At 58.2% G+C, this 57,671-nt stretch carries 49 protein-coding genes and 7 pseudogenes; 15 read left to right on the top strand and 41 right to left on the bottom strand.

The features are described 5' to 3' along the window. Positions 1 to 121 precede the first annotated feature (121 nt). Positions 122 to 1,783 carry a DNA polymerase/3'-5' exonuclease PolX gene (locus NKI88_RS24340; RefSeq protein WP_352657838.1) on the bottom strand — a complete coding sequence of 554 codons (1,662 nt, stop codon included), beginning with the start codon at positions 1,781 to 1,783 and terminating at the stop codon, positions 122 to 124. 107 nt (positions 1,784 to 1,890) lie between these two features. Then, positions 1,891 to 3,789: a DNA ligase D gene (gene ligD / locus NKI88_RS24335; protein WP_352657804.1), complete on the bottom strand. Its 1,899-nt coding sequence runs from the start codon at positions 3,787 to 3,789 to the stop codon at positions 1,891 to 1,893. 421 nt (positions 3,790 to 4,210) lie between these two features. Between ligD and NKI88_RS24330 the strand changes: the two genes are divergently transcribed. Beyond that, positions 4,211 to 4,912, top strand: a complete 702-nt coding sequence (locus tag NKI88_RS24330) for a Crp/Fnr family transcriptional regulator (protein ID WP_352657802.1) — start codon at positions 4,211 to 4,213, stop codon at positions 4,910 to 4,912. Positions 4,913 to 4,993: 81 nt separating this feature from the next. Next, positions 4,994 to 5,239, top strand: coding sequence for a hypothetical protein (locus NKI88_RS24325; protein ID WP_352657800.1), 246 nt, complete (start codon positions 4,994 to 4,996; stop codon positions 5,237 to 5,239). A 397-nt stretch (positions 5,240 to 5,636) separates the two neighbouring features. On the opposite strand, the gene NKI88_RS24320 is transcribed toward NKI88_RS24325, so the two are convergent. The 12 genes from NKI88_RS24320 to NKI88_RS24265 all read right to left on the bottom strand — a co-directional run bounded on the left by NKI88_RS24320 (position 5,637) and on the right by NKI88_RS24265 (position 18,461). Continuing rightward, on the bottom strand, positions 5,637 to 7,787 hold the full coding sequence (locus NKI88_RS24320) for a type IV secretory system conjugative DNA transfer family protein (protein WP_352657797.1): 2,151 nt from the start codon (positions 7,785 to 7,787) through the stop codon (positions 5,637 to 5,639). 12 nt (positions 7,788 to 7,799) lie between these two features. After that, the gene (gene virB11 / locus NKI88_RS24315; protein WP_352657795.1) at positions 7,800 to 8,825 is read right to left on the bottom strand and encodes a P-type DNA transfer ATPase VirB11; all 1,026 of its coding nucleotides are present in this window, start codon (positions 8,823 to 8,825) and stop codon (positions 7,800 to 7,802) included. Further along, positions 8,822 to 10,285, bottom strand: a complete 1,464-nt coding sequence (gene virB10, locus NKI88_RS24310; RefSeq protein WP_352657792.1) for a type IV secretion system protein VirB10 — start codon at positions 10,283 to 10,285, stop codon at positions 8,822 to 8,824. The genes virB11 and virB10 overlap by 4 nt, the downstream gene beginning before the upstream one ends. Next, positions 10,285 to 11,082 carry a TrbG/VirB9 family P-type conjugative transfer protein gene (locus NKI88_RS24305; RefSeq protein ID WP_352657790.1) on the bottom strand — a complete coding sequence of 266 codons (798 nt, stop codon included), beginning with the start codon at positions 11,080 to 11,082 and terminating at the stop codon, positions 10,285 to 10,287. Before NKI88_RS24305 ends, virB10 begins: the two co-directional genes overlap by 1 nt. Next, positions 11,079 to 11,786, bottom strand: coding sequence for a VirB8 family type IV secretion system protein (locus tag NKI88_RS24300; protein ID WP_352657788.1), 708 nt, complete (start codon positions 11,784 to 11,786; stop codon positions 11,079 to 11,081). Before NKI88_RS24300 ends, NKI88_RS24305 begins: the two co-directional genes overlap by 4 nt. Positions 11,787 to 11,885: 99 nt before the next feature. Next, positions 11,886 to 12,911: a TrbL/VirB6 family protein gene (locus NKI88_RS24295; protein WP_352657786.1), complete on the bottom strand. Its 1,026-nt coding sequence runs from the start codon at positions 12,909 to 12,911 to the stop codon at positions 11,886 to 11,888. A gap of 180 nt (positions 12,912 to 13,091) precedes the next feature. Next, positions 13,092 to 13,799, bottom strand: coding sequence for a type IV secretion system protein (locus tag NKI88_RS24290; protein ID WP_352657835.1), 708 nt, complete (start codon positions 13,797 to 13,799; stop codon positions 13,092 to 13,094). A 36-nt stretch (positions 13,800 to 13,835) separates the two neighbouring features. Then, a complete protein-coding gene (locus tag NKI88_RS24285; RefSeq protein WP_352657784.1) occupies positions 13,836 to 14,993 on the bottom strand; it encodes a transglycosylase SLT domain-containing protein in 1,158 nt (385 codons plus the stop codon). Then, positions 14,977 to 17,379, bottom strand: a complete 2,403-nt coding sequence (locus NKI88_RS24280) for a VirB4 family type IV secretion/conjugal transfer ATPase (RefSeq protein ID WP_352657781.1) — start codon at positions 17,377 to 17,379, stop codon at positions 14,977 to 14,979. The genes NKI88_RS24285 and NKI88_RS24280 overlap by 17 nt, the downstream gene beginning before the upstream one ends. After that, a complete protein-coding gene (locus tag NKI88_RS24275) occupies positions 17,376 to 17,669 on the bottom strand; it encodes a VirB3 family type IV secretion system protein (RefSeq protein ID WP_023720449.1) in 294 nt (97 codons plus the stop codon). Before NKI88_RS24275 ends, NKI88_RS24280 begins: the two co-directional genes overlap by 4 nt. Positions 17,670 to 17,672: 3 nt before the next feature. Next, positions 17,673 to 17,987: a TrbC/VirB2 family type IV secretion system protein gene (locus NKI88_RS24270; protein ID WP_023749602.1), complete on the bottom strand. Its 315-nt coding sequence runs from the start codon at positions 17,985 to 17,987 to the stop codon at positions 17,673 to 17,675. A gap of 12 nt (positions 17,988 to 17,999) precedes the next feature. Then, positions 18,000 to 18,461, bottom strand: a complete 462-nt coding sequence (locus NKI88_RS24265; RefSeq protein ID WP_352657832.1) for a lytic transglycosylase domain-containing protein — start codon at positions 18,459 to 18,461, stop codon at positions 18,000 to 18,002. Between the two features lie 208 nt (positions 18,462 to 18,669). Here NKI88_RS24265 and NKI88_RS24260 point away from each other — a divergent pair, with 208 nt between their 5' ends. Genes NKI88_RS24260 through NKI88_RS24250 form a run of 3 tightly spaced genes read left to right on the top strand, consistent with a single transcriptional unit; the run spans position 18,670 to position 19,978 of the window. Next, positions 18,670 to 19,272 (top strand): hypothetical protein, encoded by a 603-nt coding sequence (locus NKI88_RS24260; protein WP_352657778.1) that lies wholly within the window; start codon positions 18,670 to 18,672, stop codon positions 19,270 to 19,272. Next, positions 19,269 to 19,817 carry a thermonuclease family protein gene (locus NKI88_RS24255; RefSeq protein ID WP_352657776.1) on the top strand — a complete coding sequence of 183 codons (549 nt, stop codon included), beginning with the start codon at positions 19,269 to 19,271 and terminating at the stop codon, positions 19,815 to 19,817. The genes NKI88_RS24260 and NKI88_RS24255 overlap by 4 nt, the downstream gene beginning before the upstream one ends. Then, a complete protein-coding gene (locus NKI88_RS24250) occupies positions 19,814 to 19,978 on the top strand; it encodes a hypothetical protein (RefSeq protein WP_352657773.1) in 165 nt (54 codons plus the stop codon). Before NKI88_RS24255 ends, NKI88_RS24250 begins: the two co-directional genes overlap by 4 nt. Here NKI88_RS24250 and NKI88_RS24245 read toward each other — a convergent pair. After that, a complete protein-coding gene (locus tag NKI88_RS24245; RefSeq protein WP_352657771.1) occupies positions 19,975 to 20,319 on the bottom strand; it encodes a hypothetical protein in 345 nt (114 codons plus the stop codon). The genes NKI88_RS24250 and NKI88_RS24245 overlap by 4 nt on opposite strands. A 340-nt stretch (positions 20,320 to 20,659) precedes the next feature. Between NKI88_RS24245 and NKI88_RS24240 the strand changes: the two genes are divergently transcribed. Continuing rightward, positions 20,660 to 22,273 (top strand): RcgA family putative transporter, encoded by a 1,614-nt coding sequence (locus NKI88_RS24240; RefSeq protein WP_352657829.1) that lies wholly within the window; start codon positions 20,660 to 20,662, stop codon positions 22,271 to 22,273. Further along, positions 22,263 to 23,288 (top strand): RcgR family putative quorum lactone hydrolase, encoded by a 1,026-nt coding sequence (locus NKI88_RS24235; RefSeq protein WP_352657769.1) that lies wholly within the window; start codon positions 22,263 to 22,265, stop codon positions 23,286 to 23,288. Before NKI88_RS24240 ends, NKI88_RS24235 begins: the two co-directional genes overlap by 11 nt. A 161-nt stretch (positions 23,289 to 23,449) precedes the next feature. Here NKI88_RS24235 and NKI88_RS24230 read toward each other — a convergent pair whose 3' ends face one another. Next, entirely contained in the window at positions 23,450 to 23,983 is a 534-nt protein-coding gene (locus NKI88_RS24230) for a helix-turn-helix domain-containing protein (RefSeq protein ID WP_352657767.1), read from the bottom strand. Positions 23,984 to 24,103: 120 nt separating this feature from the next. Here NKI88_RS24230 and NKI88_RS24225 point away from each other — a divergent pair, with 120 nt between their 5' ends. From NKI88_RS24225 to NKI88_RS24210, 4 genes are all read left to right on the top strand, one after another. Further along, complete coding sequence (locus tag NKI88_RS24225; protein ID WP_352657765.1) at positions 24,104 to 24,706, top strand: hypothetical protein; 603 nt, start codon at positions 24,104 to 24,106, stop codon at positions 24,704 to 24,706. A 56-nt stretch (positions 24,707 to 24,762) separates the two neighbouring features. After that, positions 24,763 to 25,221 carry a hypothetical protein gene (locus NKI88_RS24220; protein WP_352657763.1) on the top strand — a complete coding sequence of 153 codons (459 nt, stop codon included), beginning with the start codon at positions 24,763 to 24,765 and terminating at the stop codon, positions 25,219 to 25,221. Between the two features lie 293 nt (positions 25,222 to 25,514). Further along, a complete protein-coding gene (locus NKI88_RS24215; RefSeq protein ID WP_352657760.1) occupies positions 25,515 to 26,426 on the top strand; it encodes a hypothetical protein in 912 nt (303 codons plus the stop codon). Further along, positions 26,419 to 26,874: a hypothetical protein gene (locus NKI88_RS24210; RefSeq protein WP_352657758.1), complete on the top strand. Its 456-nt coding sequence runs from the start codon at positions 26,419 to 26,421 to the stop codon at positions 26,872 to 26,874. Before NKI88_RS24215 ends, NKI88_RS24210 begins: the two co-directional genes overlap by 8 nt. A gap of 103 nt (positions 26,875 to 26,977) precedes the next feature. Here NKI88_RS24210 and NKI88_RS24205 read toward each other — a convergent pair. The 10 genes and pseudogenes from NKI88_RS24205 to NKI88_RS24160 all read right to left on the bottom strand — a co-directional run. Beyond that, positions 26,978 to 27,439, bottom strand: a pseudogene (locus NKI88_RS24205) (CoA transferase subunit A); the annotation flags it as partial. Positions 27,440 to 27,764: 325 nt separating this feature from the next. Next, positions 27,765 to 28,667, bottom strand: coding sequence for a bifunctional methylenetetrahydrofolate dehydrogenase/methenyltetrahydrofolate cyclohydrolase (locus tag NKI88_RS24200; RefSeq protein WP_352657755.1), 903 nt, complete (start codon positions 28,665 to 28,667; stop codon positions 27,765 to 27,767). Positions 28,668 to 28,670: 3 nt separating this feature from the next. Continuing rightward, positions 28,671 to 29,555, bottom strand: a complete 885-nt coding sequence (gene purU / locus NKI88_RS24195) for a formyltetrahydrofolate deformylase (protein WP_352657752.1) — start codon at positions 29,553 to 29,555, stop codon at positions 28,671 to 28,673. 560 nt (positions 29,556 to 30,115) lie between these two features. Beyond that, on the bottom strand, positions 30,116 to 31,522 hold the full coding sequence (locus NKI88_RS24190; protein ID WP_352657749.1) for an aminotransferase: 1,407 nt from the start codon (positions 31,520 to 31,522) through the stop codon (positions 30,116 to 30,118). 160 nt (positions 31,523 to 31,682) lie between these two features. Continuing rightward, entirely contained in the window at positions 31,683 to 32,180 is a 498-nt protein-coding gene (locus tag NKI88_RS24185) for an Lrp/AsnC family transcriptional regulator (RefSeq protein ID WP_352657747.1), read from the bottom strand. Positions 32,181 to 32,383: 203 nt separating this feature from the next. Next, positions 32,384 to 33,928, bottom strand: coding sequence for a fumarate hydratase (locus NKI88_RS24180; protein ID WP_352657744.1), 1,545 nt, complete (start codon positions 33,926 to 33,928; stop codon positions 32,384 to 32,386). A 6-nt stretch (positions 33,929 to 33,934) separates the two neighbouring features. Further along, positions 33,935 to 35,362 (bottom strand): NAD-dependent succinate-semialdehyde dehydrogenase, encoded by a 1,428-nt coding sequence (locus NKI88_RS24175; RefSeq protein WP_352657742.1) that lies wholly within the window; start codon positions 35,360 to 35,362, stop codon positions 33,935 to 33,937. A 193-nt stretch (positions 35,363 to 35,555) separates the two neighbouring features. Further along, entirely contained in the window at positions 35,556 to 36,482 is a 927-nt protein-coding gene (locus NKI88_RS24170) for a LysR family transcriptional regulator (protein WP_352657826.1), read from the bottom strand. 211 nt (positions 36,483 to 36,693) lie between these two features. Then, positions 36,694 to 36,932, bottom strand: a pseudogene (locus NKI88_RS24165) (transposase); the annotation flags it as partial. Positions 36,933 to 37,863: 931 nt separating this feature from the next. After that, positions 37,864 to 38,637 (bottom strand): maleate cis-trans isomerase family protein, encoded by a 774-nt coding sequence (locus NKI88_RS24160; protein ID WP_352657739.1) that lies wholly within the window; start codon positions 38,635 to 38,637, stop codon positions 37,864 to 37,866. Between the two features lie 208 nt (positions 38,638 to 38,845). Between NKI88_RS24160 and NKI88_RS24155 the strand changes: the two genes are divergently transcribed. After that, positions 38,846 to 39,136 (top strand): hypothetical protein, encoded by a 291-nt coding sequence (locus tag NKI88_RS24155; protein ID WP_352657737.1) that lies wholly within the window; start codon positions 38,846 to 38,848, stop codon positions 39,134 to 39,136. A gap of 191 nt (positions 39,137 to 39,327) precedes the next feature. Next, a pseudogene (locus NKI88_RS24150) lies at positions 39,328 to 40,514 on the top strand (IS630 family transposase). Here NKI88_RS24150 and NKI88_RS24140 read toward each other — a convergent pair. The 7 genes from NKI88_RS24140 to NKI88_RS24110 form a co-directional block, all read right to left on the bottom strand. Continuing rightward, a protein-coding gene (locus NKI88_RS24140; protein WP_502909488.1) for an IS3 family transposase occupies positions 40,444 to 41,666 on the bottom strand; the annotation gives its coding sequence in 2 pieces (ribosomal slippage) (positions 40,444 to 41,414 and positions 41,414 to 41,666; 1,224 coding nt in all). The pseudogene NKI88_RS24150 and the gene NKI88_RS24140 overlap by 71 nt on opposite strands. A 126-nt stretch (positions 41,667 to 41,792) precedes the next feature. Next, the gene (locus NKI88_RS24135; RefSeq protein WP_352657820.1) at positions 41,793 to 42,395 is read right to left on the bottom strand and encodes an FAD-dependent oxidoreductase; all 603 of its coding nucleotides are present in this window, start codon (positions 42,393 to 42,395) and stop codon (positions 41,793 to 41,795) included. A 68-nt stretch (positions 42,396 to 42,463) separates the two neighbouring features. Continuing rightward, positions 42,464 to 42,847 (bottom strand): FAD-dependent oxidoreductase, encoded by a 384-nt coding sequence (locus NKI88_RS24130; RefSeq protein ID WP_352657734.1) that lies wholly within the window; start codon positions 42,845 to 42,847, stop codon positions 42,464 to 42,466. Further along, positions 42,844 to 43,086 (bottom strand): FAD-dependent oxidoreductase, encoded by a 243-nt coding sequence (locus NKI88_RS24125; protein ID WP_352657732.1) that lies wholly within the window; start codon positions 43,084 to 43,086, stop codon positions 42,844 to 42,846. The genes NKI88_RS24130 and NKI88_RS24125 overlap by 4 nt, the downstream gene beginning before the upstream one ends. Before the next feature lie 95 nt (positions 43,087 to 43,181). Further along, on the bottom strand, positions 43,182 to 43,511 hold the full coding sequence (locus tag NKI88_RS24120) for a RidA family protein (protein WP_352657730.1): 330 nt from the start codon (positions 43,509 to 43,511) through the stop codon (positions 43,182 to 43,184). A 6-nt stretch (positions 43,512 to 43,517) separates the two neighbouring features. Next, positions 43,518 to 44,237, bottom strand: a complete 720-nt coding sequence (locus NKI88_RS24115; protein WP_352657728.1) for a gamma-glutamyl-gamma-aminobutyrate hydrolase family protein — start codon at positions 44,235 to 44,237, stop codon at positions 43,518 to 43,520. Between the two features lie 8 nt (positions 44,238 to 44,245). Then, on the bottom strand, positions 44,246 to 45,400 hold the full coding sequence (locus tag NKI88_RS24110; RefSeq protein WP_352657725.1) for a M20 family metallopeptidase: 1,155 nt from the start codon (positions 45,398 to 45,400) through the stop codon (positions 44,246 to 44,248). A 101-nt stretch (positions 45,401 to 45,501) separates the two neighbouring features. Between NKI88_RS24110 and NKI88_RS24105 the strand changes: the two genes are divergently transcribed. Beyond that, the gene (locus NKI88_RS24105) at positions 45,502 to 46,347 is read left to right on the top strand and encodes a LysR family transcriptional regulator (RefSeq protein ID WP_352657723.1); all 846 of its coding nucleotides are present in this window, start codon (positions 45,502 to 45,504) and stop codon (positions 46,345 to 46,347) included. 921 nt (positions 46,348 to 47,268) lie between these two features. Here NKI88_RS24105 and NKI88_RS24100 read toward each other — a convergent pair. Both NKI88_RS24100 and NKI88_RS31860 read right to left on the bottom strand, forming a co-directional pair. After that, positions 47,269 to 48,717, bottom strand: coding sequence for an amidase (locus tag NKI88_RS24100; RefSeq protein ID WP_352657721.1), 1,449 nt, complete (start codon positions 48,715 to 48,717; stop codon positions 47,269 to 47,271). Positions 48,718 to 49,282: 565 nt separating this feature from the next. Beyond that, positions 49,283 to 49,646: pseudogene (locus tag NKI88_RS31860) on the bottom strand (transposase); the annotation flags it as partial. Between NKI88_RS31860 and NKI88_RS24090 the strand changes: the two are divergent. Next, a pseudogene (locus NKI88_RS24090) lies at positions 49,633 to 49,866 on the top strand (transposase); the annotation flags it as partial. The pseudogenes NKI88_RS31860 and NKI88_RS24090 sit on opposite strands and share 14 nt — an antisense overlap. Here the strand turns inward: NKI88_RS24090 and NKI88_RS24085 are convergent. The 6 genes and pseudogenes from NKI88_RS24085 to NKI88_RS24060 form a co-directional block, all read right to left on the bottom strand. Then, positions 49,822 to 50,165: pseudogene (locus tag NKI88_RS24085) on the bottom strand (IS481 family transposase); the annotation flags it as partial. The pseudogenes NKI88_RS24090 and NKI88_RS24085 overlap by 45 nt on opposite strands. A 60-nt stretch (positions 50,166 to 50,225) precedes the next feature. Then, complete coding sequence (locus NKI88_RS24080; RefSeq protein ID WP_352657719.1) at positions 50,226 to 51,128, bottom strand: HpcH/HpaI aldolase/citrate lyase family protein; 903 nt, start codon at positions 51,126 to 51,128, stop codon at positions 50,226 to 50,228. 127 nt (positions 51,129 to 51,255) lie between these two features. Further along, a complete protein-coding gene (locus tag NKI88_RS24075; protein WP_352657716.1) occupies positions 51,256 to 52,407 on the bottom strand; it encodes a CaiB/BaiF CoA transferase family protein in 1,152 nt (383 codons plus the stop codon). A gap of 15 nt (positions 52,408 to 52,422) precedes the next feature. Beyond that, positions 52,423 to 53,676, bottom strand: coding sequence for a methylaspartate ammonia-lyase (locus NKI88_RS24070; protein WP_352657818.1), 1,254 nt, complete (start codon positions 53,674 to 53,676; stop codon positions 52,423 to 52,425). A gap of 1,235 nt (positions 53,677 to 54,911) precedes the next feature. Beyond that, positions 54,912 to 56,258 (bottom strand): annotated as a pseudogene (locus tag NKI88_RS24065) (N,N-dimethylformamidase beta subunit family domain-containing protein). Between the two features lie 687 nt (positions 56,259 to 56,945). Beyond that, a partial coding sequence (locus NKI88_RS24060; RefSeq protein ID WP_352657714.1) for a CapA family protein occupies positions 56,946 to 57,671 on the bottom strand: 726 nt, incomplete at its 5' end.

Raw genomic sequence — 57,671 nt, 5'->3', positions numbered from 1 at the left:
CGCGGAACTGCAGCTTCAGCTGGCTATGGCCCGGATGAGAACTCACATTCCCTTTCGCGCGGCTGGGAAGTTTTTTGAGAAGGACGGACTCCTGCGCTGATAGGCCGGGCGCACAAGCAGTTTATGGCGTTTGCCTGCGGCGTGCGAGATGCGCAAGGAGGGCAGCCAAACGCATCGCGTTCAGGACCCGCTTCGCAGGGACACCGCCCTTGCGCGCCATCTCGACACCCCAATGCATGTGGTCGAGCTCGCGGATCGAATGAGCGTCCGGATTAATGCTGAAGATGCAACCTTGATCGAGTGCCTGTTGATGCCAGCGCCAGTCGAGGTCGAGTCGCCACGGATGTGCGTTGATTTCGACAGCGACGCCGTGTTTCGCACACGCTTTGAGGACTTTGTCGACGTCGAGATCATAACCGGGCCGGCGCAACAGCTGGCGACCGGTCATGTGCCCGATGATTGTTGTCCGAGGATTTCCGATCGCCTCAATGATACGCTCCGTCTGTTCCTTCTTTGGCAACTTGAAGCGGCTGTGCACGCTCGCGACGACGAAATCGAACGTCTCCAAGATATCGTCCGGGTAATCGAGCGAGCCATCCGCCAGGATGTCTGCCTCGATGCCCTTCAGTATGCGAAATTTTCCATTGTATGCCTTGTTCAGCCGGTCAGCTTCGCGGTGCTGTTCAGCAATCTCCTGTAACGAAAGGCCGCCTGCGTAGTGAGCGGACTGTGAATGATCGGCGACACCATAATATTCGAAGCCGCGCTTGCGAGTGGCTTCAGCCATTGCCTCAAGCGTTTCGGTGCCATCGGATGCGGTCGTGTGGGAATGCAGGATGCCATGCAGATCTTCATCCCGGACGAGGGTTGGTAGCTTCTGCTTTGCCGCTCGCTCGATCTCGTCCCTGCCTTCGCGCAATTCAGGCTCGACAAACTGCAAGCCTAGCGCTTGATAGATTTCCTCTTCTGTCGCTGACGCGATCAGCTTTCTCCCGCGATGAAGCCCGTCGGCGTCTAGGGTGAATCCCTTGTCGGCCGCGAACGTCTTCAGTTGCTCAAGGTGATCTGCCGACCCGGTTGCTTGGAGCAGGCTCGCGCCAAAGTGCTTCCTGTCCGTGACAACGAGCCTGAGGGTCGTATCCTCGATTCCAGTCGACTTTCTCCCCTGCGCTACCAGGGCGAAATCGGAAACGAGTTCGCAACCGCGCCGGAAGTCACCTGCAATTTCGACGCGCGAAAATTCGGGATGCTCTTGCTTCACTGATGTGACCGCATGTTCGAGAAGAGCGGCGGCCTTATGCATGTGAAATTGCGTTTCGCCGCTTCGGACAATGGCCAAGTTCTGCAGGACCTTTGCCTGAAGGGCTGCGCCGAGGTCTTTGACTGGGCGTATACGATCTTCTCTCGCCGCGGCCTCGAGCTCCGCCAGCGAGTTCACGCCGAGCGCCTGATGAAGCTTGAGGATCTTATCGGGACGAAGCCCGGGTATGGCAAACAGCTCCATCACGCCCGCTGGAACATCCTCGCGCAGCTTCTCAAGGCTCGGGTGCGTGCCGGTTTGGTAAAGCTTGGTCACGATATCTGCGATCGCATCACCTATCCCCGGGATCTTGGTGAGGGCGCCGGCGGCGATGATCCGATCAAGCGGCTGCGATAGCGCCGTCAGACTGTCCGCGGCGCGCAGGTATGCCTTTGTGCGATAGGGATTGTCGCCGCGCATGGACGCCCGTTGCGCATATTCCCTCAAAAGATTGGCGACGGTCATCGGATCGATTTTTGCCATGGCTTCAGCCAAATGAGGCCGATCTCCGCAGGTTCCAATCAGGCAGGGCCATGAGCGCCGCGTTGCCCTTTGAATGCTGGCTTTCCTGAGTCTTCCCGCGTCGGACGCTACAGATTGGGCAAGGATTGGTCAGCGCGACCCCATCCAGCCAGAGCTTTGGAGGCTGCGCGTTTCTTTAATTCAGGAGCATCGCCCACGTGGAAATGAGCGGGCGCATCTATTGTCTTCATCTCTGCCCACGTAATCGGTGCGGCGACAGGGGCGCCCGGACGTGATCTTGCGCTGTAGGGCATGATCGCGGTCGCCCCGCGCTGATTGCGTAGATAGTCAACAAAGATGCGACCCTTGCGGCGCGCCTTTGACAACACGGCCGTGAAATGGGCCGGATCGCTCTGGGCGACCGCCTGCGCCAGGCGAGACGCGAAGTCCTTCACCTCTGGCCACTCGGCGCCAGGGGTGAGGGGCGCGATGATGTGCACTCCTTTGCCTCCCGTCAGCATCGGGAAAGTCGTAAGCCCGAGCGATTTAAGGATAGCGCGGAACTGAAAGGCAGCGGCGCGGACGGACTCAAAATCGAGGCCTTCATCGGGGTCGAGGTCGAACACGAGGCGGTCCGCCTTTTCGACATCCTCGATCCGAGCCCCCCATCCATGAAGCTCAATCGTTCCCATCTGGACGCAGGTCATCAGTCCGTCGGCATCGTCGACATAGAGATATGGTTCCTCGTGCCCGTCCTTCTCCGTGATGCCGACGTGGTGGACTTTGTCGCCGAAGCTGCCGGCGTCGTGTTTTTGGAAGAAGCATTTCTTCGCGCGGCCCTGTGGGCATCGAACCAGGCTGATCGGCCGGCTGCCAACCCAAGGGAGCATGATCGCCGCGACCGCTGCGTAGTGGTCGGCGAGCTGTCCCTTGGTGATGTTGGACTCCGGATAGATTACGCGGTCACGGTTGCTTATCGCGATGGCGGTTGTCCCAGACGCGGCGAGATCGGCTGCATGACGTTCCGTCTCGAGCACGACCGCCTCTGGCTTCTTGTCTTCGCGGAGACCAAGATAGCTCGGATGTCGTAACGTCCCTTCATTTGTCATTTCGGTGAAGGCAATCTCAGCTACCAGTTTGGGACGCAGCCAGTGTGCGCCGCGCACTTCGGCCCGTGGTGCGTCGACCGCCGCGGCCTTCTGCTCAAGCGGCGCCATGATCTTCAAGAGACGAAGAAGTTCAGCGGTATCGAAGCCGGTGCCGACTTTCCCGGCGTAACGCAGCTTGCCGCCGTCGTGAACGCCAAGGATCAAGGACCGAAACGCGCGGACCTTGTCGGACGGCGTCCAGCCGACAATCACAAATTCCTGGCGCTTAATGCATTTGATCTTCAGCCAGCTTGCGCCGCGGGCGGCCACATAACTCGAATCCGCGAGCTTTGAAATAACGCCCTCAAGGCCGGCTGCGCAGAAGCGATCGAGCAACTCTTCTCCGCGACCGAGGATATGGTCGGAGTAACGAAGGACCGGATTCTTCGCAGGCAAGATCGCCTCCAGCTTCGCCTTGCGCTCAAGAAGAGGAAGCCTTGTCAGATCTTCACCGTCGAGCTGCAGCAGATCGAACGCATAAAGGTCGATAGTCGCCGGGGCACTCTTCAATGCATTCTGAAGCGCCTGGAAGTTAGATTTTCCTTCCGCATCGACAATCACGGCCTCGCCGTCAATCAGGGCGGATCGCACCTTGAGCTTGCGAGCCTCGGAGAGGATCGAGGGAAAGCGGCTAGACCAATCCAGACCAGATCGTGTATAGGCTCGCGCCTCGCCACCGCCGACGGCAACGAGAATACGATAGCCATCGTATTTCATCTCGTGGATCCAACGATCGCCGGCAGGGATCCTGTCCACGAGCGTTGCGAGCTGGACCGGCCGGAAAGCAGGCGGCGCTAAAGTGACCTCGTCACGAGCGGGCGACTTCGCTCGACTAGCGCTCGACCCACTGAATGCCTTACGCAACGTTGGCTTGACCACTCTGCCTAAACCATACTCAGAGACGAATAGCGTTCCGCGTCCAACGCGCGACTACTTCTTTAGTTTCCTTGCAGGGCGTATTGAGTTTTCGCGATCTTTGTCGGCTCGCTTGATTAGCGCCTCGGCCTGAGGCCCTGCTTCCTGGGTCCGGCCCTTCCACTTCGCAATCTGCGCACACAGCTCACTGGCAATAATTAAGAGCAGGAACGTGCCCAAATGCCGCCGCAGCGTATCCGCTTTCTGCCATCGGCCTTAAAAGCCCGGTTGGGCCTCCACCGAGGGAGCCGACTTTCTCCAACTTTTCGCCAGAGGCGGATTCTTTGCTAGTCGCGCATTTGAAGCCTATGCTGTCGCATCGGCCGCAGATCCTTCGGACGCAGCCGACAGTAAGAGGTACGTGCTGCCCGTATGGGAGAGAGCCATGCCCCAATCCCTTCTTCGCAACCATGTATTGAAAGCTCTCTCCTCAGAGGATTTCACGCGATTGCAGCCGTCACTGCATCACGTCGAACTAGGCATCAAAGCCCAGCTTGAAGTCTCATATCAGCCGATCGAGGGTGTATATTTTCCAGAGATGGGCATCGCGTCGGTGGTCGCTACGATGACTGGGGGGCGGCAAAGCGAGGTCGGCATCGTCGGCCACGACGGCATGACAGGAGTTGCCGTTATCCTCGGCCAAGACAGGTCTCCCAACGAAACCTATATTCAGGTCGCAGGTAATGGCTGGATTCTCTCGATTGAAAACCTTCGCTCTGCGATTGCGGCAAGCCAATCCCTTCGCGAGTCACTGCTTCGCTATGCCCATGCGTTCCTTGTCCAGTCCTCCCGGACGGCACTGGTCAACGGCCATTCGAAAATCGAGGAGCGGTTGGCCCGCTGGCTGCTGATGGTCCAAGACCGCGTCGAAGGAAATAGGATCTACCTGACGCATGAATTTCTGGCGACCATGCTTGGCGCTCGGCGTCCCGGCGTTACCATCGCACTCCAAATGCTTGAATATCGGGGCCTGGTTCACGCCAAGCGCGGCGAGATCACGATTGTCGACCGCGTTGGAATGATCCAACTCACACATGGTGCTTACGGTGAGGAGGAACAAAGTCACTTCGGCCTTGCCTCCGCCTGATTGTTCGGATTCAGACAGACCCTTGCAGGCTACGGAATTCCTGCCGTAAATCGCGTTGAGGGTTTTAGGGAGGTTTTCTCGATGACCAGTAGTTTTCACACCGTCACAGTTGAAAGCGCCGCTGAAGCCTACGTCCTCTCCCGAGGCAAGGCCCGTTTTCTCTCCATCGCGCAGGCAATCCGCGCCATCCGAACACTCATGCCGGCATGCCAGGTTACCGACCGCGACCTGGAGGAGTTGGTGGCGGCAGCATCCATTATTCACGGCGTGCCCGTCGCGTTCGACTTAAAAACAGCCGTGGCCGCAGAACCACGGCTCCATTCATAGGGCCGGTGATGCCTGCGCTCGCACAGACGCCTACCTTATCGGATGTTCGCCAAGCGATTGTCCGCCACCTGATCGACAACATCGGCAGTCCGAGCATTTCGATATCCGAGGTTAGCCGGACCGTGAGGAGAATGCTTCCGCTCTGCGAACTCACGGATTGGGAACTTGGCGATGTCATTGCGCGAAGCGCGGTCGATGCGGGATTTGCGATTGAACTTGACGGGGTGGACCCCTGAAACGCCTGTCGAGGTCCAGTATCGTCGACGGTTCGCGCCGTGTGATCTTCTCGATTGAGACATGGTACTGCCCGAAGCGCGCGGCAATGTCCTCCGCGGCCATGACGTGTGCGACAAGGTCACGGTAGACAATGACCTCTCCGCCGCATGGGAGTGCTAGCCTACCCATCGACTACATCTGGCAACGTATCTTCGACGATGCTCAGATTTCGATCGAAAGTGTCGGCGTCGGACGCGTTGGCGCGCAGAGAACGCACCTTGTTTAGAATGGCGGCAACCGCCGCTTCTTTGTCGGGCGCTATGCGCGTTGTCACCGCTTTGGCCGCCAAGGCGGAAAAATCTATGGCGGCATAGACCGGTACCGCTGCAGCGTCTGTTGCTTTCAACCGGTCTTTTACGATTGCGCGCCGGCCCGGCGGCGGAGCTATACGGCCTGCTTTTGCGGCAAATGTCGCGCCGCGCCGCAGGCGGGCCTGCAAGAGGCCTGAGCGATACGCGGGTGCTGTCGGCACAATCGTCGGGAGCACAGGAGATGGGAGCGCCGCAGAGGAGTCCGCGGCAGGGCTTTTCGTGCGCGAAGCGTCGGTAGAGGCGGGCAGGGGCATGAACGCGCGTTTGGCGAGCGGACCGTCGGCGAAATAGAAATTGCGCGTGCCGAGGATTGGCAGTTCGCCGCGCGGCAATATGATGACCTTGTTCTTGTCGAGCGTACGGATTTCGTCCGGCCGCATCAGGGGCCGCCGCACTTCCTTGCGGTGCTCCGAGCGCGTGTAATAAGTGTCAAACAATGTTGCCTTGGTGCGCGTCACGTCCTTTTGCACGTCCGACGTTTCGCCAAGCTGCTCGGAAACGTAGCGCAGATCGTCCGCATCCTGCGCACCAAAAAAGATCTGCACGCGAGCAGCGTTGATGAGCGTCTTGCGCCCTTCCTGGCGATAAATCTCGTCTACCGCCTTCAGCGACTGCACGAAAAACCACATGGAAACGCCGTTGCCGCCGAGCACGCTCGCCATTTCGGTCACGTTCTCGAGTTTGCCGAGGTTCTGGAACTCGTCGAGCAGCACAAGCACCGGATGCTCGTTCGGACGCGGCATGGTTTCCGACATGAAGTTCATCATCTGCGTAATCAGGACGTTGAACAACGGTCCAAGCGACGTAATCTGCTCACGCCGCACGTCGAGATAAAGAGAGATCCGGTCGCGCTTGAGCTTGCGAATATCGAACGTGCTGCGCGACGTGGCTCGCATCAGGCGCTCGTTGAGAAAGGGCGCCATGCCGGTGCGTACGCCAGCGTAGATTCCGGAAAACTGCCGCTCAGACATCTCGAAATATGGCAACAGGGTTTGCAGCGTGAAATGCGAGCATTCGCGGCGGCGTTCCTCGCGCAGCGAGCCGATGAACTCCAGGAGCGGCTGCTCGGCACCGTTCATGATCTCGAGGATTGTGGCAAAAGTCTTCTTCTCGTTCGGGATCGCCGGCGATTCCATGACGAAGGACGCAATGCCGGTAAAAAGGAGGCGGGCGTCGTTAACCCAGTACGGGTCTGCATTTGAGGGCGGCCGCGGAAACAGCGCCGCAGCGATATTGCGAAGGTCGATGTCGCGCTGTGACGAATCCAGCGAGATGAAGTCCATCGGATTGTAGCATGCGGTATTGCCGTCCGGATCAGCCGGCGCGAAACGCACCACGCGGCTGATGGTGGAACGGTAGCCGGCGGTCGCCGCATAGGTCTCGCCGCGCAGGTCGAGAACCACGAGCGAATGCGGCCAGGTCAAGGCGTTCGGGATGATGAGAGACGTGCCTTTACCCGAGCGCGGCGGCCCTATGACGAAGCCGCCGACATCATCGCCATCAATCCACAATTTCTTGCCGCCAATCAGTCTGCGCTGCGTCAAGCGGAACTTGCCTGAGCGCTGATCGCGGCGCGGCGACAAAATTTCGGCCAGCCTGCCGCCGGCTCGACCGACGAAGACGCCGCCCACTTTCGTCAGGCCGGTTTTTGATACGTCGCTCATGGTCATGAAGCGAGAGTCATTGCGCTTTCTCGGACGCATGAGAAACAAGCTGACCAGTGGCAAGAGAAACCCAAAAAATCCCGCCGCAATGGCGTATTGCACCCGGTCAAAATTTCTCGCCATCGTGTCCGCCCAGGCCTGACGAACGACCGGCAATGGATTGGCGTTCAGCTGGTCGAACAGGACGTGGGAGCCAGTCCGGTACCAATCTGTCGCGACATAGGCGACCGTGAAGAGCAGGGCGCCCATGGCCATCGCCATGAGCACCATGAAAATTGCTGTTGCGATTTTCTGCATGGATGGGCCTCGCTAGATCGTCTCCGCCTTGGTGAACTTGATCTCGCTGATGCCTCGCCGGCCGCCTTCGGTGCGGACCATCTGGACGACCACCGGAATGACCTCGCGTAGATAGTCGAGGATTTCACTCCGTGAGAGCCCCGTACTGCCCTGCATGACCATGAGCGCCAGCCGCTCGAAGGCGGACCGGGCGGAATTGGCATGAACGGTCGTGAGCGAACCAGGATGGCCGGTGTTGATCGCCTGGAGAAACGCGAAGGTTTCAGCGCCGCGTAACTCGCCCAACAGCAGACGGTCGGGCCGCATGCGAAGCGAGGCTTCGAGCAGCTGTTGCGCTGAAACTTTGGCAAGGCCCTGGTCGCCCTTCGAGGCTATCAGGGTAACGTTGTTGGGAGCCGGCAGCCTCAGTTCGCGGGTGTCTTCGATGGTGATGATCCGTTCATGAGCCGGGATCTCCTTCAAGAGTGCATTCAAGAACGTCGTCTTGCCGGTCGACGTACCGCCAGAAACGACGATTGAGACTCGGTTGTGTACCGCATACTGCAGGAACTCCATGGGCGAAGTGTCGTGCAGCATTTCGACAAGTCGCTTTTCTTCGGCTGACAGCGCAAGTCCGCTGCCCATCGCCGTGTTCTCGAATGCGCCGAGATCGTTGTAGGCATCAAGGCTCATATCCATGATGACCTGCTTGCGGATCGAAATCGCCCCGCCTTCGGGAGCCGCCGGGGGCAAGATGCATTGGATGCGCTCGCCCGAGGGAAGAGCGGCCGACAGGACCGGCTTTTCTTCGTTGATGACCTGGTTGGTCGCCGAGGCGACGCCGGTCGAGATATGCCTAATCCAGCCGGGCGTGACCTCGCGCTTGACGACGTGTTCCATTTCCTTCGCGCCGAGGCGTTCGATGAACAATTCACCTGGCCTGTTGATCGCAATCTCGGACACCGCAGCTTCGTTCAAATAGGACCATATCGGCTCCAGATGAGCGCGCAGGACCGGAGCTCTCGCCCAAGGATCGGGGATTGGATGGACGGCATTCATTTCACCGGGCTCCCATAGCCGGGATAAAAATGATCCTTCGGCGTGCCGTAGAGAGGCGTCGGATCGATCGCCTTCTTCGGCCGCCCGCCTGCCTTGAGGCGTGCAACTTCTTCCTGGACGGGATCGGCGTACAAATCCGAGAAATCGAGATCTCGCCGCACCAGCACGACGACCGATGTGCCCTGGTCGACGTAGACCGTCGGGCCAATGTTCTGCGTATCACGAAACGCCTCTTGCGCGAGTTGCTGCAGGGCGGTCGATGATTTGTCGAAGGCGATGCTACGCGCGTCGCGCTGCGAGCCATTGCCGCCATAAGTCACGGTCGTGGTCTCGCCGGTCACGGGATCGACCGTCGACACCTGGCGCTGTTGTCCATTCTGGCTGCTATCGGAAAGCGAGGACAGATATTCAGAGACACCGCCAACGACGGAAAGCATGATGGCGTTGCCGTAGCGTTCAACCCAGTGCGTATCAACACGCCCGCCCATGCCGCCGCGGCCGAGCGCGTCTGCCCCAGGCGATTTGATATCGACGGAAATACCGTCCGAGCGAATGACCCTGCTCCAGACGATGAAAACACGCTTTTGACCGCGCGCAAGTCCCGAGCGGTATTCCCCGGTCAGGCGCGAGCCCTTCGGAATGAGGATCCGCCTGCCGTCGAGCGAGAAGACATCCTCACGCACGACTGCGCGCACGGCGCCGGGAAGGTCGGTGTTGATCGCGGTTTCCAAATAGCCGCGAATGATCGTTCCTTCGGGGACCAACGCGTCGGTACGCCGGAAGGCCCTGGCTTTGACGATGCCGGAAGAACTTGCCTCCGACTGCGCCAGGAATGTCTTGTTGGGATCACTGTCGGCGCCGGGGACCGGGACGATCTGACCGTCGGGCGCGATTTCGACCTGCGCCGCCTGGGCGCCGGCATCTGTCGAGCCGGTTTGATCATTCGTCACCATCTGGTTCGACCGCAGGCGTTCCCACACCGCTTTTTCGTGCTCGGCGGCTTCAGCCTTGCGGCGAGCCTCGTCCTCAGCCGCGGCCTTGCGACGGGCTTCTTCCGCCTCGGCCTTGCGGCGAGCCTCCTCGGCAGCCATTTGTGCCTCCAGCGCTCGCCGCTGCGCGTCAAGGTCCGAGCCCTCCTGCACCGTCTGATCGACATTGTCAGCCTGTTGCGTGCCACCCTGGTCGGCGGCCGGTGGCGGCACCACGATCTGGTCGATCGTGCCGTCGGCAGGTTGCGGCGGTTCGTTCAACGCCGGCGGGCGGAACTCGGGCGGGTTGAAGTTTTCCTCGCCATCGCTGCGAACGTCGCGCGATACAGGCTCCCTGGGCCAGTTCAGCCATATCAGCGCGCCTACCAGCACCACGCCGAGGCTGACCAAGGCGATCCTGGTACCCACGCCCGCACCACGGCGCGCGACCTTCGGGCCGCCGTCCAGTTGGTTATAATCGATCTGGGTCATCACCGCCCTCCGCTGGATCCGAACAGGGTGGAACCGCCTGTCAGTTTCGTTGGACCGTAGACTTGCTCGACGGGATCGATCGCGTTGGCTCGCGCCCGGTTGTAGAGGCAGAGCGTCTTGCCATCGGCCCGCAAGGTGAATTGCCGTGCGACCTTGTCGATGACGGTGTATTTGCCCTGCGTGCGGACGTTGACCAGCGACTCCTGACGCTTGTCGTCGACAACGAAGATCGCCGGAATGTCGCCCTTGAACTCCAGAAACACCTTGGTACCGTCGTCGAATACGGTGCGCGGCTTCAGGCTATCGTCGCCCTTGTAGGCGTAGTCGTAATTGAGATCGGCATAATTCAGATCCTTCAAATCCGGATCGGCGGCGCTCTCCTTGGCCTGTGAGAGCAGGCGCGCGTTGATATCCTCGTCCGGGTATTTGAACCGGACCTGGAAGGATGCCCGGTCACGGCTATTGTCAGTCGCCTGCAGCAGCAGGGAATAGACGCGCCGGTTGGTGACCACGTTGACGTTGGTCCACGCATCGCGCTCCAGCGGCTTGACGAACAGAAATCGCGATCCGCGTTTGGGGATGATCGACCAGCCTTTCGTGTCGCCAGCCGACACGGTTTCGATGACTTCGGTCGGGCTGAGCTCGACCATCGTGGAAATGCCAAGAGCGGCGCGCACCGACGTCACGTCGTCGTTGTTGAAGATGACATATCGGATGCGGCCGTCGCGTGCGGCCGCGCCGTGCATTGTGCCGAGCAGAAGGGCGGCCGGCAGGGCGAGGCTTACGCGCCATCTCATTGCAGGCTCCCAGCGGCGGGCGCCGATTCCTGGTCGCGGCGATAATCCGTAACCTGAAATCCAAGCGGGTTGTCGAAACGCCATTCGTTCTTGAGCGGCGTCGAGGTGTAGCGGAATTTTATCACCGCCACCCAATTGTCGGCGGTCGACGAATTGTCCCGCCGCGTCGTCGTGGCAAAGCGCACCGAGGCTGTGTTGCGATTGAGCAGGGAAACCGATTTGATCTCGACCGAGACAGTGACATTGCGGCCAAAAATCTTGTCCAGCGATTGCGGGTTTGCAGGCGTATAAAGCCACGTCAAATCCTTGGACGCGGCATCGGTGGAATAGAGCTGTGCCAGGTCGTAATTCTGTTTCAGTTCACCGGAGTCGTAGGTTTCGCGGGCCCTGATGTAGCGCACCAGATTGGCGGCCGTGACGGCGTCGTTCTGGGACAAATCGCCAGGCTTCAGCGCGCGCATGATCTCGAGGTAGCCCGTCGATTTGTCGACCTCCACAACATATGGTTCGAACTGCCGGAGCGGCAGGATCAGCACGAGCGCCAGCAGCGACAGCATCGCAACCAATCCGGAAACGCCGCTGACGATCCAGGCCAATGTGCGCGATCGGCGCATTGACCGATGCGTGTCATCTTCCCAGGTCGCGCCAGCTCTGTAATAGCGCTTGTCTACGACTTCGCTGCTGTTGCTAGCAGCTGTTTCCATTGGAGTTGACACTTTACTATTGCCTCGTTTGCGCGACCATTCTGATCCAGAGCCGCGATCGGTAATCTTTGTGTTCTCGTTTAGGCCAGAGGCCTGGAGTTATCGCGCGCACCTTGTTGGATGGCGAACCGGGTTGCGGCATCCGCCCTCGCTGCTCGCGAAGTTCGAAAACTGTTTGCCGCGAGCTGCCGGGCGCCCCGAGCGGCGCGGCCGGCGGCCCCATCGTGCACCGGAGTAGCGCACGGCATTCCTGCCGAAGGTCCCATAGGAGTAGCGAGCTCCCACGGTGCTGAGATACCCGCCGCCGTTCAGGATCGAAGCAATCGAGGGTATCTGCATGAGAACGTAGATCCCGATGATCGTCACCAGAACCAGCGGCAGCACCAGCGACATTTTGCTGTCCATGGTCGCTCCGCCGGACGTGGCGGTGTTCAGCGCCGCATTGACGAGCGAGAAGTAGAAACCGAGAAAGCCGTAGATCAGGACTTGCTGGATCATCAGAAAGGTGGTCAGCGAAAGGAAGCCTTCGCTCATGCGCGAGGACCATCGATAAAGCCAAAGAATGATCCATATCGGCGCCAAGGCCAGCGTGATGAACAACATCACTTTGGCGGCGATGATCGCGGCAATGGCAAGCGCTGCGAAGATGATGGCAGACAGCAGGACGAGCAGCGACAACAGCGCACCAAAAATGTCATAGAAGGATCCGCTGTAGACCTGATTGGCGACGTCCTGGGCCCCTTGGTACAGATTGTCGATCAGCGCTGGAATTGCCGCCTGGTCGCTAAGCTGATTGCCGGTGGCCCGCGACACGGCGCCGACGATCACCTTACCGACCTCGTCTGGAATGCTTTGCACAAGCTGATAGATCGTTGACGAAAATGTCCCCCATCCGGTCATCAGCAGATAGATGATGACGGCGCGGCCGAGGCGATAAGCCGCTTCGATTGGCGAAATTGACTCTCGCCCGCTCAGGATCGAATAGCCCCACCACACGATATAGAGGGTCAGCATGAGGGTGAAGACGTTGCCCATCGCATGGCCCAACTGCATATAGACGGTGCGGACGAAGTCCTCGCCGATCTTGTCAATGCCACCGAGAATGCTTTCGGCAAGACCGTTCATGGATCCTCGTCAATGATGCTGGCGAACGGCGAATTGACCGGCTTCAGCGCGCCGCATTCGTCGGCGTGGGCATACGCCAAAGGCCCGCACGGAGCTTTCAGTTCGCGATTTGCGCATCCAAAAAGCCCTGCGCCGAGCCCGATCACAACGCATATGCGCAGGACTCGCCCCGACAAGCGTTCAGCCCCCGCTCTTGCCGAATTCCGCGAACGGATTGACGGTGCGCGGTGTCATCATCTTCTGCACCTGGCTCTGGCGAAGAAGATCTCCCTTCAGCTTCTCATTCAGGGCCGCGACCGCACCGTTCTGGACGCCGATCAATTCGTTGACCGCGCGCGCGTTTTCCAGCTGCATTCGTGTGTTCTGGTCCACCGATCCCTTGACGTCCTGCGACTGCCCGATTTGGCCACTCGCGGACTGCAGGGACTGTTGGCGCTGGGTAACGCCCTGCGAAGCCTGCGAGGTCAATGCGCTTAGCAGCGAGGCCACATTGACGCTGCCGCCATAGGCGGTGTTGACGGCGCTCGTCTCCTTGCCGGCAATCTGCTGGAGCTGCTTCACCAGTTGGAGCCCATTGATGACCGCGCCGGCGATTTTCTGGATTTCGGGCGAAAGGCCGCCAAACGAAAGAGCCCCGCCGTTCAGGATCGATCCGAACGACGGCGCCTGGGCAATCGACATATTGCCGCCAAGGCCTATCTGCCCGATCCCGAGCGAACCGTCACGACTGCCGCTGAGAGCCTGCAGGATCTCCTCGCTCTTTTTCAGGATATCCTTGTTGGAGTCCATGATGGAGTTGGTGTTGTCCGCATTCTTGCGGGCGACATCGAGATTGGCGCCATCAATGACGGCAATCTGTGCGTGGGCCGTGCTTGCCCAAAGCGCCATGCCGGCAGCAATCGCGAATTTCTTCATGTCAGCCTCCTATTGCTGTAGAGAATTGATCACGCTGGCAGCGCCGGCAGGATCACTGGTGATGATCATCGAGCGACTGTCGGCCGAGCTTGCCCCCGCGTTCTCAACCGCGCATGGTAGCCACCGGCCGCGATCGATCCTCAACCGCTCCAATTCCGCGGGATCACAAGAGAACGGGTTTGGAGAGCCGCTCTTCGGCCGTTGCACCAGCTTGGACGACTGCGATGCCTGAACATTCTGCAACGAGAGAAGTTGGGCCAGCAACGTCGTAAAATCCCCCGCCTGGGCGAGATACTGATTGGTGACATCGGCGTTGATCCCACGAGCCGACGAGTTTAGCTCCCACGCATCCTTGTATTCGGTCACCTGGCCAACGTTGCCCGCCAGCGCCTCGATTGCAGCATTGTTGGCGCCCATCTGCGATGAGCTTGCATCAAGGCCGCCAGCCGCCTTCCTCACCGTGCCCATGGCCGCGTCCTGAGCCGTGCCGCCGGCGCCGTCGGCCGTTACGATCGAGAATGGCGGCGGGGCGCCGGCCGGAGCCTTGCCGCTCGACACATAGTCGTTGAAGTAGCTGTTCCAGCGGCCGACGCCGCCGGCCCATTGGTTCTGCTCGCCTGCGTTCGATCCGTTGTAGAAGGAGGCGAGACAGCTGTAGTTCGTCGCCCCGCATTGCTTCACGCCCATTCCGAGGTATTTGACGCCGCCTTCGACATTTTGCTCGTTCACGTCGCGGTCCAGTCCCATGGACTTGCCGGTGCCCTTGGTCAGCTGCATGACGCCTTTGACGCCGGTGTGGCTCCCGGCGCATGTGTCGAAGCGCGATTCCTGATAGGCGACGGACAGTGCCAGGCCTTCGGGCACGCCGTATTTTTGCGAATAATAGCGGATCATCTTCACGTTGCCCGCGTCGCGCTGCAACGCTTCGGCAGGCGACCGGCGAAACATCTGTGAGCGGTATTTGTTCGAATAGGTGCAGACGACGCTTTTCTTCTTGTCGGTTTCGTCCTTCTTGGCCTCATCCGACTTCGTGCTGTGCTGCTCGTCCTCTTGCCGCTTGTCGAGGTTCGGCCCGTCGATCACCGCGATCTGAGCGACCGCCACGCTCATGCTTTCCGCCGTAGCGAGAGCCATGACCAGACAAGCGCTGCTAAGCCGCTTCGTCATGCTCGTTCTCCCATCCGCAGAAGTATGGCAGCCACATCTCTGGCTCGTCGCCGAAGGTCTCCCGGAGCCGTGCGCATTCCTTGCTGTTGGCTTCGTTCGAGGACAGAACCTTGATGAGATCGGGCATCGCCGACAAATCGAGCTTGGCCACGATCGAGTCGCTGTCGTGCTTGACGAGGAAGGTGCGCGTCTCCTTCGCGGTTCGGCGCACGAACTCGAATTCCTTCGCTGTCAGCGAGAAGCGCTCCATGTAGGATTCTTTGCTCGCCTTCGGGTTGGGGAAGAAAATGTTGGTCTTCGTTTGCTCGATCAGTGACGACGAGATGGAGGAATTGACGACGTCTTCCGCCGTCTGCGTGCCAAAGCCGACGACGCCGTTGCGGCGACGAATGGTCTTCAGCGTCTCATTGATGAAAGCAGCGAAAACCTCGTCGTCCAACAGCTTCCAGCCTTCATCGAGGAAGAGCATGATCGGCGAGCCGTCGATGACGTCCTCAAGCCGATGGAAAATGTAGAGCAACGCCGCCGAACGCAGCTTTCGATCGCCCAGGATCTTGGTCATATCGAACCCGACAACCGGCTTCGAAAAATCGATCAGATCGACGGGATTGTTGAAAAGCCAGCCCTTGTCCTTCGGGTCGAGCCAGGGCTGTATCCGCGCGGCCAGATCGTTGATGCCAGGCATGAGCGACCCCCGCAGCACTTCCGGCAGCAGGTCGAAGGTACGCTGTTCGCGCGGGATCTTGTAGATCATGTCGACGGCGGCGTTGATGACGCGCATCTCCGCTACATCCAGCGCGCCGCCTTCCGGCGTCAGAATGTAGATGAGCAAATCTTCCAGGAAGGACCGGTTTTCTGCCGTGTCCTCAAGCTGCAATGGCGCGAACCCGGTCGGTTGAGAAGGCTCCATCACCTCATAGCGACCGCCGAGCGCCCGAACGAAAATTTCAGCGCCGCGCATGTAGTCGAAATAAACACATCGCGGACGCGGCATGATGCGCATGGCCTGCGCCATCAGGAAGGACAGCACCACGGTCTTGCCCGAGCCGGTCGGGCCGAACACCGTAAAGTGCCCGACATCGTGAACGTGAAAATTGAAATAGTAGGCCGTCTGGCTGGTCGTTTCGAGCAAAGCGATGGGGCGTTTCCAATGAAGCCGCTCACGTTGGCCGGACGGGAAATTATGTCCTGAAAAAAGGCCGGCGAAGTTCAGCGACGAGATCAGCGCACGTCGCGCGATGTAGCTGAAATTTCCCGGCAACTGCGCCCAGAAGGCGAGTTCCGTGTTCAGCGTCTCGCGAACCGGCACGATCGACATGCGCGAAAGCTCCGCCGTGATGTCGGATAGCGCACGGTTGAGCCCAGTCATGTCCGATGCCAAGGCCATGACGCTCATATGATGTTGTCCGAAGACGACTTCGCCGCCGGCCAGCTTGTCGGCGCCGTCGTGGACGGAGTCCTCGACCGTCGTGCCCGCCTCGTCGGAGCCCTCAACCTGGTTCGCGATGGTGTTGATCCTGCGCATCGCCGTGACACGATCTTCGATCGCAAAACTCTGCGTCAGGACAAACTCATGCGGCAGGCGCAAGAGACCGTCCAATGAGCCCGGAGCGGTGAACGGTGGGTATTCCTTGATCGACACCATGGCGCCGAGCTTGCCAGCGTCCGGCCCGCGAAGTTCCAACGCGGACTTTCCGAAAAACAGCTGTCGTGTCGCCAGCACATCGCCAAGGCTCATGCGCGGCAAAGGCATTTCCACGTCGACGCCGCCGGCGAGGATCTTCGCCAAAAATTCCGAAGACTCGGAAAAGAAGCTGTCGCGGCGCTTCACGACGCCGAGAAGACGCGCACCATAAGCCGTGAAATCCTTGACGACGCCGTCGAGAACGTCACGCAGTTCGACTATTGCCTCTTCGCGGGTTTCTTCGCCCGCCGTACTGATGCGGAATGCATTGAGCGCCTTGTCCACCCAGCCGACGCGGCCGACCATTGGGCGGCGGATGACCGTCAGATACGCCTCGTTGACGAACAGGTTTTTTGCGCCAAGCTCATCCATGTAGCGGGCGTCGAGCTCCGCCACGAAAGGATTGTCAAAGTCGCCTTCGATCTCCGGCGTCACGTGACGGCGGATGATCGTTGTGTAGACCGCAAAGCGAGAGGTCGAGAGATTGCGGAACGTCGTGTTGCGGTTGAACATGCGGCTGTTCAACTCGGCCTGGTCCATCGTCTGGAACGGCAGGCCACTGAGCTGGATGACGCCGATCAGAAAGCCGCTCTTCGTGACGACCAAATTGTCATCGACACGGCGAAGGTAAGGGATGTGCATCGCCGCGGGCTTTTCACGCCGGCGCTCACGGCCAAATTTCAGGTCGGCATCGAGGCTCATGGCGAATAGCTCCTCGCCCCCCAGAAAGTAAGGTTCGCCACCGCTCCGCGTTTGGAGACGCGCCGCTCGAAAATATGAAACATGTAGGGGTCGCGCTGGCACAGATATGCGCTGACCAGATGCACTACGCCGAACACGCCAAGGCCGAGCATGAAGCTGCTCGTGGCGATAAAACCGATCACCGCCAGGATGCCGTTCAGGGCAAAAACCTCATAGCGCACCCCCCATTTCATCGGGGGGCGTGTCAGTGGCAGGCTGACCGGCTCGACATAGACTTCCTCGTCATCCATGTCTCAGCTGCCTCCCGCGGTCGCACGAACCGCATCCACCAGCTGGGCAGCGCCGAAGATCAGAGCGATGCCAATGATGATGGAGAAAGCCATCATCCACGCGAGCCGGCCCGTCATGGCGAGGAAACCGAGAAAACAGACGGCGATGATGGCGAATGAACGCGCTATGTTGCCCTGCAGAACTCCGACGAACCACTCCAGCACATTTTCGACTGGCGCCGCCGACTGGGCATACGCAGTGGCTGGCGCGAGAGCTATTCCGACCGCCGAGGCCAAGGCCAGTTTCAGGGCAAATCTGCCCGCTTTCCTGTATTCCACCCTTGGCTCCTTTCAGTTGCCGAAATCCATGACATGACCACCCTGCCAAGCGTCCTCGCTTGCTGGCGGAGCGGCCGCGAGCGTCTCGGATTTGGTCAGGGCGGACTTCTTCACCACACCGCCGGCGAACTTCCAGCGGTTCAGTATTTTCACAATGTATTCCGCCGTCTCCGGATTCACCGGAATACCCTGGGCCTTGTAGACGCTATTGGGCCCGGCATTGTATGCTGCCAGCATCAGCAGCGGGTCCCCGAATTCGTCATAGAGTGACTTCAGATAGCGAAGGCCAGCCCGGACATTTGCCTGTGTATCGCAACGGTCGCTCACACCCAGATCGGCCGCCGTGCCCGGCATCAGCTGCATGATTCCCAAGGCTCCGGCCTTTGAGGGGCCCTGACTGGCGCCGAGATCGCTTTCGGCCCATGCAATTGTCTCGGCCAGATCGGCCCGGCCTTTGCGCCCCGACCGCGGCAAGGGCTTGCGCCGGCGTTGCAAAGGCGACTGCGACGCGGTCTGATGCCCTGTCCTGCCCGTGCGCTTGCAACGGCATCGTGGCGCCAAAGAGGGTGACCAGAAAAGCGAATCGAGTGTTCATACTGTCGCCAAAATTTAACACTTTACTATGGCTACACGCAGCCCTAGTAAAGTGTCAACACGATATGCGCCGCAGGGACGAATTTCAATGAAACAGACTGCCCTTTGCACGGTCTTGCTGCTCCAAGGTGCCGTCGCTTATGCTGCCGGCGCCGATGCCCCAAGTGCCTTCGCGCAGCCGTCGGAGCGCTACCTGCTCCAGTTTGCCAAGCCGGGAGAGAAAGTGTTCGTCTATGAGCGCTACGATGCGAAAGGCGGGCTCTTTCAGCGCGATGCGACGACCCTTGTCTCGCCGGTCAAGGTGGCCTCGGCGACCGAGCGCGTCATCAACGGCATGGCGTATCGACTGCGCGGCCTTGCAGCCTGTTCAAAACCAAAGATTCCCTACAAGGCGCAGCAATGGGACTGCACGAAAGCCGCGCAGGACTATGAAGAGGCAATCTACAACGATCGTGCATCTGTCGTGCTCTGCAAAACGCTTGTGCTGCACAGCAAGAAGGGTGAACCCGACGCCGTGTCGTGTTTCTCTCTCGTGGGTGCGGGCAACGCAAACGACCCGTACAACGTCGCCTACGACGATGACGAAATGGTTTTTTTCGACATGGCGGCGATCGGACGCAACAAGGACGGCAAGTCGCTGCGCCCCGATCTCGAGCATTCCGCCGACCTCGGTGGACAGTTCCAGGAATGAAACAGGCGAGCTTTGCAATTCTGGCCGCATTCTCGGTATGCGCATCGGCGCAAGCGCAGGGTGCCCCCGCGTCTCCCGAACCCGCGCCCTTCGCCGTATCGAAATCGGCTCAACTGCTGACCGGAGATACCTGGCGTGACGGAGACCACCTTTTCCGCCTCTATGGCGTCCAGTCATGTCTTCGAGGCACATCAGCTGAAGAGCCAAATGGCAACAAAATCGACTGCGGGAACACCTCGCTGGCGCACCTTGCTGCGCTGTTCGATAGCGCGGCGGTTACATGTCAGCCAATCGGCTACGCGCTCGACAAGGCGGTTTTTGTAGTGTGCGGTGCGCAGCTCAATGGCGACACAATCGACGTCGGCACAGCGCTTATAGCGACCGGATACGCGTTTGCCGCAACGACAGCAAAGGGCAAAGCCGTCAATGCGAACTACCTCGCCGCGGAAATCAACGCTAAGATGAAAGTTGTGGGTTTGTGGGGCACGACGTTTCAGCACCCTGTGCAGCTGCTGCTAAACAAGCGATCGGAGATACAACAATGAAGCACGACGATGATGCGCATAAATATTACTATCCCGTGGAAGGACGCACTGAAGGCGCCATCGGCGATGCTATCGCTCTCATCGCGATCATCTTGGTGCCGGCAGGAATCTATGCGGCCTGGAATACCGTGGCCTCATGGATTTCAGCGCTCTTCTCCTAGGACTGCAGTTTCGCGAAAGAACCGAGCAACGCGCGAAAATCGTCGACATCAAGCTCGCACCAGTCGTTCCCCAACAACCGCTGGAAATAAGCTGCCTTCATTTTCATCTCAGCGACATCGGCCACCTGCGCAGCGGCCGCGCGCCGACGCGCGATAGCCTCTTCCGCCATCAATGAATCCAATCGCCGGCCGATCAGGGTCGCGTACGGCTCTTCGGCCCTCATCCATCGCCTGCCGAGACGTTCAACCATGGCGACTGCATGACGATGCGCCGCGAGCAGACTCGCGACACCATCGGCCTCTTCTATCACTCCGTTATTACAGACCACTTGAATGGGCATCGACCGGCTCCATGCATGACAATTCGTAAATGATACCTGGGGAGGCGAGAAAAATAGGAATGGGTTCATCCCTCCGCTTCTCAGGCTCCCGAAGCCCTGGCTTCCCCACTGTTCGCTCATGAGGTCACACTACCCTGCGACCAGACAAACGTTTCAGTTGGCCGGCGGTTTGCGAAGCATCTCCTACGCAACAACGTGTTCAGCCTCTCCAGCGGGTCACCCGTCATTGGATGTCTCCCTGGCCGGCCAAAATCGAGTTGATAAAAACGTTGATTGAGGAGGAAGGCACGATAGGATACGAAGCCTAGCGCAACGGAACGAAAAAAGAGCCTATAAGTTGTTGTTTAAGAACGGAAAGTTATTTCTCCCTCCGCCGAGAGACGGGAGTGATTTCAAAGAACTATTCAAACGACTGGCGGCGGCGGGTGCGGGTCGACTGTTGGACAAAGATGGGTTTCCTGCTGGCCCATGGACGCCCGAACTCCTTGCAGAGGCGATTTCACTGATTGATTCCAATCGGGTTGGAGTCGATCTGCGAACGGTGCAGCTTTGGTTTCAAGAGAACGAGAAGGGAATTAGCACTGCCAACATTCGTTGGCTGGCGAGGATTTTTGGATGCGATGATCCGGTCGCAACTAGCGAATGGCAGATGGAGCTTAGTGAGGCGCAATCGCGGTTATCGGCCAAGAGACGAGAATGGAAGAGAACCGGAAGCAGCGTTGCGCAGGAGCTTCCAGATACGGCAGTGACTGCGGCCATCGATGACGAGACAGACTGCCCGGTAGAACTGATACTGGATACTGACCCCAAGGGGCCGAGCCGGCGCTTTAGTTTGGCTAGGAAATCGGAGGCGTTTTTTAGTCGCGGATCTCCCCTGAATTTACCTGCGTCGGTGTTTGCGGGTGTCACCGCTCTTGGGTTTTTGTCGTACCTTACAGGGATTCACAGCGTGACGTATGGCCGGGCGGATGGCGTCGTCAAGCAGGTTGGGTTTCTTTGGACAGCGAATTGGACATTCGTCTTCATGGTATTTTTGCCACTGTTTTTTGCCTTCGTGACCGAGCTGGTGACCTTTTGGAAAGATGAAGGCCGCCCAAAGCTTGTGACGCAGGGCGACAAGATGGAGAGCGACGATGCCTGGTCCCGCACCGTACAAGCTTCTTCGTATTCATATTGGGCGGTTTTTTTGATTTGTGTGGTGTTCGCCGGTCTTCTTCAGTGGATCGGCGTGTCTTTAATCCCGTTGCTAAAAGGGGGTGGCAACTATGCGACGGATTGGGGCTCGTTAGCGATTGTACGCCCTGAGGTTATATCGGTGCCGGAAGCGGTCGTGTTCACGGGGCTCGCTTACCTGTATATGTGCCTCTGTTTTTATCTGTTCTTCGTAGGCCTGATTTTGCTTTATACGGTGATCCATGATCTTTGGAGTATTGGAGAGACAGCGAGTAATCGGCCGGAGGTGGACTATCAACACAAGCTCCATGAAGCCAGCCTCAGGGTTATGCGTGCGATGTTTCGGTGTACTGTTTTGGGACTTCTGATCGCCATAGTCATGAAGCTCCAGAGTGCTTACCTGACATCGCGTGGAGAGAATATTGTGTCTTGGCTGGTCGGCGATATGTCTTCCGCCTTTGATGGACGCAACCATGTGAGCACCGAGATCATCTATCGTAGGCCCACCCATTACAGTAGCCTTCTTATCGCTATTTCGACCTGTGTGGTATTTGTATACGGATCCATCCGTTTAGGTGTTGAACGTCGGTTTTATATGTCTTTGTGGAGAATGTCAGCGATCGTAGCGTTACTCGTGGCTAGCTACTTGCTGATCGATGCATTTGCTGGCTTTTCGATCCTTCTGGGGGTTGGACTGCTGTTCTCAATGTACGGCCTGTTTGATCCAGGGTTGGGGCGAGGGCAAGCGAGTAAGTTAGGAAACAATCAGAGTGTATCATAGTTGGCTTGATCGTTGGGATGAGCGGCGGGCGCGGCGCGGTGAGGAAGGGAAGAAGCCATCGGATTTCGCCCTTGACGCGGAACTCGCCTTTCCAGGTGCGAAGAAGATAACAAGTATCGAGGAGTTCTGTGCCTTTGCGGACCAGGCTGTGGCTGATCCAGCCTTTTTCGATGACCCGAATGTGAGTGATCAGGGGTTTGAACGGCTAGATGGGTGGCTCAAATTTCCATCGGGCATTTCTACTGATATTGAACAGAACAATGTCGTGTCGGCGAAAATCACAGAAAGCGGGTCGTTCGATCAGGCGATGGTGATTTTTCACCATTGGAATGCGAGCGCCCGGAACCGTCAGATTGCCAACTTTTTCTCCCAGCGTGGTATCACGGTTGTCGAGATTGCTATGCCTTATCACTTCGAACGCAGCCGTCCCGGCTCCGTGCACGCCGACTATATGCTTAGCCCTAATCTCGGTCGAACAATCCAATCTGTAAGGCAGGCAGTGTTCGATGGGCGAAAACTCTTACGTTGGTTGAAGATCGAAGGCTATCGAGAGATTTCGGTTCTCGGTATGAGCTTAGGCTCCTGGGTTGCGGGGATGGTCGCGGCGCACGACTCGGCTGTGTCAAAAGCCTCGTTGTTTCTGACGGCCGGGAGTCTAGCGGATATGGTTTGGACGGGTCGCGCGACACGATTGATACGTGATAGCTTTGAGCCTGAGATTGAGCTGACCGATCTCAGAAGGGCCTGGGATCCACTTAACTTGGAGAATTACGCACACAGTTTGGCGCGGCCTGATCTCGATCTTCATGTCGTGTTGGCTAAGAGAGACAAAGTGGTGTTGCCAGAGCTATCGGAGAGGTTCATGCAGAGGCTGAAGGACGCCGGAGCTAGGCCAAATATTTTGAAATTAAACTGTGGTCACTATTCGCTCGCCATGCCGCCTTACATTTTATTGGCCGGTTTGAGCTTGAAACGGTTTCTGTCGCGTGCTGACAAGTCGGCCCGGCGAGCATGAGTTTGGCTTTGGCCGGTCGTCATCCATGTCAAAGTCCTGTTATCATTCCCGCCGCTAACAGCCGACGCTGACAGCAGCGGCCCGACAGCCGCGGCGGGGGGCGCTAGTCGGCCGCCGGGCCTGACCGGCAGGGCAAAGGAGCGACGCCGGCGCTGGGCGAATTATGGCCCTTTAGGAACACTCGTGGGGGGCGAGGTGTCGGCTCTGCCAGGCGGGTTCTTTTCGGAAAAGAGGAAGGTCGCCGGATCAAGTTTCAACGCCTTGGCGATCGCCGCAATCGTGTCCACGCTGATATTGCCACTCGCGCGTTCGAGTTTCATGTATGTCGCCTCCGCCACGCCGATGAGCTCGGCCATCTCATAGCGGTGCAAATTACGTCGTTGTCGCTCAAAATCGATGATGTGCGCCAGCCGCTTGCGGATCGCATTGTCGTCCAACCGATGCGCCCAATCCGGAACTTTCTTACTGCCGGCGAGCAGTCCTGCGAAAGACACTTGCAAGCCGTTTGCCATGATCTGTAGCGTCGTCAATGTGACATTATTTTTCTGACGCACAGTCTGAATGTAGGTTCGATAGGCCAGTTTTTCGCCCTCGGCGGTCCGAAACAGTTCGGCCATGTGCATATGGGATAGGCCGCGTCTGGCTCTCTCCCGCTCAAGCGTCAGGGCAATGTTGGCGCGCAACGGGTTGTTCACCACGCCTCCGTCGTCTCGTTTCATAAATCGATGTAGTCGCACAAACCTGCCTTTTCGACCTGTCCTTTTTCGCGCGGATCGTCCATAGTAAACTGTCAAATCTGCAGCGAGGAAAAGGCTATGACCATACTCAAATTTCTACTGGGGGGTGCCGTCGCCATCGCGGGCGCCGCGGCTCTTCCATCCCAATCAAAAGCGTCGGAATGGGGCTGTCAGGTCCTCCTATGTCTTTCCGGCGACTGGCAAGGCACCCCCTCGTGCCACCCGCCAATTTACAAGTTGATTGCGGCGATGGAAGCCCCGGGTTTTAATTGGCCGACCTGTCCGCAAGCCAACTCCAGCGCGGCGAGATTTGACAAGTATGAGGACTGTCCGTCTGGCTGGCAAGCAATTGGCAGCTCCGAATCCGATCGGCCGGGCTTAGGTCAAGAACGGAACATCTGCCGCCTCGCGGCTGATAGGCTCTCCTTGCCCGTCGTTTTCAAAAACAACGCCCTCGGCGGGCATCATGGAGACGGATCACGTCAGGTCCAAATCGAAATCGACGGTAAGGCGGTTGCGGCAACAATCCAGACCGCGGGGAACGATCGAGGGCATTCCATTGGTAATGGCCCCACCTACTACACCATCCCTCGACCGATGCGCGGAAAGCCCTGGTTCATCGAGTATGATGACGCGAACGGCGTGCGCCAGAAAAGCTGGTTCAATCTCAATATGCCATGAGCCAGGCGATCACGCAGGACGAGGTACTATGGGGTCGCAACTCATGGAGGTTTGTAGTGTTCAAGACGCTTCTGCTGTCCACAGTGATTATGAACACAGGCGCAGTGCTGACGGCGGCTGGTCAGAGCGACAGGCCGCGATCAAGCGTGGACAATCCTATGTGGCCCGCTTCACTGAAATGGGACTGCAAGACCGCTGCCAAAATCGTATGTGAGCGTGATGGCAGTTGCTCAGTGGCTGAGGACCACACTGGATTTGTGCTGAACTACGGCAGCAACGAAGCTGAGTTCCCGGCCAGCAATGTCAGGATCAAACGCCACTATCAACAGACCGTACAGGCAAGCCCTTTGCAGCAGGAAGTTAAGGTCGAACTGGCCGACAATCGCGTTCTTTGGCTGACGGCCGTGGATGCCAGCCGCACTTATTCGGAAGCGTGGGTCGGCGCACTGAGCGAGTTGAAGGGTGGCGCGGTACTGATGGAATCCGAGGGAGTCTATTGCATGCCGCACAAGTGAGTGCGCCGAGTGGTTAGGCGAGCGAAGGCCGATATGGTCTGACCCTGGGGCGCCGACCCCGATATTTCAGAAAAGTTCAAGGGCTTTGCTATCCAATTTCATCGGACGATGAGGTGGCGTTAAGTAGCATCGATCTGTTGAGCCGGGATGTCGAGAAATCTTTACTGTACAACACTGACGGTTTGCCTCGCGACCACTGTCGATAAGACTTTGCAAAGCAACATATATACATTGCAGGAGGCAAGAACTATTTACTTTTACTGGTGAAAGTTGCATAAGATATCTTATGGAACTTGCCGGCAGTTCCAGAAGTGTTGCTTTTCCCGCTCAAACCGCCGTTCACGAAATTGTGGATTTCCTCGATAAGAAGCGGTTTTGCGCGTTGCTTTTTTCGCCTGAGATGGAAGTCTCGCGTCGGTCATCACAACGCGGGACAGGATGCCGGTCAACCTGGTTCTCCATCTCTGCCGCCCACGCTCGCCGCCGTGGTCAGCGTCGGTCCGCTTGGCGTCCCTCGGTATTGGGCGACCGTCTGGAGCGACGTGCTGACAACGTCGCTGGAGGCATCGACGCGCCGAAAGCATTTGGCGGCCGTGGATCGGCTTAATCAAGCCGTCCAGCGACAACGTGGTAGTGACTGCCTGGACCGTTTAATCGCCGAGGCAGATGGCGACGCCCTTGAGGACTGCCTTGTCGGCTTTCTCGCGCAGCTCCGCAAGGAAGCGGCCATCGCCGGTGTCGACAAGTCGTCGACCTGGACATCGGCGGTCAGCTTCGTCACCGACATGCTTCGGCATGCCGGAAACTCTTCCGGCGCTCGAGCCGACGAAATAGAAGCCAAGCTCCTGAAGCTCGAAACGCTGTACCGCCAGCTCACGCCGAATCCCAAGAAGCCACCACCGCCTATTCGTGCGCTCCCGCCGTTGGTGATCGAAGACCTCTATGAAATCTTCAGGCCGGATTCGCCGCGCAATCCCTTCAGGACCGACACGCTACGCTGGCGCAATCGCCGCTTCTTCCTGGTCCCATGGACGCCGACGGCCGCCCATGCCCGCATCCGCTATCAGAACATCGTCAAGGCCCTGGCCACCGAACCGGGAATGCAGCCCTTCCCTGACGGCAAGGACCTCTCCCTGCCGCCGGAAAAGAAGTTCGGGAACACGATCATCGACACCATGAACCGCTTGAGAGATCTCGATGACTGACCTGAACGCGCTTCTGGACGAAATGCTGGAGGCGATGATCGCTGACAACGAGACCATCACTGCGAGAGCTGTCGTCCGGCGTAGCGACGGCGTCTTCAAGCATGCGACCGACATCACCCGCAACAAGGACCGCCGAGACAAGTTCGAGACTTACGTCAAGAACCAGGAGGCGATCAGGGCTGCAATCGAGCGCTCCAGCAACAAGTCGCGGGCGGAACTTGAGCGGCTGGTGGCGACAAAGAACGCAGAGATAGGACAGCTTCAGAGCGACAAGGAACTTCTGATCGCGTCCCATCGCGCAATGATCCTGTCGGTCGCCGAGATGGGTGGCTTCTCGACGTGGAAGCGCTTCTTCGAGCGGTACCAGTCGACGATAGACGGACTTGAGAAGATGGGCGGGCTTCCCAAGGCGGATGTCGTGCCCCTCCCCTCCAGGGGAGACGATTAATGGCCCGGGGAACAGGCAATTCGAGGTGGCGCAGGAACACGTTGATGCGCTAATCGACTATATGCAGCGGCACAGAGATCAGCCGCTTCCCCGGTACGGCGTCGATCTGAACAAGAGCATCAATCCCGGTCTCGAGCACATAGGTCTCGCCGTTGAAGGTCTTGTGCTCTTTATACTCGGCGACCAAGGTGCCTACGCCGGTCTTCGTATAAAAGTCTGCGATACCGGCGCCGCCAGCCCGCATGCGCTCGGCCAACGTTCCTTGCGGGTTGAACTCGAGCTCCAGTTCGCCGCTCAGGTACTGGCGCATGAACTCGGCGTTCTCGCCGACATAAGACGAGATCATCTTCTTGATCCGCTTCGTCTTAAGCAGCATGCCGAGCCTGGAATCGTCGACGCCGCAATTGTTCGATGCAATCGTCAGCCCCGTCGTGCCGGCCTCCCGGATCGCGCCGATCAAGAGCTCCGGGATCCCGCAAAGACCAAATCCGCCCGCAGCGATCACCATGCCGTCAAACAACAGACCTTCCAGCGCAGAACCGGCGTCACCAAAAACTTTGCTCATGTAACTCCCCGAGAGGGTGGCCAACACATTCGTCGTTTGCCGCAATTGCCCGACTGATACGGCATGTCGACAAATGTTAGTTGCTGTGGCCCCCGTGGCACGGATCGACTATTTGCCTGACGGGCCTCTGGATCGGATGACCGTCGGCCGGCGAGCAGCAGGGTCATTCCGATGAAGAGAAAACTTAAGTTGACGTCGCTGCATCGACCAACCTGTGCACAGGAATTTCCATGCCTTCATCCATCTGCATAACCCAACCCAAAGATAAGTCCGACTGTCGAAAAGCACTCAAGAGGCTGTCGCCTATTAACATCGAAAGAGCATTTCAGAACGAAGGCGATGAAAGGCCGTTCAAACGGTATGCTGCTGTGATTGTGTTTGCCATCAGCATGGCAATGGTCATCGGCCCTACACCGCCCGGGACCAGCGTGATCGCACCGGCGACGCCAGAGGCTTCCGCATAGGAGACATCGCCCACAAGCCGGGTCGTCTTACCGTCGCCCCGCTCTGGCGCGTCGATCCGGTTGATGCCGACATCGATCACCGTCGCACCTGGCTTGACCCAGTCCGCCTTCACCATCTCTGGCCGGCCCACCGCAGCCACCAAGATATCGGCGCCACGCGCCACGGACGCCAGATCCTTGGTGCGCGAATGCGCCGTCATCACCGTGGCATTGGCATTAAGCAGCAACTGCGCCATCGGCTTGCCGAACAAATTGGAGCGGCCGATAACGACCGCCATCAGGCCCGACAGGTCACCGCCATGGATGGAGCGCACCAGCAGCATGGCGCCGGCTGGGGTGCACGAGATCAGGCCGGTCGCCAGGTCACCGGTAGCAAGCTTGCCGGCATTGACGACATGCAGGCCATCCACATCCTTCTCCGGCCGGATCGACTGGATGATCGCATCCGCATCCAGATGCTTCGGCAGCGGCAGTTGCACGAGGATGCCATGGATGGAAGTATCCTGGTTCAGAGAGGCCACGAGGCCTGCGAGCTCGCCTTGCGTTGTTTGCGCCGGCAACGTGTGCTGAAGGGAGTTGAAGCCGCATTCCTTGGCCATACGGCCCTTAGCGCCGACATAGGAGTGGCTGGCGGGATCGTCACCGACAATCACCACCGCAAGCCCTGCTCTCACACCCTTTGTCCGCTCGAGATCAGAAGCTGCTTGCTGAACCGCATCAATAACGGTTGCCGCTACCTGTTTGCCGTCGATGATATGCGTCATCGCTCAGCCCATGCGCTCAGAAGCGTAGCTTCCCGGGCTTGCCGGAAAGACGACGGTTCGTTCCCCGTTGATGAAAGTGCGGTGGTGTATATGCGCATGTATGGCGCGTGCAAGCACCTGGCTTTCGACGTCGCGGCCCATCGCGACGTAGTCCTCGGCTGACTGCGCATGGGTGACGCGCACCGTATCCTGCTCGATGATCGGGCCTTCGTCGAGATCGGCGGTGACGTAGTGTGCCGTTGCCCCGATCAACTTGACGCCGCGCTCATAGGCCTGCTTGTACGGGTTGGCGCCCTTGAACGAGGGCAGGAACGAGTGGTGGATGTTGATGATGCGGCCCGACATCTTCTTGCACATGGCATCGGAAAGGACCTGCATGTAGCGGGCAAGCACGATCAGTTCGGTACCGGTCTGCTCGACGACGTCGAGGATCTGGACTTCAGCCTGAGGCTTGTTCTCCTTGCTCACCTTGATGTGGTGGAAGGGAATGTCGTGGTTGACCACGACCTTCTGGTATTCGAAATGGTTGGAAACGACTCCAACGATATCGATCGGCAGGGCGCCAATCTTCCAGCGGTAGAGCAGGTCGTTGAGGCAATGGCCGAAGCGCGACACCATCAGCAGCACCTTCATGGGCTTGGTGGGATCGTGGATCTCAGTATCCATCGCGAACTTCTCGGCGATCGGCTTAAGGCCTTTCTCCAGGTCGGCCTGGCTGACACCTTCCTCGGAGATGAAGGAGATGCGCATGAAAAACCTGCCCGTGTCGAGATCGTCGAACTGCGAACTGTCGACAATGTTGCAGCCCTGGCCGGCCAGGAGAGTCGCAATCGCAGCAACGATACCGCGTGTCGATTTGCATGAAACGGTGAGTACGTAGTGCGTCATTTAAGCTCACTTTCCTGAAATACCGGACATACCTTTTGACTGAGCCATCTCCTCGTAGGCAATCGAACCCCTTCCCTACTCATGCTAGTTGTATTTGAAACCCATAGTCGCACCCGTTAGCCTCCCGCGATCCCGACCCTCTCGGACGAGTTGATCTCAAGAGTGGCTCCGGCAGCTGGAAAACCTGCCCTTCCCCAGCCGGAAGATGCCGAGACGGCGATCTGGAGTCAGCGACCCAATGCCGAGGCCGCTCATCTCGATGCGCCACCGAACCCAATCCAGCATCTACAGGGACGGCACTATAGGTACACGGCGGGAGTTCATGATGCTTTCGCAGAACCTGCAGAATGCGGTGACACATCCAACATTCCAGAAAAGGGTGCCCTGCCGATCGGGAGGTAAACCGGCAGGGCGCGCCGCGCAGAGCTTGGTCAATGGGAGGACCGGACGCAGCGGCAAAATGGCGGAGCAAGGCATTCAAGGGTTTTATCGCCAAGCACTTGATCCAGCAGCTGTGCATCAAGGTTGCCTCTTACCCACTCATCAATGTGCGGCCAGGATCATATCGCGCCCTCGGCCTTCAGCGTACGGTAAGTCGTATCGACCGATTTCGCGGTCGCGTCGACGATGATGTCGATTTCGTCCCGGGTGATGATCAGTGGTGGGGCAAAGCCGAGGATATCGCCATGCGGCATGGCTCGGCCGATGACACCGTTCTCAAGCAAAGCAGCGGCGGCACGCACGCCAACCTGCAGCTCGGGCTCAAAAGGTATGCGCGCTTTGGGATCCCGCATCATCTCTACACCAGACAGGATTCCAACGCCGCGAACTTCGCCGACAATGGGATGTCCCTCCAGTTCGGCTTTCATGCGGGAAAGCCAATAGGGCCCGACATCCTGGACATGTTCCAGGATGTTTCTTTCCTTAAGGACTTTGATGTTGGCGAGTGCGGCCGCCGCGCAAAGCGTATGACCGGAATATGTCCAGCCATGGCCCAGAGCTCCGTGCTTCTCCGTTCCTTCTTCCAGGACCTTCCAGACGCGGTCGCCGATAATTGACCCGGAGATGGGGAGGTAAGCGGAACTGACGCCCTTGGCGATGGTGACGAAATCCGGGCGCATGCCATAGAGGTGAGAACCGAACTTCTGACCGGTTCGCGCGAAACCGCAAACCACTTCATCTGCGATCAGCAGGATATCGTACTTATCCAGCACCTCTTGAATGGCCGTCCAGTAGCCTTTCGGGGGCGGAACGATGCCGCCGGTCCCAAGTGCGGGTTCTCCGATAAAGGCTGCAACCGTATCTGGGCCCTCAGCAAGAATAAGGGCTTCAAGTTCGTCGGCGCAGCGTTTGGAGAAGGCTTCCTCAGTTTCGCCCTCATGCGCCTGGCGATAGTAATGTGGCGTCGTTGTATGGCGCACCAGGTTCAAAGGCAGGTCGAAAAATTTGTGGAAGAACGGAAGGCCTGTCAGGCTACCGGTGACCAGCCCTGAACCGTGATAACCGCGGTGTCGCGAGATGATCTTCTTCTTTTCAGGACGGCCGAGGATGTTGTTGTAGTACCAAACCAGCTTGATATTGGTTTCGTTGGCGTCTGAGCCCGAAAGGCCGAAATAGACCCTTTGCATATTCTGCCCAAAATATTCAACCACGGCCTCCGCCAAACGGGCAACGGGCTCCGTGCCTTGGCTGGCATAGACATGGGCGAACGGCAGGTCATGCGCTTGCTTGGCAATGGCGTCAGCGATCTCAGTGCATCCATATCCCATATTGACGCAGTAGAGCCCGCCGAAGCCGTCGAGACTTTTCCGACCCTCCGTATCCCAGATGTAGACGCCTTCTGCACCGGCCATGATCCGATTTGGCGTCTCGCCGCGACTGTGCTTTGCCAAGTGCGTAGAAGGATGAAATACGAAATTCCGGTCCTTCTCTTGAACTTGCGCTGTTCCCAGATTGGTCAGGCTCATCGCCCCTCTCCTCTTCATCGTTCAGCGGACACTCGGTCGCCGCCCTTAAGCCGTGAATATACCGGAGTACACATCTCACATTTCGTTGAAATGCGCGTCCGCGGCCGAGGAATCCACGGAACTGGCGCCAATCTCGGCGGAAAACACGGACTCCGGAAACTCACCGCTCTCTGAGTGCGGACAAGGGTACCGGCGAATTGGATTTTACGGATTTCGTCACGACGAGGCTATAATATTGGTCGATCCCGAGGCCTACCTGCAGTAATCCCTCCATAAATTCCTGATAAGCAGCCATAGAGGGAGCTGCGACGCGCATTAGGTAATCCACCCGGCCCCCGATCGCCCAACAATCCAAGATCTCGGGGATGCCTAGAATCGCGGTTTCAAAGTGTCGTTGGTCCTCGATGCGGTGACGATCCAGCACCACCTCTACCATTACGAAAATCACGCCCCCGGTGAGGGTCGGACTGAGCCGCGCGTAATAGCCTTCAATAGCTCCTGCTGCTTCGAGTATACGAAGCCGCTCCGAGCAAGCCGAAGCCGAGAGATGAACGCGCTTGGCAAGCTCGCTTTTCGATATCCGACCGTCTGCTTGCAGCTCGGACAGAATCCGAAGGTCCCAAGCATCCAGGCGTACGGTGTTGAGTTTCGACTTCATGGCCTGCCGTCGCTGAATCACGGCCTTACGTTTAGGCTGCTTTTGGGTCCGCGCCAATTGCATCTATGGTGCCGAGCGCCAACTAAACGTTGCGTTCGTCGCCGGTGGCTGGGGCGTGGGCTCATTCGCAGCTTGCCCCAACCAAGCGCATGGCTTCTCGGAGCCTATGACAGGCGAGGCAGGGCAATTGTTTGACGGGAATATCAAACGCCGATGTTGCGCGCGATGCTGTCGGCAGCCATGAGCTTGCGCCATTCAATCGGCCCGGAATTGTGAATCGAGTTTCCCTCGACGTCGACAGCCATGATCACCGGCATGTCCTGGACCTCGAATTCATACATCGCTTCCATGCCCAGGTCTTCAAAGGCAACGAGCCGCGCGGCCTTGATCGATTTTGATATCAGGTAGGCAGCGCCACCCACTGCGACCAGATAGGGTGTCTTGTGTCTGGCAATCGATGCAACAGCCGCTGGCCCCCTCTCCGCCTTGCCCACCATCGCAAAAAGCCCGGTTCGCGCGAGCAGTTTCTCCGTAAAATCGTCCATGCGGCTTGAGGTTGTCGGGCCAGCCGGCCCGACGACCTCATCCCTTACCGCGCGGACAGGTCCGACATAGTAGATCACGCGTCCCCGCAGATCGACCGGGAGCGGCTTACCGGCATCGATAAGGTCGACCATTCGCTTATGGGCGGCATCGCGGCCGGTCAGCATCTTTCCCGATAGAAGAAGAGTTTCCCCGCGGCGCCATGATGCTGTCTCTTCCCTCGTCAGCTCATCCAGGTTGACCCGACGCACGCCGGTTGTCTGCAAGTCCTCGGGACCGATCTGGGGCCATTGGGAAAGGTCGGGTGGTTGGAGTTGCGCTGGTCCTTTACCATCCAATGTGAACGTCAGGTGGCGGTTGGCGGCGCATTGGGGGATCAGTGCCACGGGCTTGGACGCCACGTGGGTTGGATAGGTCGCGACCTTGACGTCAACGACTGTCGTCAGGCCCCCAAGGCCTTGGGCACCGATGCCCAGCCCATTAATTCGCTCATAGAGCTCAATCCGCAGTTCCTCCTCCGCGTTGGCAGGTCCCCTGGAAAGCAGTTCCGACATGTCGATAGGCTCGTTCATGGCCTCCTTGGCGAGCAGCATCGCCTTTTCGGCGCTACCACCGATGCCCACCGAGATCAGGCCGGGCGGGCACCATCCGCTGCCGAGGGTCGAAACGGTGTCGACCACCCAGTCGGCAACGGACGCGCTGGGGTTAAGGGTGGTGAAACGGGCCTTGTTTTCCGACCCGCCGCCTTTTGCGGCGATGGTAATCTCAATCTGGTTGCCTTGCACAAGGTCGACGTGGACGACTGCTGGCGTGTTGTCGCGGGTGTTCAATCGGCGGCCAAGCGGATCCGAGACGATCGATGGTCGAAGGGGATTGTCGGGGTCGAGATATGCCCGACGGACGCCTTCATTCACGAGGTCTGCGAAACTGGCCGCAGACTGAATACGAACACCCATGCCGATCTTGGCGAAAACCACCACGAGACCGGTGTCCTGGCAAATCGGCCGCCGCCCAAATGCCGCCATACGAGAGTTCAGCAGTATCTGCCCTATGGCGTTCTTTGCCGATGGGCTCTGCTCGCGCGCGTATGCCTGCGAAAGGTACCGGATATAGTCTGGAGGATGGTAATACGAGATGTACTGAAGCGCGTCGGCAACGCTCCTTGCGATGTCTTCACCGGCAATGGTGCGTGTCCTTTTATTCACCAGCTCTTACCCGAATGACCCGAGCCCATTGACCAGTTTCAGGCTTTGGAAACTCCGCAGGCCCTGCTCGCCACCTTCATACCCATAGCCGCTCTGCTTGACGCCTCCATACGGCGCATCCACGGACACCCCCTTTAGGTAATTTACACTGACAGCTCCAGCCGAAACACTGCTGATCAGCGTCCGTTTCGCATCGAGGGCGCCAGTGAAGAAGTAGGCGGCCAAACCATACTCGGTAGCATTGGCTTCTTCGATCGCCTCCTCGATCGTGTCGAACGGCGCCACGGTCAGGATCGGCCCGAACGGCTCGTCATGAAGCACTTTCGCATCCTTTGGCACCCCGGTCAGGATGGTTGGCGGCCAGTAAAAGCCCGGCTGGTCGAGGCGGCTGCCACCAGTCTCTACGCGGGCGCCGCGATCCACCGCATCCTTGACCAGAAGCTGCATGGCCTCGATCCGCCGCGCGTTTGCCATCGGTCCCATCTCCGTCGTTGGGTCGTCGGGTGGGCCGATCTTGATTTTGCGGGCGACTTCGGTCAGCAGGGATAGAAACTCCTCATAGAGTGGTCGGGCGACGAGGATTCTGCTGGGTGCGTTGCAGCTCTGGCCCGCGCACTCGAACTTGTATTCCGAAATTGCCGGAACGGCTTTTGCGAGATCCGCATCCCCGCATACAACGACCGGGGAGTGTCCACCGAGTTCAAGGATGCACCGCTGCAAGTTATTTGCCGCGAGCTTGGCAAGATGTTTTCCAACAGCGGTAGAGCCCGTGAAGGTCAAGACTTTCACGATCGGCGAACTTAGCAGATGTTCAGAAATTTGCGCCGGCACGCCGAAGACGAGATTGACCACGCCGTCCGGGATGCCCGCCTGGCGCAACGCTTCGACAATGTGGATGGCCGCACTCGGTGTCTCTTCAGCCCCTTTGAGGATCACAGGACAGCCTGCCGCCAGCGCAGGGGCAAGCTTGCGGGCGATAAGAACTGCGGGATAGTTCCACGGCGTGAAGGCAGCGACAACACCGAGCGGTTCAGGGACAATCATTCGGTTCGGGCCATGTGGAATTGGGGCCGACAATTCTTCTGCGCGTGTGCCGTACCACTCCAGCGTTTCGACTGCGCGCGCGTACTCGCCTGTTGCTTCGGCAATCGTCTTACCCTGTTCTCTCGATAAATCCTTCGCCGCATCTCCGACCTTTGTGGCCAGGATTTTAGCGGCCAATACAAGGATTTCGCCGCGCTCCTTTGGAGGTCGTGAGGACCAGGCCCGGCGGCTTCGCTCTGCAGAAGCAAGGGCCTCGTCCAGATCCAAAGCGGACGCCGCGGCCACCGAGCCAACTACCTGCTCTGTCGCCGGGTTGGTCACCGTCAAGGTTCCACTACCGGCTCGCCAACGGCCATTGATGAAAAGCTGATAGGTCGTAGCGTTGGACATCGCATGCTCCGCTCTAGTGAATTTCGCCAGGGTACCAGAAGGGCCGATATCCGAACCGTGTCTCGCTCCTTTCATCGTGATAGTCGCATGCGGTCAAATATCGAATGTCGCCCAAAACCATCTCGAATCCAGATGATAATGCTCAAGCAGCCGAAACAACGGCCGCACTAGAAGAACTTGGATGGGGATGTGCCTAAACCGGGTCCGGAATCGTGGCCGACCAGTGCTTGCCCTCGATCAAAGCCTTTACGACCTTGGGAATCAGCTTGCGGACCGCAGAAACGGCTGGAGAGCGCTCATCTTTCGGGTTGACGGCAAGCACAACGGAACGGGTGATCACTGGATCAATGATTTTAACCGTCCGGACTTGGCCTTGAGACGCCTCTTTCTGAATGGCTGACGGGGTGAGAATAGAATACGCCTTTCCTTCCATGACCATATTGATGATCGTAGAAAGGGAGTCGACTTCGAATCTTACGTCGAGCACACAACCGTGTTGCGCAACGGCATCAGCCACCGAACGCCTGACATTGTTATTGCGCATCGGAACGGCCAGCGGAAACGCATGCAGGTCGGCGAGCGGTATCGAATCTCCAAAAGGCGGTCCACCCGGAGGCACCACCAGGCAAAACTCTTCGCGGGCCAGTATCGTCATTTGCCCCACGCTCTCCGTGGTGCGGTACAGGACTGCCAGATTGAAGCGGCCAGCACCCATCCACTCCTCCAGCGGTCCAGTCATCCCCTCAATCATCTTAAGTGAGATCCTCGGCAATTCGCTTCTCATCGATTCAAGCAGGGGACCGCTAAGGACGCGAGCGGCTCCGGACGGAATGCCGATGGTCACCTCTCCGGAAGGAGCAGCCACCGAGTTTGTCAGTTCCGCCTCAGTGAGCTGAACCTCCTTCAGGATGATCCGCGCGCGCTCAAGCAGCTTCTCTCCCGACGCCGTGACGCTGACACCGGTCCTATCGCGTACCAGCAGCTGGGTGCCAAATCCTGCCTCCAGTTGACGCACATGCAGGCTTAGAGCGCTTTGAGCAACGTTGAGGGTCGAAGCTGCCTTGGTGAAACTGCCGGCTTCGACAACGCCGACAAAGTATTTTAACTGCCTGATGTCCACGATGAACAAATCCAAATCGGGGCATAATCCCCAGTGCCTTCTTATCTATCTCGAAAAGAGATGGCAAGCAATATTCGGGCCATGTCTCGGAAACCAGCGCCTGTCCGGCTGCTGATTGAAGGCAGGTCATGTGTGGATGCCCCGTGCATCAGGTTCGTTTGATGTCCCCGAAATATGCCCTTACGTGGAGTTATGGCTAGAGCACGTCCGTTTAATCTGGGTCATATCCTGCGGCCTTGAAGTAATTTGCGCATTCGTCCGGTGTGAACTTGTCGAGGATGTTACCTACGGCGTCCCACAGAGCCTTCCGCTCGGCCTTGGCACGCATGAGCGCCTTGAGCTTTGAGAAGGCGTTTTCTATCGGATTGAAGTCAAACTGTAGGGCGGCAGGTAAAGCAGGCTCGCCTCGATCGCGTCTCTCACGCCTGCCTCCTTGTGGGCAGGCAGATTGATGGCTTGTCTAATCGCCGCTGGGACGTCAAGCATGTAATTGCGTCAAGACGACGCTGCCGGGTGCATGGTTGTCTTCGCGGTCGACATCAATCGCCTCATGATGGAGCTCCGCGGATGCGCCTTCAATGTGGACGACGCACTTTGCTGAGACAGGGGTGCAACCCATCAGCGGAATCGCGTGCGTGCTGGACAAGATGCTAAAAGAAGTAACAGGTGTGGCTGGAAAAGCACGGCTATACCTCGGATTATCACAATCAGCCGAAAGGCCGGCCGATGAGCGAGGCAATGGCACGGGCCAATTGGCCGCTCAACAATCCGAGCTTCGTCGAGCACGTCTTCGCGCGGCTGAAGTCTCGCATGGGCCTGTTCGTTCGGACCCATCGGTATTGCGCGGGCCAGGACGAAGATCGGCATGGCCAATCGTGCCTATAATCTCACCCGCTACGTCTGGCAGGATAGGCGAACTGCGTCGGCATGACGACGAAATCGGCCGCCCACCGGCCGAATTGACCGGCTCGCACGGCGGTAAATTGCCCCTCCGAAGCCGCACTCATCAAGCAGCCCGGTCATCACCAGAGACGCGCGGTCTGAAAATGAAGCTTGTCGTGCTCACCGCGTAGCGCCGCATTGCCGATCATCTTGTTGATAGCGTGCCCACGCCGTCCCGAATTTGGACAAGCCCTTCGACGTCCAGCCTTTGTAGTGTTTCGACCGGACAGCCCGTGTGGCTTCAGCAGGGCAATTTTGCTTATGGCGCCCAGTCCGGCTAGCCACGTAACACCGCATAGCGCTACTCGGTGGGGCCGCCAAATCTCCAGGATGCGCAGGGCTGCCGAAATTCCGCAGCGAGTTCAGACTCGACCCGTAGCTCGTCAGGGGATACCGCGGCCGGCCTATGCAATGGCGCGGCGTCTGAACCTTTCGAGCATCAGTGGTCCCGAAATAGACGCCCATACTTGTCATTTTTGTCGCACACTCCGGCCAGACGCAGGCAATCCCACATCATCGCCTGGTTGCTGACGATAACCGGTTTCCCCACCTCGGCTTCGAGTGCAGGGATGATATCCACCGATCGCAACGCGCCGCAGCTGATGAAGATCGCATCAGTACCCGGTCGGTCGACGCTGCGGGCGAAGTCAAAAAGATAGTCGGGCGTCACCCGGACCATGTCAGCGTCGTTCTCGATGCCGAGTCCCTCGATGTTGACGACCTCGAAGCCGCGCTGCTGCATGTATGTCCGCTCGATCTCGTTGATGTCGTCGACATACGGGGTGGCGACCGCGATCTTGCGCGCGTCCACGGCCTTCAGTGCGCGAATGACAGCGGAGATGATGGATGTAGGCTTTGCTCCGCGCGCGCCCCGGACGAGTTCGCTGAACACTTTGTCCTCGCCGATAACCACGCTCCCTGACGTGCAGGCGTAGCAGACGACGTCGAGATTCTCCTCAGGGACGATCAAAGCAGCGGCATCGCCGATGTCTACCGCCATTGCAGCGAGCGTGCTCACGTCCACCCGGTTTGCCATCGGCGCGCGCTGGAAGTGCACCCCGACACCCTCAGGCGCCATGCGGCCCATGTCCCCCTCTACGGTCTGCTCCATCGCTAGGAGCACGAAACCGAGCTTGGCCCGGGTATGTCTGCCAGCGTCGAATCGAATATCGGCTCGCCGGAATTTTCCCAATGGGATCGCAGTACGTCGCATGGGTCCTCCCAGTCTGCACCAGAACTACACAGCCTAAAGCGCGAGGGCAAGGTTCACGCGGATGAAAACGAAAACTTCGTTCACTGTCGCCAAAAATGAAGTGTGTCCGATGCGAGGCCCTCAATGCTGCAACAGGTAAGAAGAACATGGAACGGGCAACGGACGAGCTAAAACAAGCTTTCAAAGCGCCTGGATTCAAGGCCCCAGTTTGATTGACCCGGGTACGATTGCCTATTCGCCGGGACTGGAACTATATTGGATCGACTTAGGTCGCCCGACCCTGCTCGCCATCCGCGTTGACCGGGAGCCGTCGATCATCGCTGATGAGGCCCGAGATGTGGGCGAAGATGATCCGGGTGAAGGACATCCGCCGAGCGGCGGGGTTGGCGAAGGCTCGCATACATGCTCACGGTTCGACCGAGTGGTAGCGGTCGAGCGGCGCTCCATTATGGCGCTGGTGTTGATTGGTCTGCCGCCGATGATCGCGCCGGCACCCTGACATCGAGATCACATAACTGAACAACTCGCCAGACCGTTCGTCCTCGCCGAGCATGCCTCGTTCTCCGAATCTCTCTGGAAAGACCGAACCACGCTCACAGCCTCGCAGCGAGCCACTTTTTCAAGCAGCCTGTTGGAGAATCGGACCGAGACAAAAGGGTCCGATTTTGGATTCTAATGCGACTATGGTGCATGCGCAAAGGTATTACATTCGAGATTTCCGCGGCTGACCGAGTTCGTTCTCAACGCAATCGTTTCGGCTGGCAGTTCGCCTCAAGAGCATGTGTGATGGGCGAAGATCAACTTGATGAGCGGCGAGGGTCTGGGAACCGTCGCGATCATGGAGCGACGGCCAAGTCGAAGACCTGCGGCTGGCGTTGGCAGGAACGCTTCATGGCGGAAGGAGTAGACGGTCTTCTGCGCGACAAGAGCCGGCCGCCCGGCACTGCGCCGCTTGAGGTAGACCTTGTCGACCGGGTGGTCGCTCTGACTCTGGAAACGCACAGGCAGGAGGCCACGCACTGGACCGTTCGTGCGATGGCAACGGCCATTGGGGTCGCGGCGTCTTCGGTCGTAAAGATCTGGCAAGAGCATGGCCTTGCGCCGCCCCGCTGGCGCAGCTTCAAACTGTCGAATGACAAGGCTTTTGCCGAGAAACTGCACGACGTTGTCGGGCTCTATGTGTCGCCCCCGACTCATGCCATTGTCCTTTCCGTCGATGAAAAGAGCCAGATTCAGGCGCTCGACCAGACGCAGCCAGGACTTCATTTGAAGACGGGCCGCAGCGGCACGATGACCCATGATTACAAACGCCATGCACCACGATACTCTTCGCTGCCCTGAATGTTCTCCACGGCTCCCTCATTGGCCGCGCATGCAGCGTTACCGGCAATCAGGAGTTCATCCGCTTCCTCAACGCAGTCGAGGCTCAGTTGCCCAAGGATAAGACGATTCACGTCATCCTGGAACTATGCGACGCACAAACAGCCGAAGGTCCGGGCTTGGTTGGCGCGGCCACCCACACCGGACATTCAACTTGTTCCGACATCGTGTTCCTGGTTGAACTCGGTCGAGGGCTGCGATGCTGCTTTCCGCCTGCCAGTGGCCGCGACCGGGAGGATCAGGTCAACATCGTCCGGATAGACGTTTTAGCGTCGCGATAGTCCCACAGGCGACAGCAGACCGCGCGGGCTTCTTCGCAAAGCTCACACGGCGACGACTGACAAAATGGTGTCTTTCATTCCCTCGTTGATCTTCAGGCAGCCATCAATAGCTTTATCAAAGAGCACAACGAACAACCACAGCCGTTCATTTGGTTGAATCACGCAAACTCTCTCTTGGGAATTCCAAAAACTCGCCCGCCGCTAAAGACCTGCTGACCTGGGACCCTTGTTCCCTCCAGTTCAATGGAGAGTCCGGAGTTTCATTTCTGGCCTCATGCGGCCTGTTTTCCAGAGCCATTTTGATGGCGAATTCGATGGGCGTGATGTTGCCCAGGGCTGAGTGTGGTCTGTTCTGGTTGTAGTCCTCCTTCCATAGATCGATTGCTGCCCGTGCTTGCGTGAGAGTGGAGAACAACGTTTCGTTCAAGCATTCGTCGCGAAATCGGCCGTTGAAACTCTCCACGAATCCGTTTTGCATCGGCTTGCCGGGCGCGATGTAGTGCCATTCGACGCCGCCTTCCTGGCACCATTTGAGGATCGCCATCGACGTTAGCTCGGTGCCATTGTCCGAGACGATCGTGCGAGGCCTGCCGCGGCGGGCGAGGATGGCATCCAGCTCCCGAGCGACGCGGGCGCCCGACAGCGATGTATCCGCGACCAGCGCCAGGCACTCGCGCGTGAAGTCGTCGACGACGGCCAGAACCCGGAACCGGCGTCCGTCCGTGAAGGCATCGCTTACGAAGTCCAGGCTCCAGCGCTCATTCGTCCGACCCGGCGCGATCATCGGCCGTCTTGTTCCCAAGGCCCGTTTGCGGCCGCCACGTTTGCGGACCTGGAGCTTCTCTAGGTAAAGCCGCCGCAGTTTCTTCTGGTTCATCACGATCCCTTGCCGTTCAAGCATGATGTGGATGCGCCGGTAGCCAAAGCGGCGGCGCTCGGCAGCCACCGTCTTCATCGCGGCTCGAACGGCGGCATCGTCCGACCGGATGCTTGTGTAGCGAACGCTTGAGCGGTCGACGAAAAGAGCCTTGCACGCCCGACGCTGGCTCACCCCATGCCGATCGCAGGCGTGGGCCACAGCGCATCGCTTGGCATCGGGCGTCACCATTTTTTTGCGGCGACATCCTTCTGGATGGCATTGTCCAGCATCTGCTCGGCCAGCAGCTTCTTCAGCTTGGCGTTCTCCTCTTCCAAAGCCTTCAGCTTGCGCGCATCGGAAACGTCCATGCCACCGAACTTGGCCTTGTATTTGTAGAAGGTCGCTTCCGAGATCCCATGCTTGCGGCAGACATCGGCGGTCTTCATGCCCGCCTCCTGCTCCTTCAAAATCGCGATGACTTGTTCTTCCGTGAACCGTGAACGCTTTATTCGTCCGTCTCCTTGAGTGGGACAGACTCTACCAAAAACTGGAGGAGCTTCAGGGTCTCAGGTCACACTAAATGCCGCGCATCGCCTAATCGACGGTCCGAGCGATTTCGCTACTGCACCTATTGCCTATCGGCAATCTAATAGCTGAATACGGACGGGATGATGACCAAAAAAGCACAAAAAAATGAAACGCTGATCACCGAGGCAAATCGGAAGCGTTCGCAATATCGGCTGCCATTTCTGTGCCGTTGCCATTGAAAGGGTCCAGCCTAGCGATCCGTGTCCACAGTTCAAGAAGAGCCCATCGACCTTTGAGCGCCCAACAATCGGTTGGCTATTGGGTGTCACAGGCCTCCATCCAGTCCAAGCGTTGACCTCGCCGTCATAATCACCTGCCTTCGGAAAAATTCCCCGTGCCGTTTTGAATAAGGTTTCAAACCGTTCAGACTTGAATACGCCTTCGCCGGGCGCGATATCTGCTAACCCCGCGATCCGAAGCCGATCCCCAATCCGGCAAAAGACAGTTTTCCGCGAGGTATCCGTAATGCTTGCGGATGGCGTAAAGTCCGTGGCTGGTACAGTCATTGAGTAACCCTGCACCGGCCATATTGGCAGGTGTATACCGACTGACTTCGCAACATGACCGGTCCAGATGCCGAGAGAAAGGTCGGCACTATCACAAGGTAGCTCACCTTTGTCCGTCACGACCGAATACAGTCGTCTTGCCACGGTCTTCAGGGAATTGATGCGTATGTTAAATATGAAGCGGACGCCAAAATCTGCTTCGAGCAATGACTTCAAACCCTGATACAAAACAGACGCGAATCTCCAGATTCGTCATGGGGTGACCACAGCGCGCCGACAAAAGAATGGCCGTAGTGTGCTAGTGCTGGCTCCTGTTCGATCGCCTCCGCGCTTGTCAGTATAGTCTGCTCCGCACCATAAAGGTTTTTTAGGTCGCTTAGTGCTTGCGCTTTCTCGAAGCTTGCGCAGCTCGAATAAAGGTTCAGTTTGCCCGTATGGCGGTAGTCAAATGCCACTTTGTCGGAGACATTGGTGAATTCTCTTCGGCTTTCCATCGCCAGCTTCAGAACTTCGACAGTATTGCGTTCGAAGCGTTTTTGCGAGGAGTTCGCAAGAAATCTCAGTCCCCATTCCAGAAAACGGGGTGAGAACGTCATGTTGATTCGGAATGCTGGATCGCACCCAAGCAGATACTTTGGGAGATTCGCGACCATAGAAGGCGATGCCTAGCATCGGTATAGGAATAGCTGAGCTGAGAACCATTTCCGAAACTCGCACCGCCTTCCGCCGGCGATGAACCAGCGTCTATGACGGTGACGGCAAATCCGTTACGCGCAAGAGCATATGCGGACGTCATGCCGACGACGCCCGCTTCTAAAATGAGAATCTCGCGCATCGTTCCTCGCGCAAGCGCGCAACCAGCTCAATCTCCACAGGCACACCGCGAGGAAGCGAAGCTACGCCAGTAGCGAACCGCGCTGGCTGCCACGTTCACCAAACACGGAAATCGGGGACGCAGTTCACGAAGCCGGGAAGCTTAACGATATCTGCAACTTTGGAGAGATCGCCTTCTGTCGCGAGCGAAAGTTGGCTGATGACATTAAGTGCAGCAAGCTTAGCAGCCTCGTATGCACTTTCGTTGGAAACCGCCTCGCCGACTTTCCCGACATATTTTACCGGTCCATCTTCGAGCGGCAGCTGGCTGGAGACAAAGATTTGATCACTATCTATCTTGAAGCCGAGCAGATTTCCCGCAGGGATTACAATGCATGGCAATAAAAGGTCAAGCGCTTCGAGGCGCTGTTCAGGCGTCTGTGTCATGATTATCTACCGAATTCTCGAAGAGTATTCTCTGGCAGCCCCGAGAAACCCGCTCCAAAAGGCATCGTCGATCTGGCTCGCGCAGTATTCCAGGTGCCACTGAACTCCGACGGCAAAACCGCCGTCATTCGCCTCTATTGCTTCAATCACGCTGTCTGAAGCGACCGCCAGTACGTCATATGCATCCGACGAAAGCACGGATTGGTGGTGCACGCTGTTGACGGCGTACGCAGTTCCGGCCGCTAACTGCAGATGTCTGGATTGTGACACGACCTCAACCTGGTGCTGCGTAATTGTCGCCGAATGCGTCGGCTTGTGCTCAAGCGCGCCTCTGACCTCGCTTGGAATGTCCTGCACTAGCTCGCCACCGAGGCACACAGCAAGCAATTGCATACCATTGCATATTCCAAGGATCGGCATGCCTCGTCTGCGAGCACCCTCAATAAGAGCTTTCTCGAACGCAGTCCGCTCCGGCTTCACGACATACTGCATTCGCGCAGCCTGCCGATACAATTGCGGATCGATATCGAACATGCCGCCGGTCACCAGAAGGCCGTCAATTGTGTTGAGATAGGCGTCGGTGTCGGCGCCGAATGGCAGTATGATGGGAAGTCCTCTGGCCTGCAGGACGGCGTCGGCGTAGTTCCGCCGGACGACATATTCAGTCTCAGGGGCCTGGATATCGTTGATGTCAGGCGTGATGCCGATGAGTGTTTTGCGTGGCATAGTATCCCTCACGAAAACCAAGCCATGGCGACATCTTCATAGATATCCACAGCTTTTAGTACATTGTCGATCGAGACCGATTCGTCCGGCTGACCACTTAATCCAAGTTCCCCCGGGCCGATGATAGCGAAGGGAACCGACAGTCCCTCCAACAGCACCGTTCCGTCGCTGTAATAGGAAACACCTTTTATTTTCGGTGGCTCGGCGCGATGGCGTGCGCAAACTTCGGTGCAAAGCTTCACGAAATCATCTTCGGGGAGGGTTTCGACAGCGGGTTTGAAGTCAAGAATGCTGATGGTGACATTTGCGGGAATGATGCCCTTAACCTGCTCAACGACCGACAAGTGATCGACGCCGGGCGGAAGCCGAATGTCAAAGTCAGCAATACAGCTATCAGGGGTTATGTTGACCGCCGACCCCCCTTCTATGCGACCGACTCGAATGGTTGGTCCGTCGAGAAGCGGATGGGGCGGACATTCGAGCTTCATCGCGCGGAGCCGGCTCAGAAATTCCTGAATAACATCGATCGCGTTTATGCCGGCGTTTCCAGATACATGTCCCAGCCTGCCAATCGCGGTCGCTCGGAGCCATAGCGCCGCCTTTTCCACGATGATCACATCAAGATCGCTTGGCTCACCGCAGAGGAAAGCCCCAATCTTTTTCTGCAGACCTTGTTCGATGAAGCGCCGCGCACCGAGAAGATTGGCGCTCTCCCCTGCAGTGAAGGCCAAAATGACGTCGCCCCTTAACAGATGCGCTTTTTTCGACAACGACCCGGCAGCGGCGATCATTGACGCTAATGCGCTCTTCATGTCGGTCGCTCCCCGACCGTAAAGTCGGTCGCCCTCGATCGCACCAGAGAAGGGGGGACGCTTCCACGGCACGGTCCCGACAGGAACAGTGTCCATATGTGAGGAAAAAACAAATGCTGGGCTCTCTCCGGAGCCGCGTATCCGTCCCAGAACATTTGCCCGTCCCGGAAGAAACTCGTCCAGCTCCGATTCAATCCCGAGTTCGAGCAGCTGCTCATGCACAAGGCGCGCGATTTCCAGCTCGCCCCCGGGGGGATCGCAACTGTCGATGGCGACTATCTTTCGTAGAAATTGGATGGGATCGAACGGTGTCTCGCTGCTTTCGACCCGCCTGTTAAGTGCTTTTTCCATGATATGCCCTTTGTTTCGGGCAAAATTAATGTTTAATCCAAGTCGAAAGAAGCGCTAATAAGTCATCGACTAATCGACAACGTTAATGAATGCGGAGTTGAATGGATACTTCTCTTCTTCGGTGTTTCCTCACCGTGTCGGATACCCAAAGCTTCTCCGCGTCGGCGGCTCGGCTGAATGTCACGCAGTCGACAGTCAGCCATCAGATTGCGCGGCTGGAGGAGCATCTTGGCAAGCAGCTTTTCGAACGCACAACGCGCAATTGTCGCATCACTGCCGATGGTCGCGACCTAATTCCCTACGCCGCACGGGTTCTCAAGTCGGTTGATGAAATGGAGCAGAACTTCAAACCGCAGCTCATCAGCGGCACTGTCATTGTCGGGGTTCCCGACGACTATTACCTGTTCGATCCGATCACCGTAGCCTTACGCGGCTTCATGACAGACAAGCCCGGTGTCGCAGTTGAAATGAAGGCGGGGCTCGCCGCGAACCATATTAGGGACTTACGTGACTGTAACATCGACCTCGCTCTGATGCGTGAGGTCGGCAGTAGCAGCGGCGACGTTCTGCGAACGGAGAGGATCGTCTGGATCGCCGGTTATAACTGGGTGCCTCCTTCCGGTGGGGTGTTTCAGGTCGCCGCGGTCGATGGTGGCTGCGCCTACCGGAAGGCTGCAATGGTAGCGCTGGACGAGCAAGGTCTTCCCTGGAAGTGCACGTTTTCGTGCACCAGTCTGGAAGGTGTGCTTTCGGTCGTCCGGGCTGGTCTCGCGATCTCCGTCGTGGCAGTCGGAGACGCGGACAAAGGGGTAAGGATAATCGACGATCAGACAATCCTCCCTTTGTTGCCCATGACGACATTAAGCATCAAATTTGCTGACAAGGAGCCGAGTCTTGCGTCAAAGGCGTTGGCGCGCACAATGGCAAATGCGATCGCCAGGATCTGAGGTCGGAGATGTCAGGCGGCCTTCCGCGCCATGGAGAAAAGCAGGCGTCTCAATTTATGGACGCAAGTTCGTAAAATCCTCGCGCTATTGCCCAGTCGAAGCGCTTCCAAGCGCAACGCTCTTATGCAGCGTCAGCCATAAACAGCGCCAAAACTGCATCGTCGATCTTGTCCTCATCGATCTCCATGAACCGACATTACCACGCGAGACGCCCAAAAACCCGCGGTCCTGCTCGGACGAATACACAGCTGTTTATGTTTGTGAACTTCCTACCCGAAGCGCCACCGAGGGAAAGCCACACCGAATGTGTACCCTGTCGAAGGCAGGCCTTGACCCCAGTTCCCATCGGAAACGGGGTTATCGCAGCGACTCCGGTCCGCGTATGACCCGAAGCAGCGCATCATTGTCGACATCATGGGTCACAACCAGATGGCGGCCGTTCGCACTGGCCACCCGGCCGATCGGCGGCAATATCCCTGATATAGGCTCCGTTTCTGAACAACCAGCGCAGGCACAAAGGCGGAGGAAGGTACCGCGACATCCAGTTGCCACACTCGCGCTAATCGCGGCCATTCATATAACTGGTAACGCGATATTCCGTGGCGCCAGGCCATCGTCGCACACAGCCAAGACTCGAATAACTCTCCGAGAATCTGCCGGTTCATCTCTCTGCTGAAGCGCCGATGACGACCGCTGTCGACAATCTCAAGCCGTTCCATTCCGCACTGTCCTTGTTGGCGTCAATATAAGGGCAGCGGTGTCAATCAAACAGACAAGGCGTCCACTCGGATGCGTACGTTCGCACTCGCCTAGAATATCGCCCCGTATTATCCGTGACATGACTTGATGCCACGGCGGACGGCGAGACGGCGCTGTAGCAACCGATTCCGACGGTGCCGGCATTCAGACAGAACCGGGAGCTTAGAGGTGACTGTCAGCAGCCCCTGCCTGAACCGTCGGTCGCCGTTTGCTCCACGGCTGGGCTTCCTCCAGATCGCGTGCGATCCGCACTAGAGTGACCTCGTCACCAGAGCGACCGACGATCTGAACGCCTATGGGCAGGCCACTGGTACTTTGTGCCAGAGGTAAGGACACTGAAGGTTGTCCGGTAACATTGAATACGCCCACGTACTGATAAAGTGCGGCATCTGCCTCCATATATTCCTCTGCGGAGAGCGTCGGATTGGTCGCACAATAGATACCGCCATGCGGCAGGGCTACAGTTGGCATCGTGGGGGTCACCAAAATGTCGAACGCATGGACCGCCTCGCCCACTCGGAACCTCATTCGCCTGATAGCCTCCTGTAGGTGTCCCGGATGGGACAACGGTAGATTCCTGCCACGCTCATAGAGCTTGAGGTTGACTGGCTCCAAAGTATCCGCGCTGATAGTCCGGCCCATGGCACGCGCCGCGGTTTCGAGCGAACTCGCGCCGAGATCTGACAAGCCGAGCAATATGCTACTGTACTCCGCCGGCTCATATGGCGGCTCGATGTCTTCCACGATGTGCCCCATTCCCTCGAGAAGTGCAGCCGTCGCTTCCACTGCTTGCAGGACGTCCGGCTCGGTTTCAACCTCGCCCCATTTCGTTCTCGCGACCCCGACCCGCAAAGTGTCCGTGGGCTGCGCCAATTCTTCCAGATATGGCCGGTTTGGCTGGATGATAACAAACGGATCGCCGGGGTGTGGGCCGGAAAAGACGTCCAGCGCTGCCGCCATATCGCGCACGGTCCGACAAAGAACAAATTGTCGAGAAAGACCAAACTTGCCATCCTGGTTGTTCGGACCGCCGGAAATGCGTCCGCGGGACGGGTTCAGCCCGACAAGGCCACACCAAGCCGCAGGGGTTCGAAGCGAACCGCCACCGTCGCTGCCATGGGCAATCGGAGCAATGCCGGCCGCCACTGCCGCTGCGGCTCCGGCGGACGAGCCCCCTGCGGTGCGTCCCAAATCCCATGGATTACCAGTGATGCCATTGAGAATGGATTCGCTGAATCCGGATATGCCAAACTCCGGTGTCGTTGTTCTTCCAAGTGTCCGGAGCCCAGCATCCCGGGCGCGCCGAAAAAAATAGCTGTCAGCATTGGATCGATGGCCCTTAAACAGGCGGCTTCCTTGTTCCTCTAGTCGGCCAGCCTCGGCGGCTCCGATATCCTTGCGAAGAAATGGCACGCCACTAAAGGGTCCTGCATCCGCGCCGGCGACGGTCTCAGCATCTTCGTAAAACTCAATGACAGCGTTGACGCGAGGATTCACCTCGTCGTGCGCCTCGCGCGCCAAGCGCGTCAGTTCCAAAGGAGTCACTTCGCCCGCGCTCACGAGAGAGGCCAAGCCGATAGCGTCGTACTCTACGTATTCGCTCAGCTTCATTTCCGCTGACCTTTCCTTGCGTAAGTTTTTGATGAGGGAGGGATAGTGGTTGCGTAAGCGTGCTTAAGTCGAGTCAATCCAGAGTTAAGTCACACCAGTGGTCCTCTAGCAGCAGCGCTGTGCAAAAACCCACCTAATGGAGAGAGCCTATGTTTGTTCGGGATGCCTGCGGCGGTCAAATGCTGTTTTGAGATTTGACCCATCTGACAGCTAGATGTGAGTTTCAGGAGATGGGCCACTGCTACTATCCTCCGGGCCGTCATTGGTCTTTTGCATTCTTTATAATGCAGCGTATGCCATGAACCTGCCTTACGAGGCCCATTCGGCTTGAAGCCGAGCCAACACTTTCGGCAGTAACGGTGCTCCCTCGGCGAATTTGCGGAAGTACGATAAGACGTACATGTAGAGCTCTGCGCGGCCCATAGCCTACCGCGCCAACTTGCGGACCCCGGCCGGATTAGTGCCCGAGATATCGATTTGTGTGATTCTTCATGGAAAGAGCACCCCGCTTGAGGGGTGATTTCGTCCAAACGGGGCTCTGACGCACTCTCGCTGCGGCCACGGCCTAAGTTGCGCCGACGAGGCGCGCCTGGAGAAGATCTTGGCGCGGCCGTACATTTGCCGCTTGGTGAGTTTGAGCTTAGTGATCTGGCCTTCGGTCTGGCCATTCGACCACGGAGAGATAATGGCGTTGCGGACCGCGGCGATGTCCTTTTCGACCCCGTTCGCGAAGGAGCCGATGAGGCCTTCGCGCCTTTGAGCCAAGTGTCCAGTTTTGCCACCGCTTTTGACCGGATCATCTGCTGAAAGTCGTCGACAAGTGTTCGCGCGGCGACGAGGTCAGGAACATTGCTCTCGATTGCCGCGATCAGTACAGCGTCGGATTCGTCACGCGCCAGCGTCATGAGCCTGGCGATGCTGACTGCAGAATGTCACTGGCCTGGGCTTGTGAAGAAGACCCACGACGCCGATATCCTGCGCGAGATGATCGGCTTTGCCGCCGTGCGGCCGATGCAAATGCAAGTGGGCGCGGCGACGGGCGCCACCCATGGCGAGAAGAACCCGCTGCAGCTTGTCCAGCGCAACGGCTATCGCGACATGGGTTGGGAGACGCGGGTCGGCACGGTCGAGCTGCGCATCCCTGAGCTGAGCTGCGATGATGTTGGGGATGGTGTCTCTCAGGCAGCCGAGTACGTCGCCCAGCGGCAGCAGCCTTTTCTGCCGGAACTCCACCACGATGGCTTCCTCGGCCGCGTCAGCACAGTGCTCTTCGGCGTCTTGGGGCCTATCAGCGCATCAGCCGTCGTGGTCCGGCTCCGCCATTTCTTCACCGTCTTCGGATTCAGACCGTAACGGGCGGCAAGGGACCGGGTGCTCTCTTGCGACGCTTTGAACTCGGCTCGAAGACACGGCGTCGTGCGGGCGCTGCCGTGAAGAACGCTTGCCATAGCGCATCCTCCTCCTGACGACTCAGCAATGATACACCATCACAGTCCGGGACTGCACACCTAATGCTCCTTAGCGAGAACCAGAATCTCGTGAGCGCGTCGCACCACAGGCGGATCGACCATCCTGCCATTCAAGGAGAATGCAGACAGTCCTCGTATGGCGGCATCGTTTTCTGCCGCGACAACACGATGGGCCCACTCGAGTTCCTGTGCGTTCGGCGAGAAGGCCTCGTTGAATATGGCCACCTGTGTGGGGTGGATCGCCAAAGCTCCAGCAAAGCCAAGCCGCCGCGCATGCCCGGCAGCTTCACGAAGTTTATCAGGATCGGAGAACTCGCCAATGCTCCCTACGAAGCCCAGCGGGAGCAATCCGGCCGCACGGGCGGCGAACAGAACAGAAAGGTTCGGCGTCAACAGAAGGTCAAACTCCGGGGAGCCGCCAACAGCGGCACTGAAGTCTTCGGGACCGAGCGCCATCGCGACCATTCTGGGATGCGCCGACGCAATGGCCGCGAGCCTTTGCAAGGCGCCCGGGGTCTCGATCTGGGCAAGGAACCGGATCCGTCCCAGCGGGAGATTTCTTTCCCGTTCAAGTTCCGATACCGCATTCGCGATCTCTGATACCCACTCTGCCGATTCCGTCTTCGGAAGAACAAGTGCGTCAACCCCCGCCATCACGGCTGCATCGAGATCGGCCGCCAAGGCGCGCAAACCACGATTCACGCGGACCAATACAGATGTGCCCTTGCGGGCCACCTTTGCCACGGATTCAGGAAGCTGCCGCCGTGCCCCGCCCTTCTGATCCTGGGGAACGGAATCCTCCAGGTCGAGAATGACGCCATCTGCCCCGCGCTCATGAGCCGCTTCCACAAAAGGCGGAACGTGAGCGGGAACGAAGAGCAGCGATCTCCAGCGGGGTACAGACATCGCGCTTTCAACCGCCGGAATGGTGTCCTTGATCATGGAACCGCCTCTGCTGCCGAGTTTTGCGAGGGCGGTGGCAGTGGGCTTGCCGAGCGGCCAGTGCGCTGGGATGGCCAGCGCTCTCTGTAAATCGCGAGCGCGCCCACCTTATCGACAAGATCCGCGCTCACGCTGACGCGGCTCTTTCGCGCAAACGCCCCAGAACCTCCTCGCGGACACTCTCGGTATGAGCGCCAAGAGCCGGAACTGGGCGCAGCGAGGGGTGCTCGACGTTGAAGATCGCCGCCGGCGCTATCGTGTCTACAATTCCTTCAGGAGTGGCAACCTCAACCCTTCGAACGTGTGGATGTTTTGAAACATCCGCCACTTCGTTCAGTCGGCCATATGCCAAACCGGCGGCCTCAAGTTCCCGCATCGCTTCATGGCACGACAGTTCGGAAAAGCGCCTCTCAATGATCTCATCAAGTTGCGCACGGTGACCGAGGCGATCCATATTATCGGCGAAACCAGGTGCGCGTGTAAGCTCCGCCTGCTTCAGGAATTTATCGCAGAAATTTACCCATTCGCGATCATTCTGAACTGAAAAGATGACATCTTTGCCGTCGGCGCAACGATAGGCCCCATACGGCGCCAGGGACGGGTGTTTCACGCCGGCGCGAACCGTGTGATAGCCGCTGTAGTCGTTTTGAAGGACCGGAACATTCATCCAATCGGCGATGGCATCGAACAGTGACACCTGAATTCTGGCGCCCTCGCCGGTGACCTCGCGGTGATAGAGCGCTTGAAGAATGGCGCTATGCGCTGTCATGCCCGCCGAGATGTCGCAAACCGATACCCCTACACGCGCAGGCCCTTGTTGGTTGCCGGTGATCGCGCATAGACCTGTTTCAGCTTGGACGATCAGATCATAAGCCTTCAAGTGGGAATACGGCCCCCCCTCTCCGAAACCGGAGATATCACAGGTGATCAGCCGCGGAAATCGGCGACGCAGATCAGCAGACCCGAAACCCAGTTTCTCGATACTGCCCGGCTTCAGATTCTGGATAAAGACGTCAGCACTGGCAATGAGTGTGTCGAGGACGGCGCGGTCCGCTTCTGATCTTAGTTCCAGACAGACCGACTCCTTACCCCGGTTGAGCCAGACGAAGTAGGCGCTCTGTCCCCGCACCAACTTGTCGTAGTTTCGGGCAAAATCCCCTTCGGGCCTCTCGATCTTGATTACCCGGGCGCCAGCGTCCGCAAGGCGAGACGATGCGTAAGGCGCAGCAACGGCCTGCTCCACCGCTACGACAGTGATCCCCTCAAGAGAGTTTTGCATTCGACACCGTGCTTTTCATCCAACGTTTTCCGATTGAGCCCGACGACGGTTCAGCGTCGCCAGCAACCGGTTCTGTTCATTCCCAACAATTGAGAAAGCCTCGTCGACACCCATTCCGGGCTTTGCGAGCATCATGTCGGCCTGGGTTGCCACCGATACGTGGACTGAGGCTTGGGCGGAGAGATCCGTCTCGGTACAGCTCCCCCCGACATACGCCCCTACCTTATTCGCCTTGCAAATGAGAACTGCGCGCGCGGTATCGGCGATGGAGCCGACGTCTGGCGTCTTGATTTGGACCAGATGCGCGGCCTTCGCTTCGGCGAAGAGCCGAATATCCTCGAGCGTATTGCACCTCTCGTCTACGACAATGCGCGCGCTGGAACCCCGGTTGTCCAAGATCGATACGATCTTGGCGTAGTTCTCAATTTGAGCTTGCGTCGAACCAAAATCCGCCGGGGATTCGATGTTGAGCGTGAAATCCGACACGGTATCTGCAACCTTGCAGATAAAGTCGGCGATGCTGTGCGGCTCCAGGCCGATTTCCTGGCCGATCCAGCCATACACATCGAAATGCAGCACCGGACGATACCCCGGGCGGCCGATTTCGCACGTACGCATAGCAACCCACTTCACGAACTCCATGAAGGTCTGGCCGTTGGTGCCGAATTTCTGCCGCGAATTGATCAGTCCGTGGGGAAGCACATCCACCGCCTTCAGGATCATTTTGTCCACGTTGATTTCGCGAGCATCGCCGCTCTGGCAGTAGATCGGCACTCTGCGCGACGGCAGCGGCAGATCAAACTCCGCGCATACGATCTCCGCCATGGTCTTGCGGTGAAGATGGGCGGCTGCGCGAAGTAGAGCTTGGCTCGCGCCATACTCAATCGCGAGAGGTAACCGCCTGTGTTCGAAGGGCTCGAAAACCTTCGCGCAGGCATCAAGGTAGCAGGATGCGTCGATATCGAGAAGCCGGGGTGTCATGACCCGCGACGTCAAATCCGAGATTTGGGTGGTGTCGAACAAAGGATCGCGTCCACCGGCACCAGAGTACTGGACGTTCATCATATCGCCCCAAACAACGGTGTCGTCGGTAAGGACGAGCCCGATGCCGAGCGAAGATGCTGGAACGCGAATTGACTTGAACCCCGGCGTTGTCGGCGCGCCGACATAGATGAAGCCGTCCTGGATTGCGCCGGACCTAATGGCCTCCTGATCGTCATAGAAAAATGCGCCGTTGCCAGGCGCCAGAAGGACTTCTTTGATCTGCAATTCAGTCACTCGATCATTCCGAGGGGATTAAATTCATTCCGCTACTGGCACGCTGGCGATGGTGGTCTGCATCTGATTCTTGTATCTCAGGGGTGGACGCAACGAGCGCTACCCTTCGTTCAACCTATTCAAGTATTCAGGCTACCTTGGCGCCGGGTTTAAGATAGCTGTTGCGCGATTGCGTTCTCCGCTGTGGAAGTATGCGCCATGCGGTCCTCAATTCGCCAATATAATGTCCCGGACTGCCCCATCGCGTTTTTAGATGGCCGGCCTAGCAGATGTCGTACCACCCGTTGCACCATCACACCGAGCCTGTGCGAGATGAAGAAAGGCGACTCCAATCTCCTTCTTGCAAATTCATAGGCAGGTTCAGGATCTGGCGAAGACATCCAGGGCCGAGACCGCCTCGTCGGCGATGAACTGCGAGGCTTGATGAGCCGCATCCGCGCACCGACGAGGTGGTATCTCGGACGTCTCAACTGCGATGAAGGAGCGGTTCGCGTAGTTCTGGATCTGACGAGATATCTCTTGCAGTTCATGGACTCGATGCGCGTGGCACCTTCGTACCGCGCAGACATGCGGTTGGTATAGCGCGGCGATCTGGGAGAGACGATACTAATCCTGATCGCCGCGCCGCAAGAGCCCTACGCCTACATGCTTCTGACCAGAGAGGAGTGTCGCGAACTGGATGACATGCGGGCGGTTCGATCACGGAAAACCAAACAGGAGGGGTCCCCAGCGCATATGTGTGGAACACCCATCGGCATCTATTCGGGGCTCACCACGGCGCATAGCGGCGCAACTGAACGTCTCTGCAATCCCTATGCAGTTCAGCCAATCTGCGAGCCCCGATTGCAGACGGAGGTTAGGTAGGCCAGTGAGCAGCGCGTCCAAGGTCCGGCAGACCCGAAAGTCATTTTCGATATTCTGCCGGTGGAGTTGAGACGCTGAGCTATTGTTGTAAACAGGCCCGCTCTTGTCTCGGTGTCGGCACTCAGGCTCGGCATTCTCAGACGTGTGGCCCCACTCGGTGCAGTTGGCTTTGGGATACCTCAGTGGCGTCGTGCAGTAGGGGCCTCAACAGGACTCGCATCCAAGCGGCAAGGGTTGACAGGCTTTCGGCGAGGGTAACGCCTCCGAGTTCGGCCCGCCACCCAAAGAGGACCTCGTGTGCCACGGAGCTGGACCGCCCCGACAATCATGAGCGGCGGCATCTCTGGTTTGATGGCCGTACGTCAAGGTCCGGAGAGGCAGTGCCGCACCATGTTCTCGAGCAGTTTCGAGATGTTGTTGTTGAAGTCGTTCGCCGGAAGGCTTCCGCAAAACAGGATCGAACCGGTAGAGAAGACAAAATTACCGTGCGCCTTAGGAATGAAGCAGAGATCGGCCCTGATCTGCGACGACTGCCAGGCGAGCGGTTGCGGCCAAACTATCTTTTCCGGAACACAATGGTACTCGCCCAAATACTCCTCGGATTGCGCGAGGACAACCACATCGGGCGGTGTGCCCAAGGACGAATCGACAATGTCGACTTCGAACCCAGCAGCACCCCCGCCGGAAAATCCAAAATCACCGAGGATCTCATCATCAATTCCGTCAAACAGCCATGCAAAACGCGGATCGTAAGACGCGTCTGTCCGACGTTAAAAGGAGCCGGTGAACGCGCCATGAGCCGACATGCCGATGCCGACGAGCCGCTGCGGAGGCCGGTCGTTCTTGAGCCAGAGGCCACCATAGCAGCCGTCGAAAGCATGGAAGTACTCCCCGGGTTCTGCCTCCCACGCCCTGGCGCCGGCTTCGCCGCGCCGAACCTCTATCGCGTTGGGAAAGGCCTCACTGGTTGCTATCCGCCAGTAGAACCCATTGCCTCCGAGGTAGCCGAGGCTACCGCCCCCGGCTACGAAATCTTCAATTGCATTAAGGGTGAGAGCCGTATGGTATTCTGGGTGCGTAACTGTAAGCACCAACGCATACTCTTCAAGTGCCTTGCTTCCCTCGGCCTCGAGGTCGTGATCTGTGACGACGTCGACAGCAATATTTTTTGCCGCGCACCACGCGATCAGATGCATGTCGGCGGGGAAATGGCGCAAGCCTGATCCACGTTCATCAACATAGGCGAGTTGGCCGGGCCGCATGATTAACTGCGGCCGCAACATTGAACTGAACGCAACGCCGCTGCCGTCAGCATGGAGATTGTAGAGCGATCGCCCAAACTCCGGGTACTCCGCCGGATGGTGTGGATAGGAATGCCAGGTGTTGCGTCTTTCGATATAGGCGCCGTCGAAGTTGGAGCGGGCATGATTTGAGTAAGCAACATAGGTGAATGTCGAGAAAAGCACTGCGACCCTTGCCTTGGCGGCATGTCTGGCTGGGCGTACAAAGAAGGGTATGATGTCCTCAGCGCTCTCGCATCTCAAGCGAATACCGTACACTCCGCTTGGAAGATCGGGGGGCATATCGAAGGTGAAATCTGTCTCCCATCCACAGTCGTAAAGGTCGTCCTCGTGAAAATGGACTGCCGCATACTCGTCGATCGCGTGCCTCCAGCACATCTCCGCGCCGGACCATCGCGAGCCTCGCACCGCTCGTGCCGGCAAATTGTGGAAGGTTCCGTCGAGCCGCAATGGACCTTTGTCGCGGATGTTTGATGTTGGAATGTCGACACCGAAATCCCAGAATGCAAGTATTTCCTCTTCCGGCACCGTATCGTCCACGAGATTTTCGACAAGCTGCGCCCCATGCAATAACCTCGGGGCTTCGAGCCGTCCGTTGAAAAACGAAGTGAACGCCGATGGATCTCCCGGCTGCGGCGTAGCGGCCAGCACCAGTTTCGAAAATGCCGCCTTCCCTCTAAGCCGCCCCGTCTTAATCTCAAAGGACCGCGACCCAGTCTCGACAGAGTATCCGACCAGATGCAGACCGCGAGATGCAAGCGACAGGCGCAACTCGTACCACTTGCCCAACTCGAAGGCGAAGGGAACGGTACTCGTCTCGCCAAACGTTTCCAGCGTCAAGCCATCCTTCTGAATGCTAACCGCGACTGCGCCCTCTGGCAATGCGATGAAGGAGAACAGAACCTGAGGCAACTCACGCAATAGACGCGATTGGAACCTAATCGCAAATGTAGCGTCCGCGACTATGTTCGCATTACCTAGGGGAATGATGCCGTACGACCCGGGACGCGATGGCTTCGCGACTGATCGGTAGGTGCCTTCGAAGGCCGCCGACACCGGGCGGGCGAGGCCAAGCGCTTTGTGATTCAGGCCATTTCAAGGGTTAAATGCGTGATGGTGGTCTGGCAGCGAACTGGGCCGCAGTCTGATCAGACCGACGTTATGCTCGATCTCGATTTGGGTCCCGAATGGCTTCGATGCGATCTGTAGCCGCTCCAGAATGGCTCTTGCCTGCGGCGCTGGAGCGAGCCTCGGAACTCCGCGGTTGGCGAGCCGCTCGCTGCGGCGCAGCTCGAGCGGATAGAGCCTTATCTCGGCGAGCTGGTTTTTTTCGAAACGGCTGACGCTGACGACGCTCTCAGAGTAAATAGCGTCAGAGAGAGTTATGAATTGTTCCAACATCGGATATCCTACCGCCATTTCGTGGGCGCTTACCTCAGCATCAGTGTCGACCCGTGGATCCTTCCCGTGTGCCTCGAACATGTCAGCCCCGACCGGCGTTCTCAGATCTTGGTTGAAGAAATTCCCCAGGCCGTAAAAGATGGGCCGGCCTTTGTAGATTTCGATGCCCCTGACATGATGCGGTCCGTGATTTATGTATGCATCTGCTCCGGCGTCGATCGTCTTGCGTGCAAACGCTTGTTCATAGTCGGCCGGTTCGGGGCTGAATTCCCCAGGCTCGTGCCCATGGTTCGTGGCCATGCAGAAATCGCCCAACTGCTTACCCCGACGCACGTTGCGCAAAATATCGTCTACATCGCGCTGATTGGGTTCAAAGCTGTATCCTGCTTTCTCGCCTGCTTTGAAGAGTACCTCGCCAAT

Source organism: Mesorhizobium sp. M0317 (assembly GCF_040321555.1).
GTDB lineage: Bacteria > Pseudomonadota > Alphaproteobacteria > Rhizobiales > Rhizobiaceae > Mesorhizobium.
Note: the sequence above shows the minus strand (reverse complement) of the source record. Positions and strands in the feature narration are given on the sequence as shown.

Excerpts from the sequence above, each read along its gene's own strand:
- NKI88_RS24185 (WP_352657747.1), bottom strand. The coding sequence starts at position 32,180 with ATGAAGTCGAAACTCAACACCGTACGCCTGGATGCTTGGGACCTTCGG.
- NKI88_RS24295 (WP_352657786.1), bottom strand. The coding sequence starts at position 12,911 with ATGAACGGTCTTGCCGAAAGCATTCTCGGTGGCATTGACAAGATCGGC.
- NKI88_RS24110 (WP_352657725.1), bottom strand. The coding sequence starts at position 45,400 with ATGGAAAAAGCACTTAACAGGCGGGTCGAAAGCAGCGAGACACCGTTC.
- NKI88_RS24075 (WP_352657716.1), bottom strand. The coding sequence starts at position 52,407 with ATGCAAAACTCTCTTGAGGGGATCACTGTCGTAGCGGTGGAGCAGGCC.
- NKI88_RS24105 (WP_352657723.1), top strand. The coding sequence starts at position 45,502 with ATGGATACTTCTCTTCTTCGGTGTTTCCTCACCGTGTCGGATACCCAA.
- NKI88_RS24080 (WP_352657719.1), bottom strand. The coding sequence starts at position 51,128 with ATGATCAAGGACACCATTCCGGCGGTTGAAAGCGCGATGTCTGTACCC.
- NKI88_RS24285 (WP_352657784.1), bottom strand. The coding sequence starts at position 14,993 with ATGACGAAGCGGCTTAGCAGCGCTTGTCTGGTCATGGCTCTCGCTACG.
- NKI88_RS24340 (WP_352657838.1), bottom strand. The coding sequence starts at position 1,783 with ATGGCAAAAATCGATCCGATGACCGTCGCCAATCTTTTGAGGGAATAT.
- NKI88_RS24100 (WP_352657721.1), bottom strand. The coding sequence starts at position 48,717 with ATGAAGCTGAGCGAATACGTAGAGTACGACGCTATCGGCTTGGCCTCT.
- NKI88_RS24200 (WP_352657755.1), bottom strand. The coding sequence starts at position 28,667 with ATGACGCATATCATCGACGGCAAACAGGTAGCGGCAACCGTTATTGAT.
- virB11 (WP_352657795.1), bottom strand. The coding sequence starts at position 8,825 with ATGAATGCCGTCCATCCAATCCCCGATCCTTGGGCGAGAGCTCCGGTC.
- NKI88_RS24280 (WP_352657781.1), bottom strand. The coding sequence starts at position 17,379 with ATGAGCCTCGATGCCGACCTGAAATTTGGCCGTGAGCGCCGGCGTGAA.
- NKI88_RS24260 (WP_352657778.1), top strand. The coding sequence starts at position 18,670 with ATGAAACAGACTGCCCTTTGCACGGTCTTGCTGCTCCAAGGTGCCGTC.
- NKI88_RS24210 (WP_352657758.1), top strand. The coding sequence starts at position 26,419 with ATGACTGACCTGAACGCGCTTCTGGACGAAATGCTGGAGGCGATGATC.
- NKI88_RS24190 (WP_352657749.1), bottom strand. The coding sequence starts at position 31,522 with ATGAGCCTGACCAATCTGGGAACAGCGCAAGTTCAAGAGAAGGACCGG.
- NKI88_RS24255 (WP_352657776.1), top strand. The coding sequence starts at position 19,269 with ATGAAACAGGCGAGCTTTGCAATTCTGGCCGCATTCTCGGTATGCGCA.
- NKI88_RS24120 (WP_352657730.1), bottom strand. The coding sequence starts at position 43,511 with ATGACACAGACGCCTGAACAGCGCCTCGAAGCGCTTGACCTTTTATTG.
- NKI88_RS24330 (WP_352657802.1), top strand. The coding sequence starts at position 4,211 with ATGCCCCAATCCCTTCTTCGCAACCATGTATTGAAAGCTCTCTCCTCA.
- NKI88_RS24275 (WP_023720449.1), bottom strand. The coding sequence starts at position 17,669 with ATGGATGACGAGGAAGTCTATGTCGAGCCGGTCAGCCTGCCACTGACA.
- NKI88_RS24175 (WP_352657742.1), bottom strand. The coding sequence starts at position 35,362 with ATGTCCAACGCTACGACCTATCAGCTTTTCATCAATGGCCGTTGGCGA.
- NKI88_RS24130 (WP_352657734.1), bottom strand. The coding sequence starts at position 42,847 with ATGACGTTCTCACCCCGTTTTCTGGAATGGGGACTGAGATTTCTTGCG.
- NKI88_RS24245 (WP_352657771.1), bottom strand. The coding sequence starts at position 20,319 with ATGCCCATTCAAGTGGTCTGTAATAACGGAGTGATAGAAGAGGCCGAT.
- NKI88_RS24305 (WP_352657790.1), bottom strand. The coding sequence starts at position 11,082 with ATGAGATGGCGCGTAAGCCTCGCCCTGCCGGCCGCCCTTCTGCTCGGC.
- NKI88_RS24160 (WP_352657739.1), bottom strand. The coding sequence starts at position 38,637 with ATGCGACGTACTGCGATCCCATTGGGAAAATTCCGGCGAGCCGATATT.
- NKI88_RS24290 (WP_352657835.1), bottom strand. The coding sequence starts at position 13,799 with ATGGCGCTTTGGGCAAGCACGGCCCACGCACAGATTGCCGTCATTGAT.
- NKI88_RS24325 (WP_352657800.1), top strand. The coding sequence starts at position 4,994 with ATGACCAGTAGTTTTCACACCGTCACAGTTGAAAGCGCCGCTGAAGCC.
- NKI88_RS24225 (WP_352657765.1), top strand. The coding sequence starts at position 24,104 with ATGACCATACTCAAATTTCTACTGGGGGGTGCCGTCGCCATCGCGGGC.
- purU (WP_352657752.1), bottom strand. The coding sequence starts at position 29,555 with ATGACGCACTACGTACTCACCGTTTCATGCAAATCGACACGCGGTATC.
- NKI88_RS24125 (WP_352657732.1), bottom strand. The coding sequence starts at position 43,086 with ATGCGCGAGATTCTCATTTTAGAAGCGGGCGTCGTCGGCATGACGTCC.
- NKI88_RS24250 (WP_352657773.1), top strand. The coding sequence starts at position 19,814 with ATGAAGCACGACGATGATGCGCATAAATATTACTATCCCGTGGAAGGA.
- NKI88_RS24320 (WP_352657797.1), bottom strand. The coding sequence starts at position 7,787 with ATGCAGAAAATCGCAACAGCAATTTTCATGGTGCTCATGGCGATGGCC.
- NKI88_RS24300 (WP_352657788.1), bottom strand. The coding sequence starts at position 11,786 with ATGGAAACAGCTGCTAGCAACAGCAGCGAAGTCGTAGACAAGCGCTAT.
- NKI88_RS24115 (WP_352657728.1), bottom strand. The coding sequence starts at position 44,237 with ATGCCACGCAAAACACTCATCGGCATCACGCCTGACATCAACGATATC.
- virB10 (WP_352657792.1), bottom strand. The coding sequence starts at position 10,285 with ATGACCCAGATCGATTATAACCAACTGGACGGCGGCCCGAAGGTCGCG.